This is a genomic window from Cupriavidus sp. KB_39 (assembly GCF_052114485.1).
Classification (GTDB): domain Bacteria; phylum Pseudomonadota; class Gammaproteobacteria; order Burkholderiales; family Burkholderiaceae; genus Cupriavidus.
The window spans coordinates 1-57671 of sequence record NZ_JBFREV010000029.1; the positions used below are offsets into that span (position 1 = coordinate 1).

The 57671-nt window shown below is 68.5% G+C and carries 46 protein-coding genes (1 of these 46 running past the window's edge); 24 read left to right on the forward strand and 22 right to left on the reverse strand.

Going from position 1 to position 57671, the window contains the following annotated elements:
* The 5 genes from AB4Z27_RS20225 to AB4Z27_RS20245 all read left to right on the forward strand — a co-directional run.
* Positions 1-840, forward strand: an 840-nt coding sequence (locus AB4Z27_RS20225; RefSeq protein ID WP_441645091.1) for a phospholipase D-like domain-containing protein, incomplete at its 5' end; no start/stop codon positions are given.
* Positions 841-909: 69 nt separating this feature from the next.
* On the forward strand, positions 910-2100 hold the full coding sequence (locus tag AB4Z27_RS20230) for an SEL1-like repeat protein (protein WP_441645092.1): 1191 nt from the start codon (positions 910-912) through the stop codon (positions 2098-2100).
* A 198-nt stretch (positions 2101-2298) separates the two neighbouring features.
* Entirely contained in the window at positions 2299-3471 is a 1173-nt protein-coding gene (locus AB4Z27_RS20235) for an SEL1-like repeat protein (protein ID WP_441645093.1), read from the forward strand.
* The gene (locus tag AB4Z27_RS20240; RefSeq protein ID WP_082016542.1) at positions 3438-3596 is read left to right on the forward strand and encodes a DUF3309 family protein; all 159 of its coding nucleotides are present in this window, start codon (positions 3438-3440) and stop codon (positions 3594-3596) included. The genes AB4Z27_RS20235 and AB4Z27_RS20240 overlap by 34 nt, the downstream gene beginning before the upstream one ends.
* 12 nt (positions 3597-3608) lie before the next feature.
* Entirely contained in the window at positions 3609-3797 is a 189-nt protein-coding gene (locus AB4Z27_RS20245; protein ID WP_092301347.1) for a DUF3008 family protein, read from the forward strand.
* A gap of 87 nt (positions 3798-3884) precedes the next feature.
* Here AB4Z27_RS20245 and AB4Z27_RS20250 read toward each other — a convergent pair whose 3' ends face one another.
* The 3 genes from AB4Z27_RS20250 to AB4Z27_RS20260 are packed head-to-tail and all read right to left on the reverse strand — an operon-like array spanning position 3885 to position 5933.
* Positions 3885-4505 carry a ParB-like protein gene (locus tag AB4Z27_RS20250; protein WP_092301350.1) on the reverse strand — a complete coding sequence of 207 codons (621 nt, stop codon included), beginning with the start codon at positions 4503-4505 and terminating at the stop codon, positions 3885-3887.
* A gap of 10 nt (positions 4506-4515) precedes the next feature.
* Positions 4516-5025, reverse strand: a complete 510-nt coding sequence (locus tag AB4Z27_RS20255) for a hypothetical protein (protein WP_441645094.1) — start codon at positions 5023-5025, stop codon at positions 4516-4518.
* 50 nt (positions 5026-5075) lie between these two features.
* Entirely contained in the window at positions 5076-5933 is an 858-nt protein-coding gene (locus tag AB4Z27_RS20260) for an SDR family oxidoreductase (RefSeq protein WP_092301356.1), read from the reverse strand.
* Between the two features lie 262 nt (positions 5934-6195).
* On the opposite strand from AB4Z27_RS20260, the gene AB4Z27_RS20265 reads away from it, so the two are divergent.
* Both AB4Z27_RS20265 and AB4Z27_RS20270 read left to right on the forward strand, forming a co-directional pair.
* Positions 6196-6810 (forward strand): BON domain-containing protein, encoded by a 615-nt coding sequence (locus AB4Z27_RS20265; RefSeq protein ID WP_255370986.1) that lies wholly within the window; start codon positions 6196-6198, stop codon positions 6808-6810.
* A gap of 10 nt (positions 6811-6820) precedes the next feature.
* A complete protein-coding gene (locus AB4Z27_RS20270; protein ID WP_092301362.1) occupies positions 6821-7474 on the forward strand; it encodes a ParB-like protein in 654 nt (217 codons plus the stop codon).
* On the opposite strand, the gene AB4Z27_RS20275 is transcribed toward AB4Z27_RS20270, so the two are convergent.
* The 5 genes from AB4Z27_RS20275 to AB4Z27_RS20295 form a co-directional block, all read right to left on the reverse strand.
* On the reverse strand, positions 7475-8053 hold the full coding sequence (locus AB4Z27_RS20275) for a hypothetical protein (protein WP_092301365.1): 579 nt from the start codon (positions 8051-8053) through the stop codon (positions 7475-7477).
* Between the two features lie 88 nt (positions 8054-8141).
* A complete protein-coding gene (locus AB4Z27_RS20280) occupies positions 8142-9230 on the reverse strand; it encodes a DNA topoisomerase IB (protein WP_441645095.1) in 1089 nt (362 codons plus the stop codon).
* A gap of 138 nt (positions 9231-9368) precedes the next feature.
* Positions 9369-10337, reverse strand: a complete 969-nt coding sequence (locus AB4Z27_RS20285) for an alpha/beta hydrolase family protein (RefSeq protein ID WP_441645096.1) — start codon at positions 10335-10337, stop codon at positions 9369-9371.
* Positions 10324-11511: a DUF3182 family protein gene (locus AB4Z27_RS20290; protein ID WP_441645097.1), complete on the reverse strand. Its 1188-nt coding sequence runs from the start codon at positions 11509-11511 to the stop codon at positions 10324-10326. The genes AB4Z27_RS20285 and AB4Z27_RS20290 overlap by 14 nt, the downstream gene beginning before the upstream one ends.
* Before the next feature lie 76 nt (positions 11512-11587).
* A complete protein-coding gene (locus AB4Z27_RS20295; RefSeq protein ID WP_441645098.1) occupies positions 11588-12088 on the reverse strand; it encodes a low affinity iron permease family protein in 501 nt (166 codons plus the stop codon).
* A gap of 215 nt (positions 12089-12303) precedes the next feature.
* On the opposite strand from AB4Z27_RS20295, the gene AB4Z27_RS20300 reads away from it, so the two are divergent.
* Positions 12304-12654: a BON domain-containing protein gene (locus tag AB4Z27_RS20300; RefSeq protein WP_092301376.1), complete on the forward strand. Its 351-nt coding sequence runs from the start codon at positions 12304-12306 to the stop codon at positions 12652-12654.
* Positions 12655-12718: 64 nt separating this feature from the next.
* Here AB4Z27_RS20300 and AB4Z27_RS20305 read toward each other — a convergent pair whose 3' ends face one another.
* The 5 genes from AB4Z27_RS20305 to AB4Z27_RS20325 form a co-directional block, all read right to left on the reverse strand.
* Complete coding sequence (locus AB4Z27_RS20305) at positions 12719-13198, reverse strand: PRC-barrel domain-containing protein (RefSeq protein WP_092301379.1); 480 nt, start codon at positions 13196-13198, stop codon at positions 12719-12721.
* A 58-nt stretch (positions 13199-13256) separates the two neighbouring features.
* Positions 13257-13883 (reverse strand): hypothetical protein, encoded by a 627-nt coding sequence (locus AB4Z27_RS20310; protein WP_092301382.1) that lies wholly within the window; start codon positions 13881-13883, stop codon positions 13257-13259.
* A 99-nt stretch (positions 13884-13982) separates the two neighbouring features.
* On the reverse strand, positions 13983-14387 hold the full coding sequence (locus AB4Z27_RS20315; RefSeq protein ID WP_441645099.1) for a hypothetical protein: 405 nt from the start codon (positions 14385-14387) through the stop codon (positions 13983-13985).
* Between the two features lie 177 nt (positions 14388-14564).
* Positions 14565-15374 carry a sensor histidine kinase gene (locus AB4Z27_RS20320; protein WP_255370990.1) on the reverse strand — a complete coding sequence of 270 codons (810 nt, stop codon included), beginning with the start codon at positions 15372-15374 and terminating at the stop codon, positions 14565-14567.
* Positions 15375-15507: 133 nt separating this feature from the next.
* Positions 15508-16911, reverse strand: coding sequence for a sigma-54-dependent transcriptional regulator (locus tag AB4Z27_RS20325; protein ID WP_441645100.1), 1404 nt, complete (start codon positions 16909-16911; stop codon positions 15508-15510).
* 408 nt (positions 16912-17319) lie between these two features.
* Between AB4Z27_RS20325 and AB4Z27_RS20330 the strand changes: the two genes are divergently transcribed.
* The 6 genes from AB4Z27_RS20330 to malQ all read left to right on the forward strand — a co-directional run bounded on the left by AB4Z27_RS20330 (position 17320) and on the right by malQ (position 32080).
* Positions 17320-18339 (forward strand): sigma-54 interaction domain-containing protein, encoded by a 1020-nt coding sequence (locus AB4Z27_RS20330; RefSeq protein WP_092301388.1) that lies wholly within the window; start codon positions 17320-17322, stop codon positions 18337-18339.
* Between the two features lie 335 nt (positions 18340-18674).
* Complete coding sequence (locus AB4Z27_RS20335) at positions 18675-22028, forward strand: alpha-1,4-glucan--maltose-1-phosphate maltosyltransferase (RefSeq protein ID WP_441645101.1); 3354 nt, start codon at positions 18675-18677, stop codon at positions 22026-22028.
* Complete coding sequence (gene treS / locus AB4Z27_RS20340; RefSeq protein WP_441592560.1) at positions 22025-25420, forward strand: maltose alpha-D-glucosyltransferase; 3396 nt, start codon at positions 22025-22027, stop codon at positions 25418-25420. Before AB4Z27_RS20335 ends, treS begins: the two co-directional genes overlap by 4 nt.
* Positions 25407-27665: a 1,4-alpha-glucan branching protein GlgB gene (gene glgB, locus AB4Z27_RS20345; protein ID WP_441645102.1), complete on the forward strand. Its 2259-nt coding sequence runs from the start codon at positions 25407-25409 to the stop codon at positions 27663-27665. Before treS ends, glgB begins: the two co-directional genes overlap by 14 nt.
* 72 nt (positions 27666-27737) lie before the next feature.
* Positions 27738-29909: a glycogen debranching protein GlgX gene (glgX, locus tag AB4Z27_RS20350; protein WP_092301400.1), complete on the forward strand. Its 2172-nt coding sequence runs from the start codon at positions 27738-27740 to the stop codon at positions 29907-29909.
* Positions 29906-32080: a 4-alpha-glucanotransferase gene (malQ, locus tag AB4Z27_RS20355; protein ID WP_441645103.1), complete on the forward strand. Its 2175-nt coding sequence runs from the start codon at positions 29906-29908 to the stop codon at positions 32078-32080. The genes glgX and malQ overlap by 4 nt, the downstream gene beginning before the upstream one ends.
* A gap of 313 nt (positions 32081-32393) precedes the next feature.
* On the opposite strand, the gene AB4Z27_RS20360 is transcribed toward malQ, so the two are convergent.
* A complete protein-coding gene (locus AB4Z27_RS20360) occupies positions 32394-34340 on the reverse strand; it encodes a PAS domain-containing hybrid sensor histidine kinase/response regulator (protein WP_441645104.1) in 1947 nt (648 codons plus the stop codon).
* Positions 34341-34596: 256 nt separating this feature from the next.
* Positions 34597-34779, reverse strand: coding sequence for a hypothetical protein (locus AB4Z27_RS20365; RefSeq protein WP_092301406.1), 183 nt, complete (start codon positions 34777-34779; stop codon positions 34597-34599).
* A 244-nt stretch (positions 34780-35023) separates the two neighbouring features.
* On the opposite strand from AB4Z27_RS20365, the gene AB4Z27_RS20370 reads away from it, so the two are divergent.
* The 4 genes from AB4Z27_RS20370 (at position 35024) to treY (ending at position 44055) form a co-directional block, all read left to right on the forward strand.
* On the forward strand, positions 35024-37549 hold the full coding sequence (locus AB4Z27_RS20370) for a glycogen/starch/alpha-glucan phosphorylase (RefSeq protein WP_441645105.1): 2526 nt from the start codon (positions 35024-35026) through the stop codon (positions 37547-37549).
* A 363-nt stretch (positions 37550-37912) separates the two neighbouring features.
* Positions 37913-39517 carry a glycogen synthase GlgA gene (glgA, locus tag AB4Z27_RS20375; RefSeq protein ID WP_255370993.1) on the forward strand — a complete coding sequence of 535 codons (1605 nt, stop codon included), beginning with the start codon at positions 37913-37915 and terminating at the stop codon, positions 39515-39517.
* Between the two features lie 15 nt (positions 39518-39532).
* On the forward strand, positions 39533-41476 hold the full coding sequence (gene treZ, locus AB4Z27_RS20380; protein ID WP_092301551.1) for a malto-oligosyltrehalose trehalohydrolase: 1944 nt from the start codon (positions 39533-39535) through the stop codon (positions 41474-41476).
* On the forward strand, positions 41473-44055 hold the full coding sequence (treY, locus tag AB4Z27_RS20385; RefSeq protein WP_441645106.1) for a malto-oligosyltrehalose synthase: 2583 nt from the start codon (positions 41473-41475) through the stop codon (positions 44053-44055). The genes treZ and treY overlap by 4 nt, the downstream gene beginning before the upstream one ends.
* Before the next feature lie 28 nt (positions 44056-44083).
* Here the strand turns inward: treY and AB4Z27_RS20390 are convergent, their stop codons facing one another.
* The gene (locus AB4Z27_RS20390) at positions 44084-45085 is read right to left on the reverse strand and encodes an SDR family oxidoreductase (RefSeq protein WP_092301554.1); all 1002 of its coding nucleotides are present in this window, start codon (positions 45083-45085) and stop codon (positions 44084-44086) included.
* Between the two features lie 291 nt (positions 45086-45376).
* Between AB4Z27_RS20390 and ligD the strand changes: the two genes are divergently transcribed.
* The 5 genes from ligD (at position 45377) to ku (ending at position 52102) form a co-directional block, all read left to right on the forward strand.
* Complete coding sequence (ligD, locus tag AB4Z27_RS20395) at positions 45377-48049, forward strand: DNA ligase D (protein ID WP_441645107.1); 2673 nt, start codon at positions 45377-45379, stop codon at positions 48047-48049.
* A gap of 151 nt (positions 48050-48200) precedes the next feature.
* Positions 48201-48575: a hypothetical protein gene (locus AB4Z27_RS20400; RefSeq protein WP_177220017.1), complete on the forward strand. Its 375-nt coding sequence runs from the start codon at positions 48201-48203 to the stop codon at positions 48573-48575.
* A 228-nt stretch (positions 48576-48803) separates the two neighbouring features.
* Positions 48804-50879, forward strand: a complete 2076-nt coding sequence (locus tag AB4Z27_RS20405) for a response regulator (RefSeq protein ID WP_441645108.1) — start codon at positions 48804-48806, stop codon at positions 50877-50879.
* A gap of 14 nt (positions 50880-50893) precedes the next feature.
* Positions 50894-51070: a hypothetical protein gene (locus AB4Z27_RS20410; protein ID WP_441645109.1), complete on the forward strand. Its 177-nt coding sequence runs from the start codon at positions 50894-50896 to the stop codon at positions 51068-51070.
* 12 nt (positions 51071-51082) lie between these two features.
* Positions 51083-52102 carry a non-homologous end joining protein Ku gene (gene ku / locus AB4Z27_RS20415; protein ID WP_441645110.1) on the forward strand — a complete coding sequence of 340 codons (1020 nt, stop codon included), beginning with the start codon at positions 51083-51085 and terminating at the stop codon, positions 52100-52102.
* Between the two features lie 116 nt (positions 52103-52218).
* On the opposite strand, the gene AB4Z27_RS20420 is transcribed toward ku, so the two are convergent.
* The 4 genes from AB4Z27_RS20420 to AB4Z27_RS20435 form a co-directional block, all read right to left on the reverse strand.
* Complete coding sequence (locus AB4Z27_RS20420) at positions 52219-52713, reverse strand: BON domain-containing protein (protein ID WP_092301422.1); 495 nt, start codon at positions 52711-52713, stop codon at positions 52219-52221.
* Between the two features lie 314 nt (positions 52714-53027).
* Positions 53028-53351, reverse strand: coding sequence for a hypothetical protein (locus AB4Z27_RS20425; protein ID WP_441592552.1), 324 nt, complete (start codon positions 53349-53351; stop codon positions 53028-53030).
* A gap of 130 nt (positions 53352-53481) precedes the next feature.
* Positions 53482-54483, reverse strand: a complete 1002-nt coding sequence (locus tag AB4Z27_RS20430) for a tripartite tricarboxylate transporter substrate binding protein (RefSeq protein ID WP_441645111.1) — start codon at positions 54481-54483, stop codon at positions 53482-53484.
* 91 nt (positions 54484-54574) lie between these two features.
* A complete protein-coding gene (locus tag AB4Z27_RS20435) occupies positions 54575-55696 on the reverse strand; it encodes a hypothetical protein (protein WP_441645112.1) in 1122 nt (373 codons plus the stop codon).
* A 120-nt stretch (positions 55697-55816) separates the two neighbouring features.
* Between AB4Z27_RS20435 and AB4Z27_RS20440 the strand changes: the two genes are divergently transcribed.
* On the forward strand, positions 55817-56779 hold the full coding sequence (locus AB4Z27_RS20440) for a LysR family transcriptional regulator (protein WP_441645113.1): 963 nt from the start codon (positions 55817-55819) through the stop codon (positions 56777-56779).
* A 46-nt stretch (positions 56780-56825) separates the two neighbouring features.
* Here the strand turns inward: AB4Z27_RS20440 and AB4Z27_RS20445 are convergent, their stop codons facing one another.
* Positions 56826-57479, reverse strand: a complete 654-nt coding sequence (locus AB4Z27_RS20445; protein ID WP_441645114.1) for a dihydrofolate reductase family protein — start codon at positions 57477-57479, stop codon at positions 56826-56828.
* Between the two features lie 122 nt (positions 57480-57601).
* Positions 57602-57671 carry the 3' end of a LysR family transcriptional regulator gene (locus tag AB4Z27_RS20450; RefSeq protein WP_441592547.1) on the reverse strand. The gene runs 815 nt beyond the window's last position, so 70 of the gene's 885 nt are visible here — the last part of the coding sequence; the start codon falls outside the window, past its right edge — the gene reads right to left on this strand; its stop codon occupies positions 57602-57604.

The following is a 57671-nucleotide window of genomic DNA, read 5'->3' on the forward strand; positions in this document are numbered from 1 at the left end:
CAGTATTTCCGCTTTCCGCCATTGGCCGAGCAAATCAAGGCGGCCGCCGCAAAGCAGATAGCCTGGGGCCGCGACCCGGGCGAGCATGGCCCCATCCACCTGTTTGTCGTCACCAATGCGAGCGACGAGGGCATCGGCCCCGGCACGGTGAACACCTACCGGATGCTCGAGGCCCTGGGCCGCGCCGACACCATCCCCGGTGTGGCGAAACTCGAACGGCAGGACAAGCGGCGCGAGGCCTTGCAAAAGGAATATGACGAGGCGGTCGCGGCGGAKAAGCAGGCCCGTGGAGCSATGCAGGGCGCCGAGGRAATGCGCCGATACGTGGACAGCGAAGTCACCGCGAAGAAGCTGGCCGAGGCCATCGAGAACCTGAGGCGGGCACGAGAGCGACAGGCAGAACTGGTCGATCAGATGAAAGCCCCGCAGGAGGCCATCGTCCCGTCAGAAATCCCCGGCCTGAAAGTCCACATCTGCACGCTGGTCGCGCCGGATTCCCCACCCGGAAAATGGGAGCACGTGTATGTGCACTCGAAGCTGATGATTATTGACGATGTGTTCATGACGCTGGGCTCGGCGAATATCAATACCCGCAGCATGGCGGCGGATAGTGAATTGAATATCTGCCATGAGCATACGGGGGTGACGGGGCCGCTACGGAAGCGGTTGTGGGGGATACATACCGGTGGAAAAGGGGCGCAGGAAGATGTTAGGGAGGCGTTTATGAAATGGGACGGCATCGTCAGAATGAACGCCGAAAGGAGAAGAAACGGCGAGACCCCCAGTACCTCTCTGGTGGGTTTCCATCGCGATGATCCCACGCGAACCTATTTGGATTAGCGAATGCGAATACTCCTCAACTTAGTGTTGGCCACATTTGCCTTGACCGCATGTTCAAAGGAAAACCCGATGAGAACCGTTCCAGACCTTTCGCAGATCCGTGCCAACCTGGAGTTCTCTTGCGTGCATGAGGCCGCGCAGCTTCCGGCGTTGAATCCCGAGGCCGATACGCTGTTTCGATACGCAAGGTATCTGGAAAAGAAAAAAGGGCCGAAGGAATATGACGAGGTGGCGCGCTACTATCGGATCGCAGCTGCCCACGGTCACTACAAAGCCAATAACAACTTGCAGCAGTTGGTGTCACACGGATTGGCGTCTTCACCTCTCGCACAAAAGGAGAGTGTCGACCTGGCCGCGCAGTTGGTCGAAGCGGGCGTGCCGTCAGGGTACTACGACATCGGCTATTACTTGAACCTGGGCTACGGTCTCAAGCGGGACAAAGAAATGGCGCTGCGGTACTTTCGCAAAGCGGCCGACCTTGGTAATGCGAATGCTCAGACGTATGTGGCAGAGCTTCTCGCGCCGTTAGATAAAGCTCCAGATATCGCGCGGAAAATGCAGCGGTGCGCAGCCGAGCAGGGTCACGGTGAGGCGGCGGGAAGTCTGGGAATTCATCTGCAGAATAAGGGAGTCTACGCCGACGCAATTCAAACGTACCAGATGGGCGTTCGCGCGGGCAATGCGCTTTCAGCATCCTTTCTTGAGGAAGGATTTCGGGGGCCGCCAGAATCGGATATGTACTATTTAGGCGCCGCACCGGATATCGAGCGGTCTGAGCGCTATAAATTGATCGGCAAATTCCTAGATCGTTACGACGGCCAAAACCCCAAGCTCCCCGACATCGACACAATCGTCCCCCTGCCCCCGGCCAAGCTTCCGCCCTGGGACGGCACCTTCCAGTGGCAGAAGGAACAGGAAGCCGCCGAACCACCGCCAAAGCCGTCGGATGAACTCATCCTCCGCCTGTGCAAGGCCAAGAACCTCGACCCCGCCACGGGCCTGGCCATTCCGCCCCCGCCCAAGGCGGCATTGGGCACGCAGGCGAACACCGGCACACCGTGCCCCGAATCCGGAACATGGCGCGCCACCCGGTTCAGCTTTCTACAGGACGCCACCGGGCATTTCCGTAAAGGCGAGACGATGCCCGCGCTCTACGTCCCCAACCGGCGCATCTTCGACTGGCTCGACGATTTTCTGGGCTTGCGCTATCAGGACGTGGCCGTCACCTGGAAACTGGTGGTCCACGACAAGGAAACCTGACCGACCGGCGCCCCTTGATGACCCAAAGCCGTATTGGCACAAACAAAGACCATCGAAACAAATGGAAGTCACCGGTGGCCTCATTGATCGAATCTTATCGAGACGATCCAAAGCGCTCCGATCCGGACTGAAATGCGAACCTTTCCCTTGTTTTTTGCCATGGCGTTTACGACGATCGCATGTTCAATGGAGACCCCTATGCGAACCGTCCCGGATTTGGCCAGTGTCCGCGCGAATCTTGCTTTCGAATGTACGTATGAAGCAGCAAGTCTTCCTCCGCTCAATCCGGAGGCCGATGTATTGTTTCGGTATGCTCGGCATCTGGAAAGGCTTAGCGGCCCAAAGGATTTCGATGAGGTGGCTCTCTACTATCGAGTAGCAGCTGCCCATGGACACTACAAGGCAAACAATAACCTGCAGCAACTGATTTCACACGGTTTGGCTTCCTCGCCGCTCGCGCAAAAGGAAAGCGTCGACCTGGCTGCGCAGTTAATCGAGGAGGGGGTGCCGTCCGGGTATTACGACATTGGGTATTACTTGAACCTCGGCTATGGCCTCAAGCAAGATAAGGAAATGGCGCTACGGTACATCCGCAAGGCAGCCGACCTTGGCAACGCCAACGCACAAGTCTACGTTGCGGAGTTGCTTGCAGGCTGGGACAAGGCTCCTGCAATAGCGAGAAGCATGCGCCAGTGCGCCACCGATCAGGGACATGGCGAGGCGGCAAACGCGCTGGGAACCAACTTGCAGGGCGACCAACTGTATGCGGAAGCGGTAAAAGCATTTCAGAAGGGCGTAGCCGCCGGAAATTCGATAGCCGCCCTAGTGCTGGAGTACGGCTTCAAGCCGGTTCTCCCAGAGGATATGGACTATCTTGCCTTACCTCCCGACCCCGAACGCTCCCGCCGTTATGAGCAAATCGGCAAATTCCTAGACCGCTACGACGGCCAAAACCCCAAGCTCCCCGACATCGACACAATCGTCCCGCTGCCCCCCGCCAAACTCCCACCCTGGGACGGCACCTTCCAGTGGCAGAAGGAACAGGAAGCCGCCGAACCACCGCCAAAGCCGTCGGATGAACTCATCCTCCGCCTGTGCAAGGCCAAGAACCTCGACCCCGCCACGGGCCTGGCCATTCCGCGCCCGCCCAAGGCCGCATTGGGCACGCAGGCGAAACCACCCTATATAACCCAAAGTCGTCCAATTCCTACACCGATATCAGCCCTAGCCCGCCTTGGTTGTGCCGCCTGCTGTTCTACCCTGAATCTACAAGGCAACGCTGAGGCAAGGCTTGGGCTGCGCCTCCGGAACAACAATAGGGAAACAAGGAGCACGCCATGGGTATCGGCACCATTCTTCTCATTATTCTGATTCTGCTGCTCGTCGGCGCGCTTCCGGCGTGGCCGTATAGCACGGGCTGGGGTTATTGGCCCAGCGGCGGGCTGGGTCTTATCGTTCTCATCGTGGTCCTGCTGGTGGTATTGGGCCGAATATAAGGAGTGATTGTCATGCCAGCGAAATCGAAGGCACAGCAAATGGCCGCCGGTGCGGCGCTCTCCGCCAAGCGTGGAGACACCAAGGCTGGCGCGCTGAAAGGCGCGTCCAAGTCGATGTACAAGTCCATGAGCGAAAAGGAACTGGACAAGATGGCCAGCACCAAGCAAAAGGGCAAGCCGACGCACAAGGCCAAGAGCTGATCGCTGCCGCATCTCGCAGCYGCRTCTCGCGGAACCTCGTGCCCCTGCCGGATCCTATCCGCAGGGGCACGAGGCATTTCAGGGGGGTTACTTCTTGCGCGGCACGCAGGGGCCAATCCATCCCGGGAGCCTGCGTGCCTTGCTGCTGCGCGCCAGCGGAATGGCGAGCGTCATCGCGCGGGCGAAGCCGGCGATGCTATGCATGTCTTCCTCCACATGGCGCCGGAAGAAGCCCGCCCAGCTGAAATCGCCGTAGGCATTGCCCGGTTTCTGGTAGGCGCCGGCGTTGCGCGTGAAGGCGGCCAGGCTGCGGTACGGGTCGTCGCGCATCCCCATCACCGTGGCGGGCAGCGCATCGACGTCCAGATGCTTGCCGTGCTCATCCACCGGATGAACATGCCCGAGCGCGCGCATCTTCTTCCAGAACGCGCTGGGCGACAGGTCGCTGAGATCGGCGTCGATGCAGACCGGTGCCGTGCGCCAGCCCAGTTCCAGCCACGCGCGCGCCCAATGGTGATGATCGGCGATATACAGCGCCCCACCCGGCCCGGCGATGGTCCGGATGCAGTGTTCGCGGAGGAACTTGCGCATCGCGGCCGGCTCGCGCGGCTGGGCGCTGACGTCCATCTTCTCGTGGACCTGATAGAAGCCCAGCGTCAGCTGCGTGGGGCGCAGGGTGTCCAGGTCCGCCGTGTCGGTCTTGGCCATGGCGGGCGCCTCAGCTATGGCTCGATACCTGCCGATCGACGTAATGCTCCAGTTCGCTGCCCGGATCTTCGTTGCCCGTGCTATCCACGGCGACGGCCTCCTCGGCCACCGGCCCGGCGTGCGCGGGCCGGGCCTCGCCATTGGACTGTCCGGACTGGCCGGACTGGCCGGACTGGCCGGACTGCCGGGAGGCGGCCGGCGCGGGCCAGCACTCGCCTTCCTGCGTGTCCACCAGCTTGGGCTGTCGCTTCGGATCGAAGTCGGCCCACTGGCCGCCTTCCCAGGTGCCGCTCGCCCGCTCGATGTCGCAGGCGCCGCCTTCGCGCAGCACATCGGCCACTTCCTCGCGGCGGTCGCCCTTGGCGCGGGCGGCCAGCAGCACGCCCGGCGGGCGGGCGCCGCCCGGGTTGACGGACATGATCGACACATCCCAGACCGAGAACCCGCGCGCGTACAGCTTCTGGGCGATCTCCTCGGCGTCCGGGATGGACGCGAACCGGCCGGCTACGATGGATGACATGATGGGCTCCCTTGCGATACGTCGCGATTTATCGATCGATGCGGGCGCGGTCAACCGTTGACCACTTCCCCGCCATTGATATGCAGAATCTGGCCGGTGATGTAGCTCGCGGCGTCAGACGCCAGGAACACATAGCCGGCCGCCACCTCGAAAGGCTGGCCGGGCCGCCCCATTGGCGTCTTCTTGCCGAACTTGGCCACCTCTTCCTCAGTGAACGTGGACGGAATCAGCGGCGTCCAGATGGGCCCCGGCGCCACGCCGTTGACGCGGATGCCACGCTTGACGATCTGTAGCGCCAGCGAGCGCGTGAACGACACGATGGCCCCCTTCGTCGCCGAATAATCGAGCAGATGGCCGCTACCGCGATAGGCCGTCACCGAGGTCGTATTCAGGATCGACGCGCCCTTCTGCAGGTGCGGCAGCGCGGCGCGCGTGACGTGGAACATGGCGAAGACATTGGTGCGAAAGGTGGCTTCGAGCTGGCTGGTGTCGATGTCTTCGAGCGAATCCTGCGGATGCTGCTCGGCGGCGTTGTTGACCAGGATGTCGAGCCGGCCGAACTGCTTGATGGTCTGGGCCACCACGGCGTCGGCATGGCTGACCTCGGCCAGATCCCCGGCGATGACCAGCGCCCGGCGGCCAGCCTGCTCGATCAGGCTGGCGGTTTCCTTCGCGTCGCCGTGCTCGTCCAGATAGGCGATGGCCACGTCGGCGCCCTCGCGCGCGTAGGCCACGGCGATGGCGCGGCCGATGCCACTGTCGCCGCCGGTCACCAGCGCCACTTTGCCTTCCAGGCGCCCGCTGCCCACGTAGTCGTCGGCGCCGCTATCCGGGCGCGGTTCCATCTCGCTTTCCAGGCCTGGCTGATGTTCCTGGTGCTGGGGCGGTACCTGCTTGGGTGTAGCCATGGCAATACCTGTGAGAAGGGGATCGGAATTGGATATAGGCAAGGTCTGCGCAAATTCCATGCCGCGCGCCGTGGCCCGCCCGCAAGGGAAGATTAGGCGGCTGGCGCCCTCGCCGCGCGTAACGGTTACAACGTGTGGCAAGGATTGCACCCGGCGCCGCGCGCGGCTCGCATCGCGCACATCGCGCGGGTACGGCCCCGACCAGCCTCCGCGCGGCATGGAACTTGCGGCTTGGCGAACACCGAACCGCAAGGAGCGCGACATGTTCAATTTCCGAGGAGACCGCGGTGCCAGCCGCACGGGCCGCGCCAAGCCCGAGCCGGCCAGCCCGACGCATGAGGACTGGGGACAGGAATGGGGCGAAGACTGGCGCGGCGATACGACCTACGGCGGCGCTGGCTACTACGGCGACAGCCGCAGCGGCGGACAGTCGTTCAACAGTGCACAACGCGTGTATCCGGGCGATCCCGGCTATCGCGAACATCCCACGCGGCCGCAAACGCTCTCCGGCACCGGTGTCGGCAGCCGCCGCCCGGTGGGGCCAAAGAACTACGAACGGCCCGACGAGCGGGTGCTGGGCGATGTGTGCGACCGCCTCGCCCACCATCCCGACGTGGACGTCTCCGATGTGACCGTCGATGTCGACAAGGGGCTGGTCAAGCTCGGCGGCACGGTCGGAGACCGGCGCCAGAAATACATCGTCGAGGAGATCGCCGATGCCGTGTACGGCGTGAAGGACGTGGAAAACCAGATCCGCGTGCGCCGGCCGGGCGAGGGAGCCGACTCCGCCCARCGCGACAGCATCGGTAGCTGGGCATCCGGCTCGGAAACCGGCGAAGCCACCACCTCCCCCGAACGCACGCTGAACAAGAGCTGAGGCCACCCCCATGGCAAAACCGCTGCGCGCAGGCGCAAAGCTGATGGTGCCGATGGATCATCTGCGGCCCACGCAGATCACCATCGGCGGCTACCACGTCGCGCAGAAGATTCATGTCACGCGGCGCCTGTCGCACGCCGATCTGCCCGGCTTTCTCGACAAACACCGCGTTCACGTGGTGCTCGGCCCGGAGCACACGCTCTACGTGGTGGATCACCACCACTGGGTGCGTGCCTGGCATGAGATGGGCATGGAGATGGTGCCGGCGCACGTGCGGGAAGACCTGAGCCACCTGTCCCAGCGCAAGTTCTGGGCGTACATGGTCGAGAACCACATGGTCCACCCGTACGACGAGCAGGGCCGGCGCCAGCCCATCAAGGCGCTGCCGCCGGACATCCATGCCATGCGGGACGATCCGTATCGGAGCCTGGAGGCGTTCGTGCAGCTGGCCGGCGGCTATCGCAAGGTCAAGGCCGCCTATCCGGATTTCCGCTGGGCCGACTTCTTCCGCCAGCACATCGAAGGGCCGTTCGACACCCATCACGGCTTTGCCACCGCGCTGGCGCGCGCGGTGCAACTGGCGCTGAGCACCAAGGCGCGCGGGCTGCCCGGCTATATCGGGCCATGCCGCAAGCGCGCTGCGTCGAAGAAGAAAAAGACCTAGTCAGGCGCCGCGATCGAGCGGCGCATCAGGACGCGGCGTCTTGGCGGGCTGCGGGGCATCGCGGCGATCGGGGCCATCGCCCCGGCGTGCCATGTCGCGCGCCTGCGTCAGCACGCAGCACAGCAGGTAGTAGGCCCGCTTGAACTCGTTGGCCGCTTCGCGCGGGCAGCCGTTACCGGCCTGCCGGAAGCCCGCGTCGAGCCGGGCCTCGATGCCGCTTTCCCATTCCGCTTCCGGGAACAGATGGCGTGCACGGTTGCGCCAGAGCGCCATCGTCGACATCTGCCGACTAGCCAGCGTGGAGGGCTCCCAGCGCCCCTCGCCATTGCCGAGGTCCAGGCGCATCTCGCACAACGCCTGCATCAGCACGCGCGCCTGCCGGAGATCCCGCCCGCGTAGCGGCCGGACCGTGCCACCGCGCCCCTTGCAGGGAACCGTGGCCAGCCGTGGCATCGGCACTTCTTGATGGTTGTGGTTGTTGAGGGCTGCAACGATGGACTCCGTTTGCGGGAAGTCCTGATGCACCGTTTCCTGCTGGCTGCCGTCGATACTCAGGCAACTGAAGACTGCGTTTTCCACCTTGGCCTCTTGCTAGACTCGCTACGCTGTTGTTATTCATTGGTAGGCGTAGCGATGCAATTGCCGTGCCGGACAACGCGGGCTCACCTCATGCTGCTTTGCGAGGCGTCGCCACCGGCGCACAAGTGCTCTCCAGCAGCGCCAGCAGGCGCGCTTCGTCGGCACGCAGGCGCACGCCGGCACGCGGGGCCGGCAAGGCTTGCAAGGTGTCATCCATGAAGGCCGCGAGCACATCCGGGTGTACGTAGCATTTTCGACAGACGGCCATGGTGTTGCGCAGCCGCTGCGCCACTTCGCGGATGACCTCGGTCACGGCCTTCTTGCGCGCGGTCTCGCTGTCGGCCGTGGTCTTGCGCAGCAGCGCCAGCGCGTGGACGCTGCCGGCCCAGGTGCGGAAGTCCTTGGCCGTGAAATCGCCGCCGGTCACCTCCTGCAGGTAAGCGTTGACATCGACCGAGCCGATCTCGCGGATCTCGCCCTCCGGGTCCTTGTACTTGAACAGCCGCTGCCCMGGCAGCTCCGTGCAGTTGCGGACGATGCGGGCCAGGCGGGCATCGTTGACGGACACGTCGTGGGTCACGCCGCTCTTGCCGGTGAACTGGAAGCGCAGGCGGCTTCCGCGCACGGCCACATGGCGCCGGTGCAGCGTAGTCAGCCCATAGGTGCGATTCTGGCGCGCGTAACGCGGSGTGCCGACGCGCACGAGGGTGGCATCCAGCAACGTCACCACGGCGGCAAGGATCTTCTCGCGCGGCATGCCGTTGCGCGCCAGATCTCGGGCCAGCCGCCCGCGCAGACGCGGCAGCGCATGCCCGAAGGCCATCAGGCGGGTGTACTTGTCGGTGTCGCGCAGCGCGGCCCAGTCCGGGTGATAGAGGTATTGCTTCCGGCCCCGCGCATCGCGGCCCGTGGCCTGGAGATGGCCGGTGGGGTCGGCGCAGATCCAGACCGACTCGTAGGCTGGCGGAATCGCCAGCGCCTGGATGCGCGCGAGCGTGGCCTTGTCCTCGATGCGCTTGCCCTTGGCATCGGCATAGTAGAAGCCCGTGCCCGCGCGGCGCCGGGCGATGCCGGCTTCGCCGTCGTCGGCGTGCCGCAGCCCCACGGCACGCAACGCGGCGTCGGCGGCTTGCTCGGCGGTCGCTGCGGGCGAAGGGGTGACGGACGCGGGGCTCATGTGGCTCCGCCAACGCACAAACAATGCCAGCCAGTGGCGACCGCACTTTATGCGGGTTTTGCAAGAATTTCCGGTGCGACTGGCAGAAACAACACGGCCTGCAATCGCTACAAAGCGACTCGCACGCGCTGCCCCGCGCTACTTGCGTGCCTTCGGCGCCGACGCCGCGATCACCTGCGGGTCGTTCTCGTCGTCGGCATCGCCAGCCGCCACGGCGGTCTCGTTGTCGTCCTCATCGGGCGCCAGGCCGGCATCGGCACGCGGCGGGGGCGGCTTTTGGCGCGACACCGTGTATTCGGGGGATTCGGTTGCCGTTGCCTTCTTCACGGTGGACGGTGTGCTTGGCCGGGGCGGCGCCACCGCCGGGCCGGTACGCGCCTCGGTCACCATCTCGCGCAGCCATCCCACCAGCAACTTGCCATAGGCGCGCTGGCAGTCCTCTGTCGACAGACCGTGGTCGGCGCCCTTCAGTACCCGGTACGTGATCGACCAGGCCTCGCAGCAGGCGTCCACGTAGCTGAGCACCGCCGCGTGGGGCACGATGCTGTCATGCTGCGATTCCACGACCAGCACATCGCCCTTGAAATTGGTACAGGCGCGCAGGGCCCGGTTGGTATCGGGGGCTACCACCTTGCGCCGGTACGCCACGAGATCCTGGTCGTGGTGGAGCTGCCGTTTGGGCGACTCCCATCCGCTATCCATGTAGAGCGCCGGCGCGCGCAGGGCCAGCCAGCGCACCGGGCGCAGCTCGCACAGCACGGCGGCCAGGTAGCCGCCGTAACTGCTGCCCACCACGGCGATGGCGTTGCGGTCCACCTCGGGGTGCCGCACCAGCACGTCATAGGCAGCCAGGACATCGGCCAGGTTGCGCATGCGGCTGACGGTTTCGTATTGCGCGGCGGTACCGGCATGACCGGTCAGGTCGAAGGTCATGCAGACGCAGCCCAGGCCGGCCACCTCGCGCGCACGCGCCAGGTACTGCTGCTGGCTGCCGCCCCAGCCGTGCACGAACAGCACGCCGGGGAGCTTGGTGGCCGGCGTGATCAGCGTGCCGGCGATGGTACCGCCATCGGTATGGACCTGTAACGATTCCTCATGTGTGGCCATCAGAACTGGACTCCAGAATTGCGTACTTCGTCAACGGGCCGACGTTGCGGTCTTCTCCCTGGTAATAGACGTCCGCGCCGGGCGGCACGGGTACGTCGCTGCCATAGATCTCGCGCGTGCTGGCGGTGGCCCGCACGCATTGGGGATCGGCCTGGAAGGCCGCCAGCGCGGCCAGTTCGGCCCCGGTGGCGCCGCCCACGCGCCATGACTGTTCGAGCACGCCGAGCCGCTGCCGGCCGTTGTCGGTGCCCATCGCCACATCGTAGTTGCAGCGGGACACCATCGTGCCCGGAAAACACTCCACCGCCGCGGCGTGATAGGCCAGCGCGGCCTGCACGGCCTCGCGCAGGTGCGCCTCGATCGGATGCGCGCACAGGTCTTCCAGCGAGCCCCGCACCACGCGCAGCGTGGACCCGCCGTAGACCAGCTTGCCGGCGTGATTGCGGGTGAGGCCCTGGGTGCCGCAGTAGCTCGCGCGCAGGTTGCCCACCTCCAGCTGACCGACGCTGAACGTCGTCACGTCCTCGAGGTTGCGTTCGAGCACCAAGCCTTCGCACTCGATCCGCCGGGCGTCCAGCGCTTCCAGCGCGGCGTCCAGTTCGGCCGCGTTCGCCACCACCTGCTGGCCGAGTCCGCCGATGCCGCACGGCTCCTTCACACGGACCTTGCCCTCGCCCAGCATGGCCTGCCCGGCGCGCCGGGCATCCTCCACCGAGAACGCGGTGTAGCCGGGCAGGACGYAGGGCTCGATGCGCGCGCCGAAGTCATGGCTCCAGCCCTCCGGCGCCCTTGCATCGGGAGAAATCAGCCCGTGGGAGATCGCCTTGGTGCCGACGAAATCGTGCGGCACCACGCCGCCGAGCAGGTCATGCAGGCTGTCGATGCCGAGCTGGCGGGCGCTGTCGATGCCAGTCAGTGTGTCGGCCGGCACGAAGTAGAGACGGTCCGCCGCAGCGCCGTGGGTCACGGCGTCGTAGCTGCCCGCGTAGCGGAAACCCGCGAGGGCCGCCACGCGCTCGGCGATGTTYCGCAGCGTGACGCCCGGATGACTCGCCGGGTCGTCGCAATCGGCGCGCCCGTAGACAACCACGCGCACCTCGCGTGGCTGGGCCAGCGGCGCCGGCTCGTTGGATGCCGTCGTAACTGCGGGATTCGGAGTTGCCGGGGTGGCCAAAATGGTCTCCTCAGGGAACAGACGTGCCCGGAACGCACCGGGCATGCGCCGCCAAGCCGAGCCAGATCCATGCCAGCTAGGTGGCGGGCTCGGCATCGGCCGGGGCGGCATCCGCTTGACGCCGCGCGTGGCGCGCGCGCCGTTTCGCGGCATGGTTCTCGTTGGCATCGTCCAGGGAGTGGCTGCACTTCACCCCGCCCTCCTTGTCCGCCAGTTCCGCCAGATGGCGATAGAACAGCACAAGCTGGCGCAACTCGTCCTCGTCGAGTTCCTCGATCGAGATCAGATGGTTGCTCGCCGGCTTGCTCGATGCCAGCAGCTCATTCAGCTTCAGGTGCACSGCCATCGAGTCCTTGTTCTGACTCTGCTGGATCAGGAACACCATCAGGAAGGTGACGATGGTGGTGCCGGTGTTGATGATCAGCTGCCACGTCTCCGAGTAACCGAAGATCGGGCCGGTCAGGGCCCAGACCACCACCACCAGCACGGCCAGCACGAAGGCTGCCGGGGAACCCGCGTGGCGCGTGGCAGCGCCGGCGAAGTGATCGAACAGATGCATCATCCGGCGCTGTTTCATGAAAGGCTCCTGCGGAACGCACGACTGTCTACATTGTAGAGAGCGGACCGCCGCCTGATCAGCCGGCGGTGTCCTACAAGGCTGTCGGCGCGTTGTGACGCGTCGTTTTTACAAGACGGCGCCGGCTTGGGCGGCGGCTGCGCTGTGGCGCCGCAGGCATGCCGATTGCGTCGCACGGTCATGCAGGACTCTTGTTACCAGCGAAAGGAAGCGCCATGCAGACGGAAACCCAGGACACCGCCCGGACCAGTCCAGACGAAGACGACGAATTGCTGCGCGAACGCGTGGGCACATGCATCGCCGAAGCGTGCGGCGGTGACATGCCCGATGGCGTGGCCGTGCACGTGGTGGACCGGCGCGTCACGCTGACGGGCCGCGTGGAGGACATCGACCTGTCGCAACGGCTGGAAAAGGCCGCCGCCACGCCGCCGGGGATTCTCGGTGTGTCGAACCAGCTCACCACGCGGGTGCCGCCGCCCCCGGAGCCGGCCGGCCAGCCGCAGGCCAGTGGCATGCGCGCGGACCCGTCGAGCAAACCCTCGGGGCAGGTGAACCACAAGGTCTGAACCCTTCCCTCCCTCAAACGAAAAAACCGGCGCCCCAGGGCGCCGGTTTTCATCGGTACGGGCCTCAAGCCCACGGATCGTAGCGATCCTTCTCCCAGTACGGTGAAATGCCGTAGTACTCGTGGATCGTGGTAGCCCACTGCGAGTTCGCCATGGTCGGCCAGTGCTCCTTGTCGAAGCCCGGCGCGGCCTTGATGCGCTCGCGCTCCACACCCAGCACGAAACACTTGCGCCGCGTGTCCAGCGTCAGCGCAGACCACGGCAGCGCGTGCAGCTTCTCGCCGATGCCGAGGAAGCCGCCCATCGCCAGCACCGCATAGGCGATGCGGCCGCCGAGCACGTCGAGCATGATGTGGTCGATGGTGCCGATCTCCTCGCCCGAAGGGTCCACTACCTTGTTGCCTTCGAGGGTGTCGGACGCCATCACGAACGGTCCCGGCCCGGCGCTGTGCTGTTCCGCCCCGCCGATGATGGCCGCGCCCTTCGTTCCGGGGCCGCCGGGCGGGATGCCGGGCGGCTCTGGCGTGTTGTCGATGCGTTGCATGGCTGCTCCTTTTTGTGAAAGGGTGAAAGGCATGGTGATGGAAAAAACCGCGCGGCGCTTACTGCCGCTGCCGCGCGCGCGCTGAATCTTCCCCGGTCAACTGTCCTGCCGGCACGGGCGGTGCCAGCGGATCGAAATCTTCCCAGCGGCCATCGCGCCACTGGCCTTCGGCGCGCTCGACGTCTTCCGCGCCGCCCTGCCGCAACTCGTTGGCCACCAGCGCGGTGTTGTCGGGCGACACATGCGCGGCCAGCAGCACGCCGGCATGCCGCATGCGGACCTCGCCGGTGCGCGGATCGCGCTGGCCGGTGCGGGTCATCGACAACGCGCCCATCAACGACCCGCCATAGGCGCCCACGCCCGTGGCAATCGCCAGGATCAACACGAACACCCACGGCTGCGGCGGCGTGGCGAACCACGCGCGCACGGCGGCGGCCAGGCAGATCCCCACGGCCGCACCCAGCGCCGCGCCAATCATCAGGCCCCGCCCGGCGCCCTTGCCGGTCTGCCGGGCGGCCGGATCCACCGCCTGGTCGCCCCCGATCGGGAACGTGGCGTGCTGGCCGGCCGGGTTCACATAGAACAGGCTGAGATCCTGCTCGCTCAGCCCCTTGGCCCGCAAACGGGCCGCGGCGGTCTCTGCGTGGTCAAACGTATCGAATCGTCCTGCGATGATCGTAGACATAGGGATGCTCCGTTCAAAGCGTTGATGCGGTACAGGCGTGCCGGGGCGCACGAAGAATCACAAGCGGCCATCCAAAGGGAGGGCCGCCTGGCGTCCGAATCACTTCTTGCCCGACTTGGCCGTGCTCTTGTCCTTGTGGGCGGATTTGCCAGACTTGCSCGCCTTATCGGCCGCCTTGTCGCTGGCTCCCTTCCTTTCGGCAGCGGCCTTGCCGCTGGCGGCCTGATGCTCGCTGCCCTTCTTCAGGGTCCAATCCACATCGTCGCGCTTGGTGGTGGTCTTCTTCTCGGCATGCATTGCCGCGCTCGGMGAAATCGGGTCGCTGGCCGGGAAGGTCATGTCGAGCGAGTCGTCCACGGCGGCCTGATAGGTCTTCTTTTTCGGCTTGTCCTTCTCGTGCTTGCCATCCGCCTTCTCGGCGCCAGTGATTGCAGGCGCGGCGGGATGATTGGCAGAGGTCGGGAAGGGGCTTTGCGATCCCTTGGAAGCGTGGGCTTTGTGCATGGCATCTCTCCTGTTGGGTATCGAGTTCGGGTCCCCTCATGGCGGGGCTCCACGGATAACCATGCAAACGGTGGGCCAGCGGCCCATGGGCCATCCACGCCGCTTTGACGGGCGGCGGACGGTGCAGATTGTGCTGGATGCGGTAAAAAATGCCGGAAGGCGGGGCGGGCGCGGAGATCAGGCGGCCGGTTGGCGGGGGATGCGCACGGCGATGCAGACGCTGACATTGTCGGCGTCGCAGTTGTCATTCTCGGCGGTCAGCTGGGCGCCCTGCAGTTCCACCATGCGCCGCGTGAGCAGCAGCGCGGTGCTCTGCCGGGGCGAGTGGGCGCCGGCCTCGGCCACGCTGCGCCCGAAGAAGTCGGTCAGCACGGCCAGCCGGGAGGCCCCGCGCGAGCGGTCCAGCGGCGGGCTTTCGGAGATGCGGAATTTCACGTACTCGGCCTCGGCCACCAGGTGCACGCGCACCGATCCGCCGGTCGGCGCGCGCCAGATGCAATGGATCAGCAGATGGCGCAGCAGCGGCGCCAGCCGCAGCGCATCGCCCTGCACGCAGAAGTCCTGTCCGCCGGGGCTCTGGCATTCGATCGAGCCCAGCGTCACGCCGCGCGCTTCGGCCGCCGCCCGCTTGTCGCCCATGGCTTCCTCGGCGGCGTCGCGCAGGTCGGTGGTTTCCCACTCCGGCTTGCGCTCGTCGGCCAGCAGGCGCACGGCCTCCTCCATTTCCTCGATCAGTGCCAGCTGTTGCTGCATGCCGGAGCGGATGCCGTCGAGCGCGCGCTGCGCCGGGGGGGCGGGGGTATCGATCGAACGGTCCAGCACGTAGCCCCAGCTCTGGATCGCGTTGAGTGACGAGCGCAGGTCATGGGACGCCTGCTCGATCAGCGCGGCCACCTCGCCAATGCTGCGCACGGCCGGGAACGCGAGGTCCCCGGCGGCGGCGCCGTCGTGCGCGGGTTTTGGGGTGGGGCTGGGTGCGTCGGCCATGGCCATTTTCAGGTCTGCTCAGTCAGCGTGTGAATCGAAAGGGAGCCGCCAATCACGGTCCTCATGCAAGAACCATGCGCCGACAAGTCCGGCGCCGTGGATTCCCTGTCACGCAGCCTGCACTCGCCCGCCCTCACGAGGCGGCGGGCGGGCTGGAGTCGCCATTGCGCGACGCSCGCAGCCATTCGGGCAGCTCGCCCTTGGCCGCATAGTCTTCCAGCCGGTTGTATAAAGTCTTCAAACTGATGCCCAGAATCTCCGCCGCGTGCTTCTTCACGCCCGAGCACTGCTCCAGCGTGGCGAAGATCAGTTGGCGGTCCGCCTCGGCCAGGGACATGCCCACCGGCACCGAGACAACGGCCGTACCCGTCGAGGGCGCCGCCGCCACTTGGAGCGGAATCTGTACCTCGGTAATCACATCCTGGTCGGCCATGATGTAGGCGCGCTGCACGAAGTTGCGCAGCTCGCGCACGTTGCCAGGCCAGGCGTGCATGCGCAGGCTCTCCAGCACGCTGGCGGCAAAGCGCCGTTGCRTGCCCTGCTCGCCGTTCAGCTGTTCCAACATGGTGTTGGCGATCTGCACCACGTCGTCGCCGCGCGCGCGCAGCGGCGGCAGTTCGATCGGGAACACGTTCAGCCGGTGGTACAGGTCGGCGCGCAGCTTGCCCTCCGCCACGGCTTCCTCGGGGTTGCGGTTGGTGGCGGCCAGCACGCGCACATCGGCATGCTGTTCGCGGTTGGTGCCCACGCGCATGAAGGTGCCGGTCTCGAGCACGCGCAGCAGCTTGACCTGCAGCTCCAGCGGCATCTCGGTGATTTCGTCGAGGAACAGCGTGCCGCCGTCGGCGCGTTCGAAATAGCCCTTGTGCTGGCGGTCGGCGCCGGTGAAGCTGCCGCGCTCGTGGCCGAACATCTCGGTTTCGATCAGCGTGGGCGAGATCGCCCCGCAGTTCACGGCCAGGAAGGGCTGGCGCCGGCGCGGGGATAGTTCGTGCACGGTCTGCGCGGCCAGCTCCTTGCCGGTGCCGCTTTCGCCAATCAGCAGCACGGTGGCCTCGGTCGGGCCGACCTTGCTGAGCTGGTCATAGACCGCCTGCATGGCTTCGGAACTGCCCAGCAGCCGGCCGAAGCGGCCATAGCGGCGCAACTCGCCGCGCAGCGAATGGATCTCCGCTTTCAGCTCGCCGGTGGTGGCAATACGCTTGAGGACGGTCTGGAGCCGCGTGACGTTGATCGGCTTGACGAGGTAGTCGGTGGCGCCCAGGCGCAGCGCCTCCACGGCGCTCTCCACGCTGGCGTAGCCGGTGGTCAGGATGACTTCCACGCCGGACGAGCCGACTTCCTCGAACAGCTCCATGCCGCTGCCATCGGGCAGGCGCAGGTCGGCCAGCACCGCGTCGGGCATGCGCCAGCCTATCTGGAGGCGCGCCTCGCGCAGGTTGCCGGCGGTGGCGGAGGAAAACCCCTCGATCGCGACAATTTCTGCCAGCGCCGCGCAGGCGTTTTCGTCGTCGTCTACGATCAGGATGTGTGGCATAGGCTGCGCTGGCGTCCGTTGGCGCGGGATTCCTGTCGGAAATCGGTCCGGAGTCTGATTCTCATGAGCCCGTTGGCCTTTCGGTTCGGTGGATGCAGGGTGCTGCGGCGCTTCAGATACTACTGAGATTACGCGGCGGCAAACCGCCTGGCAAAAGTCTCGCCGTGCAACGGGCGGCACAGGGGCAACACAGGCGGCAAGATACGCTGAAGTCTAGCTACAGGCGCTTGGCCGATATGCCAGTGTCCGTCTGACACAGGTGTCGGACCTTTCCGCGACGGCGGCWTGGGATGTAGCCACCCGCAGCGCGACCGGATAGCATTAAAACATCATTGACCAATCCGACGCCGTCRGCACCCTTCCCCCACTTTCCTGGGATGGCGGGCGCAGGCGGCCACACTGCCACCCGTGTCCACCACCGCGACGCTTCCATCCGCACGTTCCTCGGCGCCCCCGCCGCGCGCGCCGGGCCGCCGTGCCGCGCCCGGGCAGGTCTCCCTGCTCTGGGAGAGTACCGCGCCAGCCATGCAGCGGCTGATCGCCCAGCTCAACCGGGTGGCGGGGACGGACGTGACGATGCTGGCGGTGGGCGAGAGCGGCAGCGGCAAGGAAGTGGTGGCGCGCGCCGTGCACGAGCGCAGCAGCCGCGCCGGCGGCCCGTTCGTGGCGGTCAACTGCGGCGCCATCGCCCCCACGCTGATTGAATCCGAGCTGTTCGGCCACGAGAAAGGCGGCTTCACGGGCGCGCTGGAGCAGAAGGCCGGCTACTTCGAGCAGGCCCAGGGCGGCACGCTGTTCCTGGACGAAGTCACCGAAATGCCGGTGGAGATGCAGATCAAGCTGCTGCGCGTGCTGGAAAGCCGTAACTTCCACCGCGTGGGCGGCGACACCCTGCTGGTGAGCGACGTCCGCATCCTGGCCGCCACCAACCGCGACCCCATGGAGGCCGTCCGGGACGGCCAGTTGCGCGAAGACCTGCTGTACCGGCTGGCCGTCTTCCCGCTCCATATTCCGCCGCTGCGCGAACGCACCGAGGACATCGTCCCGCTGGCGCGCCATTTCCTGGCCGAATTCAACGCCATGGARCAGACCGAGAAAGCATTTTCGGCCAGCACGCTCGAACGGCTRGTGCGCTATGACTGGCCCGGCAATGTGCGCGAACTGAAGAATTCCGTATATCGCGCCTATATTCTGGCCGATAAACTCGTGGAAATYGGCAATCCCAATCTCGCCAGCCAGCCGATGCGGCCGACGACCGTCGATGGCGTGGTCAGCGTACGGGTGGGGACGACACTGGCCGATACGCAGCGGGAGATTATCCTGGCCACGCTGTCGCGCTTCGACGGCGACAAGCGGCAGGCCGCCAAGGCGCTTGGCATCAGCCTGAAGACGCTCTACAACCGGCTGGATGTCTATCGCGCCGGATAATGGCGCGCCGCCTCCGCTGAAAATCGTCCCCGCCCCTTGGCGGGGATTTTTTTGCCGATTTATTCCGCACCGGCGTGCCGATTATCGYCCCCATTTATCGATAGCCTTCCGCCTCGTCGGATTTCACGAAAGCCGTATTCCTTACTTTACATCCGCCGGGCACCGTGTATTTCTTACATATGCGACCCGGACGCGCGGCCGGACCGCATCGGCACCTGCCCTTGCTGCACCGCAGTTCCCGGCCCGCGCGCTCCCGGACCCCGCCGCGTTGGCACAGCCTTCGCGTGCCCGGTCAGAATCGGCGCGCAGCGGCGCCACGGCCAAGGACCTGTGACGTGCGAATCTGCCAACTGAACCTGACCGATTCCCGAGCGGTGGACCCGGAAGCGCTCGCGCGCACCGCCACACTCGGTTTCGACCATGTATTGCTGGCCGGCTGGGCCATTCCCCATATCCGCCCCGACATCCTGGCAGCGACCTTTGCGGCGTGCCGGTCACATGGGCTGCTTCCCCTGCTCGATCTCGCCCTCGACCGCTTTCCGGCCGAGGCGGCAGGCATGCACGATGGCTGGGTCGACCATGCCCGCCCCGGCGGCAGCCCGGATGCCACGGACAGCCACCTGCCCGGCGTGCGGCTGCGCTGGTACGACGAGGGGCTCGCCCCCGCGCTGGTGGCCTGGTGGAGCGCCCAGATCCGCGAAGCAATCGATGCCGGCGCCGCCGGCTTCTGTTGCCGCGCCCCGTCGCGCGTGCCGGGCCGGCACTGGGCGGAGATCATCGAGACCGCCGGGCGGAGCAGTACTGACAGTACTGAGAACGGCGGCGAAGATCCCGTGTTCCTGGCCTTCACCCCCGGTACCAACCCGCAACAACTGGCCGACCTTGCCACCGCGCCGTTCGACGGCGCGTTCTGCTCGCTCCCGTGGTGGGACTACCGCAGCGCGTGGCTGACCGAGGAGATGGCGCGCCTGCGCGACTTCGGCCGCGTGCTGGCCGCGCCCTCGCTGGCGCCCGACGGCACCGACGTGCTGGCCGCCCGCCGCGCGCTGTGGACCGCCGCCGCCATCGGCGACGGGCTGATGGTGCCGGCCGGCTTCGAGACCGGCGCCCATGGCAGCGCGCCCCTTGATACCGCCCCCGAGGCGCAGTCCGATGGCCATCCCGATGACATCGTCGATGCCCCCTACGACCTCACCCACGAGCTGATCCAGTGCAACGCCTGGCTGGCCGCGCGTGACCCGGCGCCGGCCGTCGCGGTCCGGCAGGTGAGCGGCCCGGACGCGCCGCTCACCGTGCTGGCCCGCCTGCCGCGCCACCTCGCCAATGGTTCGAACGGCGCCACCGGCCCCGCTGCGCTGATCGTGGTGCTGAACCCCTGCCCGATCGAGCCCGCCTCGTTCGGCGCGGACCGCGTGCTGAGCGCGCTGCCGCAGGCCGCCGCCACGTTGCAATCGGCCGATGGCGGCCCCGGCGGCACGCTGGACGCCGCCCACCAGCTCGACCCCAGCGCGACGATCACGCTGGCACCGGCCGATATCCGCCTSTATGAAGCGCTGCCGGTCAGCGCGCAGCCCCGCGCGCGCCGCAATGGCAGCGGCAATGGCAATGGCAATCACCGCAAAGCCATCGACCGCGACCTGGCCACCGCCATGCAGGCGCCGCGCGTGGCCATCGAGAACCTGGCGCCCTCCGCCGACCACGGCCGCTTCGCCGTGCGCCGCACGGTGGGCGAGCGCGTGGAGGTCACCGCCGATATCTGGATGGACGGCCACGACAAGCTCGCCGCCGCCGTGCTGTGGCGCGCGCCGGGCGAGCAGGTCTGGCGTGCCTCGCCGATGACCCCCGTCATCAACGACCGCTGGCGCGGCAGCTTCCCGATCGTGGCGCTGGGCCGCCACGAGTTCACGGTGGAAGCATGGCGCGATACCTTCGCGAGCTGGCTCGACGAGATCGGCAAGAAACGCAAGGCCGGCGTGGACGTGACGCTGGAGATCGAGGAAGGCGCCCGGCTGGTGGCCGCCACGCTGGACACCCCCGAGGGCAGCGCCATCCCCGATGCCGGCGCCCTGCTGGCCGAACTGAAGGCCGCCGCCGGCGACGACGCCCTGCGGCTCGAAATCCTGCTCTCCCCGCGCAYCGAAACCGCCATGCACGCCGCCATGGACACCCCCGCCGGGCGCCCGTTCGTCAGCCGCTACCCCACGGCGATGCCGGTAGAGGCAGACCGCCTCGCCGCCCGCTTCGCGAGCTGGTACGAGCTGTTCCCGCGCTCGGAAAGCGGCGATGAAAATCGCCACGGCAACTTCGACGATGTGATCCGCCGGCTGCCGGCCATCCGTGCGATGGGCTTCGACGTGCTCTACTTTCCGCCGATCCACCCCATCGGCCAGGCGCACCGCAAGGGCCGCAACAACAGCCTTAAGGCCGAGCCGGGCGATGTGGGCAGCCCGTACGCCATCGGCAGTACCGAAGGCGGCCACGATGCGCTCCACCCGCAGCTCGGCACGTTCGAGGACTTCCAGCGCCTGCGCCGCGCCGCCGCCGACCACGGCCTGGAACTGGCGCTCGACTTCGCCATCCAGTGCTCGCCGGACCACCCGTGGCTGCGCGAGCACCCCGAGTGGTTCTCGCACCGTCCGGACGGCTCGCTGCGCTACGCCGAGAATCCGCCCAAGAAGTACGAGGACATCGTCAAYGTCGATTTCTACGCGGCCCCGCCCGGCGGCGAGCATCTCTGGCAGGCGCTGCGCGACGTGGTGATGTTCTGGGCCGACCAGGGCGTGCGCATCTTCCGGGTGGATAACCCGCACACCAAGCCGCTGCCGTTCTGGGAGTGGATGATTGCCGACGTGCGCGCCAAGCACCCGGACACGCTGTTCCTGGCCGAAGCCTTCACGCGGCCCAAGATGATGGCGCGGCTGGCCAAGCTCGGGTTCTCGCAGTCRTACACCTACTTCACCTGGCGCAACACCAAGGCCGAGCTGACCGAGTACATGACCGAGCTGACGCAGAGCCCGCTGCGCGAGTTCTACCGTCCGCACTTCTTCGTCAATACGCCGGACATCAACCCGTTCTACCTGCACGACGGCGGACGCCCGGCGTTCCTGATCCGCGCGGCGCTGGCGGCGCTGCTCTCCGGGCTCTGGGGCATGTACAACGGCTTCGAGGTCTGCGAGGGCGCGCCGCTGGTGCTGAACGGCGTGGAACGCGAGGAATACCTCGACTCCGAGAAATACCAGATCCGCGTGCGCGACTGGAACCAGCCCGGCAACATCGTGGCCGAGATCTCGCGGCTGAACCAGATCCGCGCCAGCCATCCGGCCCTGCAGGATCATCTGGGCGTGCGCTTCTACCACGCCAGCGACGACGCGGTGCTGTACTTCGCCCGCTACGTCCCGGCCGAGCCCGGGGGCCCTGCAGGAGGAACCAGCAGCGGCCCCACCTTCGGCAGCGACGTGCTGCTGGCCGCCATCAGCCTGGACCCGCGCGCGCCGCGCGAATCCACGATCGAACTGCCGCTGTGGGAGTGGGGCCTGCCTGACCACGGCGCCCTGCAGGCCGAAGAGCTGATGTCCGGCCGCCGCTTCACCTGGACCGGCAAGGCCCAGCGCATCCGCCTCAATCCGCATGAACTGCCGTTCGCCCTCTGGCACGTCCGGCCCCAACAACAAACCGGAGATACGGCATGAAGCGCGCATCCGACCGCGTCAGCGCCGCCCTGCTCAACGCCGACCCGCTCTGGTACAAGGACGCGGTCATCTATCAACTGCACATCAAGTCGTTCTATGACGCCAATGGCGATGGCGTCGGCGACTTCGCGGGCCTGCTGGCCAAGCTCGACTATCTGGTCAACCTCGGCGTGGACACCATCTGGCTGCTGCCGTTCTACCCCTCGCCGCGCCGTGACGATGGCTACGACATTGCCGACTACCGCAGCGTGCACCCCGACTACGGCACGCTGACCGAGGCCCGCCGTTTCGTGGCGGCAGCCCACGCGCGCGGGCTGCGCGTGATCACCGAACTGGTGATCAACCACACGTCCGACCAGCACCCGTGGTTCCAGCGCGCGCGCAAGGCCAAGCCCGGCTCGGCCGCCCGCAACTACTACGTGTGGTCCGATAACGACCAGTCCTACGCCGGCACGCGCATCATCTTCTGCGACACCGAGAAGTCGAACTGGAGCTGGGACGCCGAGGCCGGCGCCTACTTCTGGCACCGCTTCTACTCGCACCAGCCGGACCTGAACTTCGACAACCCGCAGGTGCTCAACGAGGTGCTGAGCGTGATGCGGTTCTGGCTCGACATCGGCATCGACGGCCTGCGGCTGGACGCCGTGCCCTATCTGGTGGAGCGCGAAGGCACGACCAACGAGAACCTGCCCGAGACGCACGAGGTCATCCGCAAGATCCGCAGCCACCTGGACGAGCGCTACGCCGGCCGCCTGCTGCTGGCCGAGGCCAATATGTGGCCGGAAGACGCCCAGCAGTACTTTGGCGGCGCCAGCGGCGGCGGCACGGCCGACACCACCGGCGCGGCCAGCCCGGACGGCGGCGTGGTCGGCGACGAATGCCACATGGCCTTCCACTTCCCGCTGATGCCGCGCATGTACATGGCCATCGCCCGGGAAGACCGCTTCCCGATCACCGACATCATGCGGCAGACCCCYGAGGTGCCGCCGAACTGCCAGTGGGCGATCTTCCTGCGCAACCACGACGAACTGACGCTGGAGATGGTCACCAGCAGCGAGCGGGACTACCTGTGGGAGGTCTACGCCTCCGACCGCCGCGCGCGCATCAACCTCGGCATCCGCCGCCGGCTGGCGCCGCTGATGGAGCGCGACCGCCGCCGCATCGAGCTGATGAACAGCCTGCTGTTCTCGATGCCCGGCACGCCGGTGATCTACTACGGCGACGAGATCGGCATGGGCGACAACATCCACCTCGGCGACCGCGATGGCGTGCGCACGCCGATGCAGTGGTCGCCGGACCGCAATGGCGGCTTCTCCCACGCCGACCCCGAGCGGCTGGTGCTGCCGCCGCTGCAGGGGCCGCTGTACGGCTACGAGGCCGTCAACGTCGAAGCCCAGAACCGCGACCCGCACTCGCTGCTGAACTGGATGCGCCGCATGCTGGCCCTGCGCCGGCAGCATCACGCCTTCGGGCGCGGCACGCTGCGCTTCCTGTTCCCCGGCAACCGCAAGGTGCTGGCCTATCTGCGCGAGTTCGATGGCGAGCACATCCTGTGCGTGGCCAACCTGTCCCGCGCGCCGCAGGCCGTGGAGCTGGACCTCTCGCAGTTCCAGGGCCGCGTGCCGGTGGAGATGCTTGGCGCCACGCCCTTCCCGGCCATCGGCCAGCTGACCTACCTGCTCACGCTGCCGCCGTATGGTTTCTACTGGTTTGTGTTGAGCGAGGACGCCCAGCCGCCTTCCTGGCACGTGGACGCCCCCGAGCAAATGGCCGATCAAATCACCCTGGTACTCCAGAACAACGCCGGACGCTCGGAACTGACCGAGTCCGCCCGCCGCGCGCTGACCACCGAAGTCCTGCCGATCTACCTCGCCCGCCGGCGCTGGTTCGCCTCCAAGGCGGACCGCATCGAGCGCGTGACCGTGACCTACGCATGGCCGATCGCCCGCGTCGGCAATAACGAGGAGGTCTTCCATTGCGAGGTCGAGGTGGCCCTGCCGGGCCGCACCGAGTGCTACCARCTACCGGTGGCRCTGCTGTGGGACCGCGAGAACACCGAAGGCATGCCGCAACTGATGCACGGCCTGTCCATGGCGCGCGTGCGCCGGGGCAGCCGCGTGGGCGTGGCCACCGATGGCTTCGTGGTGGAGGCCTACGCCCGCGCCGTGGTCAAGGCCATGCGCGACGGCACCGAGGCACCGACCACGCACGGCGTGATCCGCTTCCTGCCCGAGCCAGGGCTGGCCGGGGTGACGCTGGAAGACCAGCCCGTGCAGTGGATGTCCGCCGAACAGTCCAACAGCTCGCTCGCTTACGGCAACAACGGCGTGCTCAAGCTGGTGCGCCGGGTGGCGGGCGGCATCCATCCGGAAGCCGAGATGACGCGCTACCTGACCAGCCAAGGCTACGCACACTCCGCGCCGCTGCTGGGCGAGGTGGTGCGCACCGGCGCCGATGGCACGCCGCACACGCTGATGCTGCTGCAGGGCTACATCCTCAATCAGGGCGATGGCTGGGACTGGACGCTCGACTACCTGAGCCGCCTGATCGACGACGCCATGCCGTCCGAAGACGCCGACGGCGAGTTCGTCGAAGCCATGGCCGGCTATTCGACCATGGTCGGCACGCTGGGCCGCCGTCTGGCCGAGTTGCACGCGGTGCTGGCCCGGCCCAGCGACGAGGCCGCCTTCTCGCCCGAACCCGCCACCGAGGCGCAGGCCGGCGAATGGGCCGAGGAAGCGCTGAAGTCCCTCAACGAGGCGCTCGATCTGCTTGAAGCCCGCCGCCAGAACGCCACCGGCGCCTTCGCCACCGATATCGAGACGCTGGTCGCCGCGCGCGGCAAGCTGCCCAAGCTGGTGGCACGCCTGGCGCAGGCCGCCCCGGGCAGCCTCCAGACCCGCATCCACGGCGATTTCCACTTCGGGCAGGTGCTGATYGCCCAGAGCGACACCTATATCGTCGATTTCGAAGGCGAACCGCGCCAGCCGCTGGCCTTCCGCCGGCGCAAGACCTCGCCGCTGCGCGATGTGGCGGGGCTGCTGCGCTCGCTCGACTATGCGGCGGCCACGGTCGGCACGGACCGGCAGGAGCGCACCCACGCCACGCTGCCGCCCGCGCTGGCGGAGCGCCGCGCCGCGCTGCTGGAGCGCTTCCGCAGCGCCGCCAGCCAGGCCTTCCTGAACTGCTACCAGCAGTCGATGCAGGCCGCGCCGCAGCAATGGGCCGAGCCGGGACAGATGGCGCAATTGCTCGACCTGTTCCTGCTTGAGCGCGCCGCCTATGAAGTGGGCTATGAGGCCGCCAACCGCGTGGCATGGATCGACCTGCCCACGAGCGGGCTGGCCCGGCTCGTCCGCAAGCTGCTGGGAGCCAACGATGGCACGAACTAATAGCGCCACGATGGAACGCACCCCAACGCTGCCCGATGCCGTGATCGACGCGCTGCTGCAGGGCCGGCTGGCCGACCCGTTCGGCGTGCTCGGCCCCCACCGGGACGACCACGGCGTGGTGGTGCGCGCCATCGCGCCGGGCGCCGAATCGGTCTCGCTGGCCGACCGGGCGGGCAAACCTATCGCGCCGATGACCGCGCTGCACCCCGGCGGCGTGTTCGCCGGCCGCCTGCCCGGCACGGAGGCGCCACAACCGGGCGACTACCGCCTGCTGATCCGCTGGCCGGACGGCAACGAGCAATGCAGCGCCGACCCCTACGCCTTCGGCCTGCTGCTGGGCGATCTGGACCTGCACCTGCTCAACGAAGGCCGCCACCTCGAACTCGGCCAGTGCCTCGGCGCGCAATGCCTGACCGTCGATGGCGAAGCCGGCGTGCGCTTCGCGTTGTGGGCGCCCAACGCCCAGCGCGTATCGGTCATCGCCGACTTCAACGGCTGGAACCCGGTGCGCCACCCCATGCGCCTGCGCCACGGCGCCGGCATCTGGGAAGTGTTCATCCCGGAGGCGCTCGGCGCCCACGGCGGCAGCCGCTACAAGTACGACATCATCGGCGCGCAGGGCCACGCCCTGCCGGACAAGGCCGACCCGGTGGCGCTGGCCACCGAGCCGCCGCCCGCCACGGCGTCCGTGGTGGCCTGCCGCGGCCACGGCGCCCCGCCATTCCAGTGGAACGACCAGGCGTGGATGGAGAAGCGCGCCAGCGCCGACCCCTATGCCACGCCGATGTCCGTCTACGAACTCCACGCGATGTCCTGGCAGCGCGCCGCCAACGACACCGCACACGGCTGGGAAATCCTGGCCGACCGGCTGGTGCCCTATATCCGCGACCTTGGCTTCACGCATATCGAGCTGCTGCCGATCACCGAGCACCCGTTCGGCGGCTCCTGGGGCTACCAGCCGCTGTCGCTGTTCGCGCCCACCTCGCGACTCGGCCCGCCGGACCAGTTCGCCGCCTTCGTCGATCGCTGCCATCAGGCCGACATCGGCGTGATCCTCGACTGGGTGCCCGCGCACTTCCCCACCGACCCGCACGGGCTGGCCGAGTTCGACGGCACGGCGCTCTATGAGCACCAGGACCCGCGCGAGGGCTTCCATCAGGACTGGAACACGCTGATCTACAACCTCGGCCGCAACGAGGTGCGCGGCTTCCTGCTGGCGGGGGCGGTGCACTGGCTCGAACAGTTCCATGCCGATGCGCTGCGCGTGGACGCCGTGGCGTCCATGCTCTACCGCGACTACAGCCGCGAGCCGGGCCAGTGGGTGCCCAACCGCTTCGGCGGGCGCGAGAACCTGGAGGCCGTGGCCTTCCTGCGCGACCTGAACACCATCGTCCACGAGCGCTGCCCCGGCGCACTGACCATCGCCGAGGAATCCACGGCGTGGCCCGGCGTGACGGCCAGCGTGGCGTCCGGCGGGCTCGGCTTCGACTTCAAGTGGAATATGGGCTGGATGCACGACTCGCTGCGCTACCTGAGCCAGAACCCGATCCACCGCCCCTGGCATCACAACGAGTTGACCTTCGGGCTGGTCTACGCATGGTCGGAAGCCTTCGTGCTGCCGCTTTCGCACGATGAAGTGGTACACGGCAAGGGGTCGATGATCGGCAAGGCGCCCGGGGACGACTGGCAGCGCTTTGCCAACCTGCGCGCCTACTACGGCTTCATGTGGACGCATCCCGGCAAGAAGCTGCTGTTCATGGGCGGCGAATTCGCCCAATGGCGCGAGTGGAACCACGACGAGGAACTCGACTGGCCGCTGCTGGACCAGCCGCTGCACCGTGGCGTGCACTCGCTGGTGCGCGACCTGAACCGGCTGTACCGCGAGCTGCCGGCCCTCCACGCCATGGATCACCGGCCCGAAGGCTTCCAGTGGATTGTCGGCGACGATCACCAGAACAGCGTCTTCGCCTACCTGCGCCGCGCCGCGCCAGACAGCCAGGAGGTGGCGCTGGTGGTCGTCAACATGACCCCGGTGCCGCGCGAGGGCTACCGCCTCGGCGTGCCGTTCGCGGGCGACTGGGAGGAATGCCTGAATACCGATGCCGGCTACTACGGCGGCAGCAACCTCGGTAATGGCGGCCGGGTGGAGGCGTCCCACGCGGCGTCCCACGGCCAGCCGGCCTCGGTCACGCTGACCCTGCCGCCGCTGGCTACGCTGGTCCTGCGCTACCGCCCGCCCCGTTGACACCCCGCTGACACCCTCTGAAAGCTGTCATCACGAGCCACCCAGAATAACCAGAAGAAAGGAGCCATGCACATGGCGATTGCCACGATCGACCGTCTGCTGCCCGGCAAGCCCTACCCCCTTGGCGCGCATTGGGACGGCCTGGGCGTCAACTTCGCAGTCTTCTCCGCCAATGCCACGCGCATCGAGCTGTGCCTGTTCTCCGCCAACGGCCGCAGGGAGATCCACCGCCTGCCGCTGCCCGAATGCACCGACGAGGTCTGGCACGGCTACCTGCCGCTGGCCCAGCCCGGCGCGCTGTACGGCTACCGCGCCTACGGCCCCTACGAGCCGACCCGGGGCCACCGCTTCAACCCCCACAAGCTGCTGCTGGACCCCTACGCGCGGCTGCTGAACGGCCCGGCGCGCTGGTCGGACGCGCTGTTCGGCTACCGGCTCAACAGCCCGCGCGCGGACCTSACGCCCGACCGCCGCGACAGCGCGCCGATGATGCCGAAGGCCGTGGTCGTCGACGAAAGCTTCCACTGGGGCGAAGACCGCCGGCTGGACCGCCCGTGGCCGGAAACCTCGATCTACGAGGTGCACGTGCGCGGCGCCTCCATGCAGCGCGAAGACCTGCTGCCGCACCATCGCGGCACCTTCGCCGCGCTGGCCGATCCGCGTTTCGTCGATCACCTGCACCGGCTCGGCGTGACGGCGGTGGAGCTGCTGCCGATCCACGCCTTCCTGCAGGACCGCTTCCTCGTGGAGCGCGGCCTGCGCAACTACTGGGGCTACAACACGCTGGCGTTCTTCGCGCCGGAGCCGCTCTACCTGTCCGCCAACGAGCTGCACGAGGCCAAGGTGGCCATCCGCCGGCTCCACGCGGCCGGCATCGAGGTCATTCTCGACGTGGTCTACAACCACACCTGCGAAGGCAACGAGCTGGGGCCGACCATGTCCTGGCGCGGGCTGGACAACGCCAGCTACTACCGGCTGATTCCGGGCGACGAGCGCCACTACATCAACGACACCGGCTGCGGCAATACGCTGAACCTGTCGCACCCGCGCGTGCTGCAGATGGTGATGGACTCGCTGCGCTACTGGGTGGAGGCCTTCCACGTGGATGGCTTCCGCTTCGACCTCGGCAGCACGCTGGGCCGCGAGGCCACCGGCTTCGACCCCGGCGCGGGCTTCTTCGACGCCCTCCTCCAGGACCCGGTGCTGTCGCGCGTGAAGCTGATCTCGGAGCCGTGGGACCTCGGCCCCGGCGGCTATCAGGTAGGCAACCATCCGCCCGGCTTTGCCGAATGGAACGACAAGTTCCGCGACAACGTGCGCCGCTTCTGGCGTGGCGATGCCGGCCAGCGCGGCGAACTGGCCGCGCGGCTCACCGGCTCGGCGGACCTGTTCGACCGCCGCCACCGCAAGCCGTGGGCCAGCGTCAACTTCATCACCGCGCACGATGGCTTCACGCTGGCCGACCTCGTCAGCTACAGCAGCAAGCACAACGAGGCCAACGGCGAGGACAACCGCGACGGCAACGACGACAACGCCAGCGCCAACTGGAGCCCGGACGGCAGCGTGGAAGGCCCCACCGACGACGAGCAGATCCTCGAAACCCGTGGCCGCGTGGCCCGGGCGATGATGGCCACGCTGCTGCTCTCCCAGGGCACGCCGATGCTCACCGCCGGCGACGAATGGGGCCGCAGCCAGCAGGGCAACAACAACGCCTACTGCCAGGACAGCCCGCTCTCGTGGCTGAACTGGGAGGACGCCGCCAACCCCGCCAACGCGCCGATGATGGCCTGCGTGAGCCAGTTGCTGGCGCTGCGCCGACAGGTACCGATGCTGACCGAGAACCGCTTCGTGCACGGCCGCTCGCGCCCGGCGCCCGGCGTGCCGGACATCGCATGGTTCGGGGCCGATGGCAACGAGCTGTCGCCCGAGCAGTGGGCCAATGGCGAAGATCGCACACTGGCGCTGCGCCGCGCCACGCCCGGCAACGGCGAGGACGAGGTGGCGGTGATGCTGCTGTGCCTGAACGCCGGCAACGACGACGTCACCTTCCGCGCGCCGGCCCCAGGCGAGGACTGGCGCGTGCTGTTCGACAGCGCCGCGCCGGATGCCGGCGAAAGCCCGCTTGCGAACGGCGACGACGGCCAGCCCGGCTACACCGTGGTGGCCCACAGCGTGGCGCTACTGCTGGCCAGCGTGCCAAGGGTTCGCAATGAAGACGTCCGCAAAGAGGAACCCCCGCGATGAGCCACGACACCGACGCCCTGCAGCGACTGGCCGAACGCGCCGGCCTGCAGACCCAGTGGCGCGATGCCTGGGGCCGGCCCCAGGCCCTTACCGAGGACGCCCTGCACGCGGTGCTGGCCGCGCTCGACCTGCCCTGCGACACGCCCGGCGCCTGTGAATCCTCGCTCGCGCGGCTCGCCGCCGACGACGCATCCCACCCGCTGCCGCCGCTGCTCACGGCTGATCAGRGCCAGCCCGTGACCGTGCGGTGGGCGCACACGCTGGCGCAGCGCCCCTATCGGCTCGAACTGGAGGATGGCCGCGTGATCGAGGGCATCGCCCAGCGCAATGCGGACGGGTTGATGGARATCCCGCCGGTAACGGACTGGGGCTACCACCGCCTGCTGCTGGGCGATCTGGCCACCACGCTGGCCGTGGCGCCACCGCGCTGCYACGGCGTGGCCGATGCACTGTCTGCCAACCCATCCGCCAACCCGCGCGCGGTACATGCGAGCAAGCCGTGGGGGCTCTCCGTGCAGCTCTACGGCCTGCGCCGGGGKGCGCCCACCGGGCTGGGCGATCTCACCACGCTGGCCCTGACCTGCGAGGCGGCCGCGCGCGAAGGCGCCGACGCCGTCGCCATCAACCCGCTCCACGCCGGCTTTGCCGCGCTGCCGGCGCGCTACAGCCCCTACGCGCCGTCGAGCCGGATCTTCCACAACGCGCTCTACGCCGACCCCGCCGCCGTGTTCGGGCAGGACGCGGTCGATCAGGGCATCGCGGCGTTGAACATCGGCCACCGGCTGGCCGCCGCCGAGGCGCGCGACGAAATCGACTGGCCCACGCTGTCCGTGGCACGCCATGCGCTGCTGCGCTGGCTGTGGGACCGCCATGACACCCTGCTCAGCACGGACGCCCAACAGGCCTTCGCCRCCTTCCGCGCGCGCGGCGGCAGCGGGCTGCTGGCCCACGCCTGCTTCGAGGCCATCCAGGCCAGCCKGCTGGCGCAGGCSAGCAATGACGGGGAYGACGCGCGGCGACAAGCGGCATCCGACTGGCGCCAATGGCCGGTCACCCTGCGCTCGCCRGACAGTTCGGCGGTGGCCGCCTTCGAGACCCAGTTTCCGCAGGAGATCGGCTATCACGCCTTCCTGCAATGGCTGGCCGCGCACGGGCTGGACACCGCGCAGCACCGCGCGCGCGCCGCCGGCATGGCCGTRGGACTGATCGCCGACCTCGCCGTGGGCACCGATCCCGGCGGCAGCCACGCGTGGATGCGCCAGACCGAGATCCTCAACGGYTTCCACGCCGGCGCGCCGCCAGACGTCTACAACCCGCTCGGGCAGGACTGGGGCGTGGCGGTGTTCTCGCCGCGCGGGCTGCGCCGCAACGGCTACGCCGCCTTTATCGAGATGCTGCGCGCCAACCTCGCCCATGCCGGCGGGCTGCGCATCGACCACGTGCTGGGGCTGGCGCGGATGTGGCTGGTGCCGGCCGGCGCGCCGGCCACGGCGGGCGCCTACCTGACCTATCCGCTGGACGACCTGTTGCGGCTGGTGGCGATCGAGTCGTGGCGGCAGCGSGCCATCATCATCGGCGAGAACCTCGGCACGGTGCCGGAGACGCTCAACACGGCACTGGCCGCGCGCGGCGTGATGGGCATCGACGTGCTGTGGTTCGAACGCCAGCCGGCGGACGAGGATGCTGCCGAAGACACCGACACCCCCGCCCCGTTCCTGCCGCCCGAGCAATGGCCCGCGCAGGCGGTAGCCACCACCACCACGCACGACCTGCCGACCATCGCCGGCTGGTGGGCCGGCCACGACATCGCCTGGCGCGCGCGGCTGCATCAACTGGGCGAGGGGGAGACCGAAGCCGGCCTGATGGCGATGCGCGCCGCCGAGCGCACGGCGCTGTGGCAGGCCATGTGCGCGGGCGGGGTGGTCGATGGTGCCGAGCCCGACGCGGCGTCCGCCCCCGTGGAAGCGGTGCTGCGCTGGCTGTCCCGCGCGCGGACCCCGCTACGGCTGGTGCCCGTGGAAGACCTGCTGGGCGCCGCCGAGCAGCCCAACCTGCCCGGCACGGTGACCGGGCACCCCAACTGGCAGCGCCGGCTCGACGCCGATGTGCGCGAGCTCTTCGATCATGCGGACGTGCGCGTGCGCGTGGCGGCGGTGCGGGGGGATGGTTGAGATGGGCGTGGTCGGTAGGGGGGCGCCGTCCCTCTCCCCCGCCCCTCTCCCGGAGGGAGAGGGGAGAAAACCCTCGATGGTCTCCCCTATCGCCCTCGGAGAGAGGAGAAAACCCTCGGTGGTCTCCCCTATCGCCCTCGGAGAGGGGAGAAAACCCTCGGTGGTCTCCCCTCTCCCCCTCGGAGAGGGGAGAAAACCCTCGGTGGTCTCCCCTATCGCCCTCGGAGAGGGGAGAAAACCCTCGGTGGTCTCCCCTCTCCCCCTGGGAGAGGGGCCGGGGGAGAGGGGCGGCGCATCAAGCCACCCACCACGCTCACCCCGCCCCATCCCCCGCCAGCGCCCGGCACAGTGTCTCGATCGACAGCGGCTTGACGAGGTGCTCATCGAAGCCGGCCGCCAGCGTGCGCTTGCGGTCGTCCGACGTGCCGTGCCCGGTCAGGGCGAAGATGCGCGGGCSGGTGCCATCGGCATTGGCGGTGTTGGCCGGATCGGGCCGCAGCACCGCCAGCACCTCGAAGCCGTTCATGTCCGGCATCTCCAGGTCGAGCAGCACCACGTCCGGGGCGAAGCCGCGCACCAGTTCCAGCGCCTGCATGCCGCTGTAGGCCGGCCGGGCGTCGTGGCCGAGCACGGTCAGCAGTTCGGCCATGCTGTCGGCGGAGTCSGCGCTGTCATCCACGATCAGGATGCGCAGCCCGGTGCAATCGGTGGCGGTTGCGCGCGGCACGGTGGCGCCGTCCATTTCCACCTCCGGCAGGATCACGGTGAAGGTGCTGCCGCGCCCCGGCCCGCCGCTGCTGGCCTGGATGGCGCCGCCATGCGCTTCCACCACGGCGCGCGCCAGCGCCAGSCCGATGCCGAGCCCGCCGCCGCGCTCGCCATCATCGCCCTCCTGCGCGAACAGGTTGAAGATGCGGTCSAGCGCCTCCGGCGCGATGCCCTTGCCCGAGTCGCCAATCGCCGTGATCACGTTGCCACCTTCGGTGGTCATGTGGATCGAGACGGCGCCGCCACGCGGCGTGTACTTGGTGGCGTTGCTCAGCAGGTTCGAGAGCACCTGCCCCAGCCGCCCGGCGTCGGCATTGACGAAGACCGGGCCGGCGGGCAGCGTGAGCGAGAGGCTCTGCCCCGCCGCGTCCAGCGCGGGCCGGATGGCCTCCACSGCMGACGTGACGATGTCGTTGACCATCGTCGGCACCGGCTGCACCTTGAGCTTGCCCGTGGTGACGCGGCCCACRTCCATCAAATCGGCGACCAGCCGCGTCAGCAGTTGCAGCTGGCGGCCGATGATTTCGGCGCAGTGGCGGATGCGCGTGTCCGTCGAGGGCGTCAGGCGGATCACGTCCACGGCGTTGCGGATGGGCGCCAGCGGATTGCGCAGCTCGTGGGCCAGGATGGCGAGGAAGGCCTGCACGCGCCGGCCGGCGCCCTCCAGTTCCTCGAGCCGGGCCATGTCAGACATATCGCGCGCGGTCCACAGGATGCCGACCGGGCAGCCGCCGGCGTCGCGCAGCAGCGCCTGCCGRATATGGCAGCGCACCAGCATGCCGTCCTGCCGCTGCAGGCGCGCCTCGCCGGTCCACTGGCCGTTGGTGCGCACCTCGCCCAGCGTGGCGAGGTCATGGCCGCTGGCCACGTCCTGGCGGGAATACAGCAGCGAGACCGGCCGGCCCACCGCCGCCTCCGGGCTGTAGCCGAACAGCGCCGTCGCGCCRGCATTCCAGACGCGGATCTCGCCATCGAACCCGAGTTCGCAGACTGCCTGCTCGTGCAGCGTGTCGAGCAGTTGCTGGTGGCGCGCCTCCACCTCCCGGGCGCGTTCCTCGGCGGCGTAGCGGATGGTGATGTCGCGATAGACCACCGCGAAGCCGTCCGGGGCGCCATCGGCGTCATTGATGGCCTGGATCACCACGGCGGCGTAGAACGCGGTGCCGTCGCGGCGCACGCGCCAGCCGCGTTCCTCGGCCCGGCCCAGCGTACGGGCGGTGTCCAGCAGGCGCGCGGGCTCGCCGGACTGGATCGATTCGGGGGTGTGGAAGCGGGCGAGCTGGCAGCCGGTCACCTCGTCGGCGGTGTAGAGCAAGGCACGTTCGGCGGCCTCGGACCACGTGCGCACGCAGCCCTCGGGCGTGAGGTCGAAGATGGCGACGTCATCCAGCGCGGCGAGCCAGGCACTCGCGCGCGGAGCAAGGGGCGCCGTGTCATGCATGGCGCCTGCGGCGGCACGGGCCCCCTCACCCATGGATGCGAGGCCCGGCATCTGCCGATCCGGCATAGGAACTCCCTCTCTTATGGCGCAGTCGCGGCTATTCTTGGAAGCCAACCTGGAGGGACCGGGGGATGGCGGTTATCCCGGCCCGTAGGTGGGAGCACGATTTGGGAGCACGACTCCCGCCGGCGTGAGCACCGGCGCTTTCATCATAGACGGTGCTCACGCCCGCGCCATGGACGAGGTGAGGGCGCCGCCGGGGGTGAACCAGACGGCGCCGCCGGGGGTCTGTCGATAATGAACCGTTTCAGTAATTCTCGACGGGCGGCTCGTCCGATTCGCTGTTGTGCCGCTTCACGGAAGGCGGCACCGGATGCTTGTCGGGCAGGTTGCGCGCGGGCTGGTCTCCCTTCTCCTTGTTGTGGTCGGGACACTGGTCGGGCCGGCGGTCGGGCCGGCGCGCGGGATCATGCGGAATATGGTTCGACATGCTGGGGGCCTCGTCGTCGCAGGGAATGGGTGGAACACCCATGGGTAGGACACCCACAGGTAGACACCCCCGACAAGGCAGCAGTTTCCATACCAGCCAGCTTTTTCAGCCTTTCAGGAGCCAAGTGATGAACGAAGCATCCCGGCTGCGGCCAGCCCCTTCCGGCCCTTCTGGTCCCGCTGGTCCCGCTGGTCCCTCTGGTCCCTCTCCCGCGGCCGAACACTCGGACGACACCCGGACGTCGATGTCCAGCGCCACCATCCGGCGGGCCTTTCTCGATCACGTGTTCTACACCCAGGGCATGGTGCCCAGCCACGCCAGCGGCAACGACCTCTACCAGGCGCTCGCCCACACCGTGCGCGACCGCCTGGTGCAGCGCTGGATCAGCACCGCCGAGGCCTACCAGAGCCAGCCGTCGCGCACGGTGGCCTACCTGTCCGCCGAATTCCTGATGGGGCCGCACCTCGGCAACAACCTCGTCAACCTCGGCATCGCGGACGAAGTGCGCGCCGCCATGGCCGCGCTCAACCTGGACCTCGACCATATCCTCGCGCAGGAGGAGGAGCCCGGCCTCGGCAACGGCGGCCTGGGGCGACTGGCRGCCTGCTTCATGGATTCGCTCGCCACGCTGGAGATTCCGGCGCTGGGCTACGGCATCCGCTACGAGTACGGCATCTTCCACCAGAGCATCATCGACGGCATGCAGGTGGAGAGCACCGACACGTGGCTGCGCAACGGCAATCCGTGGGAGATCCAGCGCTCCGAATGGGCGGTGGAGGTGCGGCTGGGCGGCCATACCGAGCACTACACCGACGACCGGGGCCGCTACCGCGTGCGCTGGGTGCCGGCCAAGATGGTGGTGGGGGTGCCGTTCGACTCGCCGATCCTCGGCTACCGCGTCAACACGGTCAACACGCTGCGGCTGTGGCGCGCGGAAGCCACCGAGGCGTTCGACTTCCACACCTTCAACCGGGGCGATTATCTCGGCGCGGTGAACAAGAAAGTGACGTCGGAGAACCTCACCAAGGTGCTCTACCCCAACGACGAGACCCAGCAGGGCAAGGAGTTGCGGCTGGAGCAGCAGTACTTCTTCGTGTCCTGCTCGCTGCAGGACATGCTGCGCCTGCTGGCCACGCAGGGCCTGCCGGTCACGCGCTTCCCCGAGAAGTTCACGGTGCAGCTCAACGACACCCACCCGGCGGTGGGCATTGCCGAGCTGATGCGGCTGCTGATCGACGACCATGACCTGGCCTGGGACGAAGCCTGGCACATCACCCGCCGCGCCTTCGCCTACACCAACCACACCCTGCTGCCGGAGGCGCTGGAGCAATGGCCGCTGCCGCTGTTCCAGCGCATCCTGCCGCGCCACCTGGAAATCATCTACGAGATCAACGCGCGCTTCCTGGACGAGGTACGCATCCGCTTCTATGGCGATGAATCGCGGCTGGCGCGGCTCTCGCTGATCAGCGAGCACGGCGAGCGGCACGTGCGCATGGCCCATCTGGCGTGCGTTGGCAGTCACACCATCAACGGGGTGGCGGAGCTGCACTCCCGGCTGATGCGCGAGGACGTGCTCAAGGATCTCTACGAGATGTGGCCGGAGAAGTTCACCAGCATCACCAACGGCSTCACGCCGCGCCGCTGGCTGGCGCTGGCCAATCCCCGGCTGACGCGGCTGGTCAGCGAAGCCATCGGCGACGGCTGGATCAAGGACCTCGACCAGATCCAGGCGCTGGAGCCGTACGCCGACGACCCCGCCTTCCGGGAACGCTGGCAGGCCGTGCGGCGCGAGAACAAGCAGGACCTGGCTCGCCTCGTGCGCGACACCACCGGCGTGGTGGTGGACCCGGACTCGATGTTCGACGTGATGGTCAAGCGCATCCACGAGTACAAGCGCCAGCACCTGGCCGTGCTCCATATCATCGCGCTCTACCACCGCATCAAGTCCGATCCGCACGCGGACGTGCAGCCGCGCACCTTCCTGTTCGCCGGCAAGGCCGCGCCCGGCTACCACTACGCCAAGCTGATGATCCGCTTCGTCACCTCGGTGGCGGGCGTGGTCAACCGCGACCCGCAGGTGCGAGACCGCCTCAAGGTGGTATTCCTGCCCAACTTCAACGTCACCCACGGCCAGAAGATCTACCCCGCCGCCGACCTCTCCGAGCAGATCTCGCTGGCCGGCAAGGAGGCCTCCGGCACCGGCAACATGAAGTTCGCGATGAACGGCGCCATCACCATCGGCACCATGGATGGCGCCAATATCGAGCTGCGCGACGCCATCGGCGCCGACAACTTCTTCCCGTTCGGCCTCAACGCGTCCGAGGTCTACGCGCTCAAGGCCGCCGGCTACCACCCCTCCACCTACTACGACAGCAGCCCCGAGCTGCGCGCGGTGGTGGACCTGATCCAGCACGGCTTCTTCTCGAAGGGCGACGCCGCCGTGTTCCGCCCGCTGTTCGACGGCCTGCTCCAGCACGACCCCTACCTGCTGATGGCCGACTTCGCCTCCTACCTGCACTGCCAGCAGCAGGTCTCGGCCGCCTACGTCGACAACGAGCGCTGGCAACGCATGTCCGTGCTCTCCAGCGCGCGCTCGGGGCGGTTCTCGTCCGACCGGGCGATCGAGCAGTACTGCCAGCGCGTCTGGCGCGCACGGGCGGTGCCGGTGTGCCTGCTGCACCGGTCCAGCGGGCAGGTGCAAGGCGCCCGTCTTGCGGAGGCCGAAGGCATCGACACCTTCAGCGAGCGCTGCGGGGGCAGTGGATCGTAAATGTTGTCGATGGCTCTTCGACGGCAGCAGGCGCGGTAGTTTCTACAACCGGGCGGGCACCTTATACACAACCCCGCCCTGCCGGGCCGCCGCCGTCCCCACCAGCCACGACGCGGCGCGCCCGTCACGCAGTGCAGCATGCTGGCACGGAGTTCGCATTGCTGAAGCCGCGCGATTTTCTGCGCCCCTTCGCACCCCGGGTTGTTCGCTCGCCATCCGCCGCCTTCCGGCCCCAGCGGATCGGCGCCCCCGTGCGCGGTGGCGCAATGCGCAGGCAAGCCAAGAAGAACGAACCCGGCGCGATGGCGGCAGGCAAGCCGCCCGCGCGTTCGTTTCCAACCGACCTGGAAGCGGAGTCTCATCTTGAACGCGAACATCCTGTTTGTGGCGGCAGAGGCGCACCCCCTGGCAAAGACCGGCGGGCTGGCGGATGTGGTGGGCGGACTGGCGCAGGCGCTGCATCAGCGCGGCGCCGATGTCACGATCCTGATGCCCGGTTATCCCCGGGCCATGGCGGCGGCGAAGCAGTTGCGCAGCCTCGGCGCGATCCGGCTGCCGATGGCGCTGCCGCCCGGCCACAGCCCGGCGCGGCTGCTGGAAGGCCAGACGCCCGATAGCGGCGTGCGCGTGGTGCTGCTGGACTGCCCCTCGCTCTATGACCGGCCCGGCTCGCTCTATGTAGACGCCACCGGGCGCGACTTCTGCGACAACGCCCAGCGCTTCGCCGCACTGGCCCACGCCGCCACGCTCATCGCCGCCGGCGAGACCCCGCTGCCGGCGCCGCAACTGGTCCACGCGCACGACTGGCATGCGGCGCTCACGCCACTGCTGATGCGCGCGCGCGGCCTGCCGGTGCCCACCGTGGCCACCATCCACAACCTCGCCTTCCAGGGCGTGTTTCCGATGGAGCGCGCCGCCGCGCTGGGCCTGCCGCCGGCCTGCCTGACGCCGGATGGCATCGAGTTCTGGGGCAAGGTCAATTTCCTGAAGGCCGGTATCCGCTACGCGGACCGCGTGACCACGGTGAGCCACACCTATGCGCGCGAGATCCTCACCGAACCCTTCGGCCATGGGCTGGACGGCCTGCTGCGCCACCGCGCCGAGGTGCTCGGCGCCATTCCCAATGGCGTGGACACGGACGCGTGGTCGCCCCGCGCCGACCGCCTGCTGCCGCAGCGCTACGACGCCCGCGACCTCGCCGGCAAGCGCGCCTGCAAGGCCGCGCTGCAGGCGCGCCACGGCCTGGCGCAGGCGCCGGACCGGCCCCTGATCGCCATGGGCAGCCGGCTCACCCACCAGAAAATGGCCGATGTGGCCGTGCTGGCGATGGAGGCGGCGCTGCGCCGCCATGACCATGTGCAGTTCGCGGTGCTCGGCTGCGGCGATCCGGCGCTGGAGGCGGCCTACCGCGCGCTCGGCGCCCGCCACCCGGACCGCGTGGGCATCTCCATCGGCTATCGCGAGGAAGACGCCCACCTGCTCCACGCCGGCGCGGACGCCCTGCTGCACGGCAGCCGCTTCGAGCCATTCGGCCTGACCCCGGTCTACGCCATGCGCTACGGCACAGTGCCCATCGTCTCCCGCGTGGGCGGCATGGCTGACACCGTGCGCGATGTGGGCGAGGATGCCTTGCCTGCTCCCCGCGCCACCGGCATCGTCTTCGATGGCGATTCGGTCGAAACGATGGGCGCCGCCATCACGCGCGCACTAGACTGGTTCCACCGCCCCCGCCACTGGCGCGCGATGCAGCGTGCCGGCATGCAGACGGAGTTCGGCTGGGAAGGTCCGGCGCAACAGTATCTGGCGATGTACCGCGCGCTGGCGCCGGCCCTCGCCCATGTTCCCGCCGCAGTACCCGCCCCGCTGCCGGATGCCGTGGCGGCCCCCGCCGCGCGTCCGTCGCGCGCCCCTCGTCCCGCCCTGCCCACGCCCGCCGTGGAACCGGTCACACCGGGCCTGCCGGCCTGAAGGTAGCGCACCATGATGTATGCCATGCCCGCGCCCGGTACCGGCGCCAGGCCCGTGCCCCCGGTTCCGCAATGGCAGACGCTCGGCGCGGACACGCGCCTGCTGCCATGTGACGATGAAAGCGCCGAATCCTACCGCTTCGGCCCGGTGCGGCTGGCCGATGGCCGCGTGCGCTTCCGCCTCTGGGCGCCGGACGCCGCCGCGGAGGACCAGCCCGTGCGGCTCGAAGTGGCCGGCATGGCGCCGGTGATGATGGCGCCCACCGAGCACGGCTGGTTCGAAGCCGTGACCGCCTGCTGCGACGGCGCGCGCTACTGGTTCCGGCTCGACGACGGCACCATCGTGCCGGACCCCGCCTCCCGGCTTCAGGCCGAGGACGTGCACGGCGCCAGCGTGCTGTGCCAGCCGGCCGAGCCGTTCGCGTGGCATCACACCGAATGGCGCGGGCGCCCCTGGCACGAGGCCGTGATCTATGAAATGCACGTGGGGCTGGCCGGCGGCTACGCCGGCGCCACCGCGCAACTGCACCGGCTGGCCGCGCTGGGCTTCACCGCCATCGAACTGATGCCGCTGGCCGAGTTTCCCGGCGCGCGCAACTGGGGCTATGACGGCGTGCTGCCGTTCGCGCCCGAGCGCAGCTATGGCACGCCGGACGACCTGCGCACGCTGGTCGACACCGCGCACGGGCTGGGCATGATGGTGCTGCTCGATGTGGTCTACAACCACTTCGGCCCCGAGGGCAACTATCTGCACCGCTACGCCAGCGGCTTTTTCCGCGACGACCGCCAGACCCCGTGGGGGCCGGCCATCGATTTCCGGCGCCCCGAGGTGCGGCGGTTCTTTGGCGAGAGCGCGCGCTACTGGCTGGAATCGTTCCGCTTCGACGGACTGCGGCTGGACGCCGTGCACGCCATCGAGGACGAAGGCTGGCTGCCGCAACTGGCGCACGACCTGCGCCATTGCCTGCCGGGCCGCCATCTGCATCTGGTGCTGGAGAACGACCACAACGACGCCGCACTGCTGGCCGCCGGCTACGACGCCCAGTGGAACGACGACGCCCACCACGCGCTGCACGTGCTGCTGACCGGCGAGCATGACGGCTACTACAGGGAGTACCACGCCGGCCTGCCCGAGACCGTGGCTGCCGACGCAAGTACGGCGCCCATCCACCACCTCGCCCGGGTGCTGGCCGAAGGCTTCGCGTGGCAGGGCGAGGTATCGCCCCATCGCTCCGGCGACGAGAACGGCCCGCTGCAGGGCCGCGAGGTGCGGCGCGGCCAGCCCAGCGCGCAACTGCCGCCGACGGCCTTCGTCACCTTCCTYCAGAACCACGACCAGACCGGCAACCGCGCCTTCGGCGAGCGGCTGGCCAGCCTGGCGGAGCCGGACGCGCTGCGCGCCGCCGTGGCGCTGCAACTGCTCTGCCCACAGATCCCGCTCGTCTTCATGGGCGAGGAGCACGGCGCGCGCACGCCGTTCCTGTACTTCACCGATCACCCGCCCGAACTGGCGCAGGCCGTGCGCGATGGCCGCCGGCGCGAGTTCGCGGCGTCCGAAGCCTTCCGCGACGACACCCGCTCGGCGCAGATCGCCGATCCCAACGCGCCGGAGACCTTCGAGGCGTCCCGCCCGATCTGTGACGACACCGACGGCTATTGCCGCGCGTGGCACCACTACTACGGCGAGTTGCTGTCGATCCGCCGCAACGAGCTGATGCCGCGCCTGCGCAACGCCCGCGCCGAGGGCGTGACCGTGCTGGGCGACAAGGCCCTCGTGGCGCGCTGGCGGCTGGGCGACGGCAGCTGGCTGTCGATCTGGCTCAATCTGGGCGAGGAACCCGTGGTGGTCGACTGTGACGGCGGCGCGATGATCCACGCCAGCCAGCCCGGCGCCATCGCCACGCTGGCCGCCGGCACGCTCCCCGAACACTGCTGYGTGACCTGCCTGCAACATCCATGAGCGAYCTCGACCACGCCGGGGTGCCGCGCGCCACCGCGCGCCTCCAGCTGCACGCCGGGTTCACCTTTGCCGATGCCGAGGCGCTGGTGCCCTATTACGCCGGGCTGGGCGTCAGCCACCTGTACCTGTCGCCGGTCACCACCGCGCGCCCCGGCTCCACGCACGGCTACGACGTCACCGACTTCACGCAGGTCAACCCGGAACTGGGCGGCGAAGATGGCCTGCTGGCGCTGGCCACGCGCGCCCGCGCGGCGGGGCTGGGCCTGGTGGTGGACATCGTGCCCAACCACATGGCGGCCGATGCCACGCACAACGGCTGGTGGCGCGACGTGCTCGCACACGGCCAGCGCAGCGCCCATGCGCAGGTCTTCGACATCGACTGGCAGCCCGCCGACCCCGCGCTGCAGGGCAAGGTGCTGCTGCCGATCCTCGGCGATCCGTACTGGGACACGCTGACCTCCGGCGCGCTCAAGCTGGAGCGCCCGCCCGGCGGCCCGGCCACGCTGCGCTATGGCGACCACAGCCTGCCGCTGGCCGAGCCCATGCTCGACATGGCCGCGCCGGGCACCCCGGAAGCCCTGCACGCGCTGCTGGAGCGCCAGCACTACCGGCTGGCGTGGTGGCGCACTGGCGCCGCCGAACTGACCTGGCGGCGCTTTTTCGAGATCACCGAGCTGGTTGGCGTGAGGGAGGAAAACGCGGACGTGTTCGAGGCCGTCCACGCGCTGGCCTTCCGCCTCTATGCCGAAGGCTGGGTGGACGGGCTGCGCGTCGATCATGTCGATGGGCTGGCCGACCCCGCTGGCTACTGCCGGCAGCTTCGCGCCCGGCTGGACATGCTGCGCCCCGGCCGCCCCGCCGAGGGGGCCCGCGCGCACCCGTGGATCGTGGTGGAGAAGATCCTGGGCGAGGACGAACCGCTGCCGGCCGACTGGGGCGTGGACGGCACCACCGGCTACGACTTCATGGACGAGGTGTCCGCCGTACTCCACGACGCCAGCGGCGAAGGCGCGCTGAACATGCTCTGGATGCGCATCAGCGGCGACAGCCGGCCCTACCCCGACTATGTGAAGTCGGCCCGCCACCGCGTGATCGCCCGGCATCTCGTGGCCGAGATCGACGCGGTCTGCACCCGCCTGCACGCGCTGGCGCGGTCGGTGCCGGCCACGCGCGACCTCACCGCCCACGCGCTGCGCCACGCGCTGACCGCTTTCCTCGCGGCGGTGCCGGTTTATCGGAGCTACTACACCGGCGTGGCCGGCGAGCCAGCCTTCGACGACGCGATGGTCGCCAGCGCCGCCGGGCAGGCGCGCACCCACCTCGCCCCGGACAAGGCGGCGGCGCTCGACTTCCTCCTGGGCTGCCTGCAAAGCGATGCCGCAGCCGACACTCCGGCCGGCGCCATCCGCACCCGGCTGCAACAGGTCATGCCAGCGCTGGCGGCCAAATCCACGGAGGACACCGCCTTCTATCGCTACGGCCGGCTGCTGTCCCGTAACGAAGTCGGCAGTTTTCCCGGCACGCTGGCGCTGGCGCCGGAACGGTTCCACGCGCGCATGGCGCACCGGCAGGCGCACTGGCCGCACGCCATGCTGGCCGTGGCCACGCACGACCACAAGCGCGGCGAGGATGCCCGCATGCGGCTGGCGGTACTGAGCGAGGTCGCCCAGCCATGGGCCGAGGCCGTGGCCGGCTGGGAAGCGCAGATCGGGCCGCTGCTGGTGGCCTCCCCCAAGGGGCCGGATGGCACCGATCGGGCAATGCTTTACCAGACGCTGCTGGGCGCCTGGCCGGCGGAGGCCGGCGCGCTGGCGAGCGAGGACGCCCAGCGCGATTTCATCGAGCGGATTCTGGCGTGGCAGCGCAAGGCCATCCGCGAAGCCAAGCGCCACGGGAGCTGGACCCATCCCGACGAGGCCTACGAGGCAGCCTGCGAAGCGTTCCTCGCCGCGTTGGGGTCCGGTGGCGAAGACAGCGTGCTGGAGCAGATCGGCCGCTTCGCGGACCGGATCGGCCCGGCCGCCGCGCTCAACAGCCTCGCCCAGACCCTGCTCGCGCTGACGGCGCCCGGCGTGCCGGACCGCTATCAGGGCAACGAGGGCTGGGACTTCAGCCTCGTCGATCCGGACAACCGGCGCCCGCCGGACTACGCGCAGCTTCAGGCGCGGTTGGACTGCCGGGCTGGCTGGGCCCAGTGGCTGGCGCGCTGGCGCGACGGCCGCATCAAGCAGCAGGTGATCCGATCGGTGCTGGCGTACCGGGCCGAACAGCCGGCGCTGTTCAGCCGGGGCGAATACACGGCGCGGGCGGCGATSGGCAAGCTGGCGCCGCAGSTGCTGGCGTTCTCGCGCCGCTGCGGGCCGGTGGAAGCGATGGTCATCGTGACGCGGCTGGCCGCCGCCCATGTGGACCCGGCGCTACCCCGCATTCCGCCCCATTGCTGGGGCGACACCGCGCTGCATGCCGAGGGGGATTGGGTCGATGTGCTGACCGGCCACGCGGTGCCGTCCCACGCGGGCTATGTGCGCGTGAAGGACGCGCTGGCCAGCCTGCCGGTGGCGCTGCTGGTGCGGGCTTGAATCGACAACCGGCCCGCACCCTCTCACCCTAGCGCCGCCTCAGTTGCACCAGCCCCGCCATCGTCGCCGCCGCGCCCACCATCAGCGCCGTCGTCAGCAGCGGATGCCGGGCCGACGTCGTGTACGGGCAGGACTGGATCGCCTTGCGGTTGCCAGTGCGCTCCCGCAGGCAGTTGCCAGCCTCGTAGAGCGTGTTGTCCTCGCGCGGGCCGGCCGGGTCGCGCGTCTGCTGGGCGCGGCCCATGAAGCGACTCATAAAGCGGTCGAACGCGTGCGGCGCGTGGTAGGCGGCGGCCGAGAACGCCTTGGCGGAGGCGCCCACGAACATGTCCCGGCGCGGGTGCGCGGCGGCGAACAGGATCGCGTCGGCGGCCATCGCGGGGTCATAGAGCGGCGCCGCCAGTTTCGGCTCCACATGCAGGAAGTTCTTGGCGTGGCTGACCATGGGCGTCTCCAGCCCGGCCGGTTTGATCAGCGTTACCGAGATCGGTGCCTTCTCCTGCTCCAGTTCCAGCCGCAGGGTGTCCGTGAAGCCCTTGATGGCGTGCTGGGACGCCGCGTAGGCGCCCTGCAGCGGCATGGCGCAGTCGGAGGCCTCGCTACCCATGTTGATGATCGCCCCGCCATGCTGGCGCAGGTGCGTGGCGGCGGCCAGCGAGCCGTGCACCACGCCCCAGTAGTTGGTGTCGAACAGGCGGCGCTGGTCTTCCAGCGGCACGTCGTCATGGCGGCCGAAGATCGTCACGCCGGCATTGTTGACCCAGGTGTCGAAGCCGCCGAAGCGCTCGATGGCCGCCTCGGCSAGCCTGGCCACGTCGTCCTGGTTGCCCACGTCGGTCCTGACGGTGATGACCTCGGTCCCGGTTTCGCGCAACTCCTCGGCCAGCTTGTGCAGCACGTCCTCGCTGCGCGCCGCCAGCACGAGCCGGGCGCCGGCGGCGGCCGCCTTGCGCGCCGTGATCAGGCCTACGCCGCTGGTGGCACCCGTCAGCACGATGACCTGCGAGCCAATTGGTTTCAGGGGTCTCATTTCCGTGTCGTCCTCTGCCAGGCCCGGTTCGGATGGGATGCGGCGCGCGGGCATCCGGGCTGCTGCGGGCGCACTGTTGACGCTGACGACACTGTGGCGTGTCTCCCCTGTCGAGTCCGCAAGTCCCGTTCCCGGCTGGCGGCGGCGACACGCCGATGTGCGGCGCAGCATSGGCTGTCAGGAATTACAACAACGGGTAAGGGGCGGCGTGTAGGACGGCTCCCGCTTTCGCAAGCGGCGTGTGCTGCATAAGCTGAAAGCCGCAGCCCCGCCGCCTCCGAAGGACAGATCATGGCTCAACCTAACCGTGCCACCCGTGCCGCCGACCCCGCTCCGGACGCCGCCGAACCGCTCGGCAAGTACCGGGGCAAGCGCGACTTCGCGGCCACGCCGGAGCCCAGCGGGGGCAAGGCAGCCAAGGGAACCAAGACCGCCCGCAAGCGCGCGGCGCCGGCGCTGTCCTTCGTGATCCAGAAACACGCCGCGCGGCGGCTCCATTACGACTTCCGGCTCGAACTGGACGGCACGCTGAAGAGCTGGGCCGTGCCCAAGGGGCCGAGCTACGACCCGGCCGACAAGCGCATGGCCGTGCACGTGGAGGACCACCCCCTCGACTACGCCAACTTCGAAGGCGTGATTCCGGCCGGGCACTACGGCGCCGGCACGGTCATCGTGTGGGACCGGGGCACCTGGGTGCCCGATGGCGACCCGGCGGCCGGCTATCGGGACGGCAAGCTCAAGTTCGAACTGCGCGGGGAGAAGCTGCAGGGCCACTGGACCCTCGTGCGCATGGGCGGCAAGCGCCAGCGCGACGACCAACGCGACAACGGCTGGCTGCTGATCAAGGAGCGCGACGAGTACGCGCAGGCCGCGTCGGCCTTCAATGTGGTGGACGCCATGCCGGACAGCGTGCTGGCCGGCACGGCCAAGGCGGCGAAGAAGGCTGCAAAGAAGGCACCGGCCAAATCGGCCAAGTCAGCAGCCACCAAGAAGGCCAAGGCCCGCGACCTCCCCGCCCTGCCCGAGGGCGCCAAGAAAGCCAAGCTGCCACTGGCGCTGGCACCCCAGCTCGCCACGCTGGTGGAGAAGGCACCGGCCGACAGCAGCCAGTGGCAGTACGAGATCAAGTTCGATGGCTACCGCGTGCTGGCCCGGGTCGATGGCGACGACGTGCGCCTGTTCACCCGCCAGGGCAACGACTGGACTTCCAAGCTGCGCGCCCTCGCGGCGGAGATCCGCACGCTGGGCCTGCCCGACGGCTGGCTGGACGGCGAGATCGTGGTGGTGGACGCGCAGGGCATCACCGACTTCCAGGCGCTGCAGAACGCGTTCGAGACCTTGCGCGCGGACGCCATCCAGTTCTACGCTTTCGACCTCCCCTACTACGCCGGCCACGACCTGCGCGCCGTGCCGCTGGACCAGCGCCGGCTGCTGCTGCGCCGGCTGTTCGAGGCCAACACCGCGCCCCGGCTCCATTTCAGCGAGAGCTTCGAGGCCAGCCCGGACGAGATGCTCGCCGCCGCCTGCCGCATGAAGCTGGAAGGCGTGATCGGCAAGCGCAACGACGCGCCCTACGTCAGCACGCGCGCCAACACGTGGATCAAGCTCAAATGCACGCTGCGGCAGGAGTTCGTGATCGGCGGCTTTACCGACCCGAAGGGCAGCCGCAGCGGGCTGGGCTCCCTGCTGCTGGGCGTGCACGACGCGCAGGGCAAGCTGCGCTACGCCGGCAACGTCGGCACGGGGTTCGACACGGCGATGCTCGGCACGCTGCGCAAGCAGCTCGACCCCCTGGTCACGGACGCCCCGCCGTTCGACGACCTGCCGCGCGGCATTCGCGGCCACTGGGTCAAGCCGAAGCTGGTGGCGGAGGTGTCCTTCGGCGCGTGGACCAAGGAGGGCCGCGTGCGGCATTCGGTGTTCCACGGCCTGCGCACGGACAAGCCGGCCGGCGCGGTGTCGGTGGAGAAGCCGGCGGCGGCGGCGAAGTCGGGCAAGTCGGGCACGTCGGCCAAGGCGGCCAAGTCGGCAGCAAAGAAAGCCCCGGCCAGGAAAGCCCCGGCCAARGAGACCATCGGCAAGATCGTCGTCAGCCATGCGGACCGGGTGATCGACACCTCCACCGGGCTGACCAAGGGCGACCTCGTGCGCTATTACGCCAGCGCCGCCGGGCTGATGCTGCCCTACCTCAAGGGTCGGCCGATTGCGCTGGTGCGCGCCCCGTCCGGCGTGGATGGCGAACAGTTCTTCCAGCGCCACGGCGACACCCTCAAGATCGACGGCGTGAAGCCGCTCGACCCCAAGCTTTGGCCCGGCCATCCGCCGCTGCTGGAGATCGCCACGGAGGCGGCCATCGTGGCGGTGGCGCAGCTCAACGTGGTGGAGTTCCACACCTGGAACGCGGTGGCGCGCAGCCTCGACAGGCCGAACCGGGTCATTTTCGACATCGACCCCGGCGAGGGGGTGAAGTGGCCGGCCATCCGGGAGGCCGCCACGCTGACCAAGGGGCTGCTGGACGAACTGGGGCTGCAAAGCTTCCTGAAGACCAGCGGCGGSAAGGGCCTGCACGTGGTGGTGCCGCTGGCGCCGCGTGCGAACTGGGGCTGGGACCCCGTGCGGGACTTCGCCCAGGCGGTGGTGCAGCACATGGCGAYCATGATTCCCGACCGCTTCGTGGCCAAGAGCGGGCCGCGCAACCGGGTTGGCAAGATTTTCATCGATTACCTGCGCAACGGTGTCGGGGCTACCACGGCCGCCGCGTTCTCGGCACGCGCGCGGCCCGGGCTGGGCGTGTCCGTGCCGGTGGCCTGGGAGGAACTGGCCGACCTGACCTCGGCGGCGCACTGGACCATCGCCAACGTGGGCCCGCGCCTGGAGGAAATGGCCCGGCACGACCCGTGGGCCGGGCACGACGCCGTACGCCAGACGCTGACCCAGGCCAGCAAGCGGCTGGCCGGCTCCTGAGCCCGGCAGGACCACCCCGAAGGCCGTCCGGCACTGGCCCGGGCGGCCTGTCCGGCTCCGTCTGTCAGCGCCTCGGCATGCGCGGCACGCTTCTTGCCACTCCCATCGGAAAACCCCCGCCCACGCCGGCACATAAGACGAGGCAAATCCGATGAAACATCTCCCTGACCCATGGTTCTCGAACGACTTCTGGCAACGCGCGGTCCTGGGCGGGCTGACGCTCGCACTGGCCGTCCTGCTGGCCTCCACCGCCGAGGCCAAGCTGCCTCCGCCCACACCTGAACAGCAGCAGGCAGCCGAGGCCAAGAAGGTCAAGGAAGCCGAGGAAGCCAAGGTGCAGGCGGCTCAACTGGCGGCGGTGCAGGACAAACTGGCAGCCCGCTTCGGTAAGGGCCCTAGCCCCAGCGGTCAGACCTCGGAGAGCAAGGTGCCGCAAAAGTCCGTAGAGGCGCCGGGCTCGGCAGGCCCGCAAGGCGGGACGTCGCCCAGCGCGGAAGCCCACAGCGGCGAGGCGCAGCGCAAATAACAGCCCATCACAGCAAAGAGCACGTGAATTTATCGCCACTTTTCAAGCCTGAACTTCGCATGTCGAAACTACAACGGAACCGGGCGGTATGCAGGTAATTATTACAATACGATCCTTATTCCCGACACCTGACGCCGCCCTGCCGGCACGTCCGGCCGGCCTTGCCACGCGTGGCGCACTCCGGGCATCCGTCTTCACTATCGCGGCCGATCCTGCCGCCTGCCAGCCATGAACGCCTCGACCGCCCATCCCAGCCGGCGCCCGCTGATTCTCAACGTGGAAGACCGCGAGGGGCCGCGCTACGTCAAGAGCCGGATCCTCCACCGGGCCGACTTCTCGGTGCTGGAGGCGTCGAACGGCCAGGCTGCGCTGTCGCTGGTCCGCCAGCACACCCCGGATCTCGTGCTGCTCGGCACCCAGTTGCCCGACGTGGACGGACTGGAAGTCTGCCGCCTGATCAAGAATGATCCGCAGAGCGCGCGCACCCTGGTGCTGCTGACGTCACCCGGCATGTCCGATTCCCACCGGCGCGTACAGGCGCTCAACGGCGGCGCCGACAGCTTCCTGATCGAGCCAGTGGAGTCGGAGGAACTGGTCTCCAGCATCAACGCCCTGCTGCGCATGCGCGGGGCTGAGGATGCCTTCCGCCGCACCTCGCAGGCGCTGCACGAAAACGAAGACCTGTTCCGCCAACTGGCGGAGGCGCTGGCCGATGTGGTCTGGATTCTCGACCCGACCACCCGACGCTTCCTGTTCGTCAGCCCCTCGTTCGAATCGCTCTGGGGCCGCCCGACCCAGGCGGTGCTGCAAGACCCGCACCGCTGGCTCGAATGGGTGCTGCCCGAGGAACGCTCGCGCATGGAAGCCGAATGGCAGAGCATGCTGCGCGATGGCCTGCTCGACACCGAATTCCAGCTCGAACGCCCCAACGGCGAGATCCGCGAAGTCCATATGCGCGCCTTCCCCGTGCGCGGGGCGGATGGCCGCTGCCTGCGCGTGGCGGGCATCTGCCAGGACGTGACGCGCCACAAGCGCGCCGAGCGCACGCTGCATAACGAGGAACGCCGCAAGGACGAATTCCTCGCCATGCTGGCCCACGAACTGCGCAACCCGCTGGCGCCGATGCGCAGCGCGGTGGACCTGCTCCAGCAGTTCTCCCCAAGCCGCGAGGACATGTTCCGCGCGCGGGACATCATCGGCCGGCAGTTGCATCACATGACCCGGCTGGTCGACGAACTGCTCGACGTGTCCCGCTTCAACCAGGGCAAGATCACCCTGCGGCGAGACCTCGTGGAGTTGCGCGGTGCGCTGAACACGGCCGTGGAAACGGTGCGCCCGCTACTGGAGGAACGCCGGCACACGTTGCGCCTGTCGTTGCCCGAGCAGCCGCTGCCGATTCGCGGCGACATGGTCCGTCTGACGCAGATCTTCGCCAACCTGCTGCACAACGCCGCCAAGTACACGCCCGAGGGCGGCACGCTGGCCGTGGAGGCCGCCGCAGCCGATGGCCGCGTGATCGTGCGGGTGAGCGACAACGGCGCCGGGCTTTCCCAGGCGCTGCAACGGCAGTTGTTCGATCCGCTGGCGCCGGAGTCCGGCAATCCGCTGGAAGAAACGCCGACGCCCGATGCCGCGTCGATCGCGGCGGCCAGCGTCGCCGCCAACCGGGCCCCGAAACTGGCCGCGCTGCATGCCGAGCACGATGACCGGGACGGCGACGCGCCCCAGCCGGCCGCCACGGATCCCGATACCTTTGCCGCGCGCGAAGGCGCCGGCATTGGCCTGACGCTGGTGCAGAAGCTGGTCACGCTGCATGGCGGCCGGGTCAGCGCCGCAAGCCCGGGCCGCAACATGGGCAGCACCTTCGTCGTGGAACTGCCCGTGGAACCGTGGCAGAACTGGCATCCGCCGACCGGGAAATCGCGCCCCCAGCCGGGCACYGCGCACACCATCATGCTSGTCGATGACAACGTCGATGCGCTGGAGGCCATGACCMTGACGCTGGAGACGCTCGGCCACACCGTGGTSACGGCGCCCGATGGCCAGAGCGCCGTGGCGTGCGCGGCCAGCGTGCGGCCGGACGTGGTGCTGCTGGACCTCGGCATGCCGACCATGGAYGGCTTCGAGACCGCGCGCCGGCTGCGCGAGATTCCCGAGCTGCGYCACGCGCGCATCGTGGCGCTGACCGGTTTCGGCCAGCCCGACGACCGCCGGCGCACGCGCGCGGCGGGGTTCGACCTGCATCTGGTCAAACCCGCCGACCTCGGTGCCCTGACCCGCATGCTCGATGAACTAGACGCCTGACCCCGAGGAGCCTCATGCTGCATCAGCCCCTGCCCCTGCCCCTGCCCCTGCACCTGCACATCACGCCCGAACCCGACATCGTGCCCCCGCCGCCCGAGGCCCCGCCGCCGGAGCCGCCGCCGGGTCCGCCCGAGCCGGTCAGCGATCCGCCCCCGGGCGATCTCCCGCCCCCGCCGCCGCAGCGCGCGTAGGGGCCACGGGCCATGTCCCGCGTCATCTGGAAAGGGGCCATCAGCTTTGGCCTCGTCAATATCCCCGTCGCGCTGAAGACCGCCTCGCGCAGCCATACGCTGGACCTCGACCTGCTGGACCAGCGCGACATGGCGCCGGTGGGCTACCAGCGCATCAACAAACACACCGGCAAGGTCATCGACAGCGAGCACATCGTCAAGGGCTACCAGTACGAGAAGGACGAGTACGTGGTGCTCARCGACGAGGACTTCCGGCAGGCCAACGTCGAGGCCACGCAGACCGTCGACATCGTCAGCTTCGTGCAAGCGGACAGCATTCCGCCCTACTACTTCGACACCCCCTACTACCTGGAGCCGGACAAGCGCGGCGAGCGCGGCTACGCGCTGCTGCACGAGACCCTGCGCAAGACCGGCCGCGCCGCGCTGGCGCTGGTGGTACTGCGCAACCGCCAGCACCTGGCGGCGCTGCTGGTGGTGGGCAAGGCGCTGGTGCTGAATACGATGCGCTTTGCGGACGAGGTGGTGCCGATCGAGGATCTCAGCCTGCCTTCTGGTGGCAAGGGCAAGGCGGCGACCCCGCGCGAGGTGGCCATGGCCACCAGGCTGGTGAAGGACATGAGCGAGGACTGGAAGCCGGAGCAGTACCGCGACACCTATCGCGAAGACCTGATGGCGCGCATCCACGCCAAGATCAAGGCCGGCAAGACGCACCTGCTGACGCCGGCGTCCGAGGAAGCGGCGCCCAGCGGCAAGGGCGCGAAGGTCATCGACATGATGGCGCTGCTCAAGCAGAGCATCGGCCATCGGGGCAAGGCACCGGCCAGGCCGGCCAGCCGCAATGCCGATCTTCTGGATGACGAGGAAGAGGAAAAGCCGGCGACGAAGAAGGCTGCGGGGAAGGCGACGGCGAAGAAGGCATCGACAAAGGCATCGACAAAGACATCGACAAAGGAAGCGGCGACCAGGAAAGCCGCGCCGAAGAAGACCGCAGCCAGGAAGGCCGCCCCCGCCAAAAAGCGCAAAGCGGCTTGACCGAAGTCAAAGCCGCAAGACGAGCCGCAAAAAGAGCCGCGGTACGTGGGATGACCGCGGCTCCGCGCAGAGGGCGACGACGAGGTCGCCGCGCATAAAAAACTAGCGCGTGTGCATTAACGCGACGATACCTTCAGGTTGTCGCGCACCGAATTCACACCTTCCACCGAGCGCACCGTTTCCAGCGCCATCTCGTGCTGGTCCTTGGTCGGCACCGTGCCGGTCAGGGCCACCACGCGGTCCTTGGTCTTCACGTGGATGCCGGTGGACTTGAGGTCCTTGGTCGCCAGCAGCTTCGTCTTGACCTTGGTGGTCAACGCGCTGTCGGTGACAACCTGCTTGGAGTTATCCACGCCCTTGTCCACGCTGGCGTCCATCTTGGCGTCAGTGGTCGCGGCGGGACGCTTTTCCTTGTCACCTTCGGTATGGCCAGGCATGCCCGACGCATTGTTTGCCGGCGGGGCCGCGCTGTTATCGCTGCGGACACTGGTGTCGGCCACCTTGATGAAGCCGCCACCCCCCATGTCCAGGGCATGCGCGCCACCCGCAGCGGCGAGCGCGGCGGTCATCAGTGCAATACGTGTAATGCGCAGGGTCTGTGCTGTCTTCATGCTCGATCTCCTTGTTGAGGAAGTGACAGCCACTGTTCTGCACATCGCGTGCCAGATCGCCCAAATGACGCGTGGACAGGGCCTCGCGGCGGTTTTCCGCGCCGGGGCCACGTGGGCGACGCGCCCGACCGGTAAAAACACGGCACGCGTTGTAAATCGGCGCACATGGGGAGCCACGCATGCGTTACCTGTATGTCTGACAGATGCCCTAAAGATGCCATAACCCCCACTTTTCCCCCACATTCTCAACCTCCGAGGGCTTGGCACGGCCATTGCGACTCTGGGCCTGCGGCAGCCTCGCCGCGACATGGAGACTAGCAATGGGACAGCAGCAACAGGGGAACCAATCCCAACCGGGCCAGAAGCAGCAAGAGCAGCAGCAACCCGGCCAGCGCGGTAACCAGCAAGGTGGCAGCCAGGACCAACAACGCCAGGGCGGGGGCCAGATGGGCAACCAGGACCAACGCGGTGGCCAGCAGCAACAGGAGTCCGGCCGTCAAGGCCAGCAAGGTGGCGGTCAGCAAGGCGGCCAGCAAGGGCAACAAGGCCAGCAAGGTGGCCAGAAGGACCAGGACAAGAGCCGCCAGCCGTAAGTCGGCTTCCTCTTCGTCTTTTCGGACCCCGCGCGGCATTTCCACGGTTGCCGCAGTGCGCTGAAGTTCARGGCGCGCAGATAACTCGGGGTCCACCGCCGGGGCACTCGCAAGGGTGCCCCGGCGTCTTTCGTGGGATTCCCTCTATATATAGGCAGCGCGCCCGGGCGAACCGTCAGGCGAGCCGGCTGGCCACGCGGCCGATGGCCTGCCGCCAGACCTCGCGCTCGCGCGCCAGGTAGTCGGAAGCCTGCGTGCCGGTGAGCGCCAGCGGCTCGGCGCCGTCCTGACCCAGACGTTGCCGCAGAGCCGGCGTGCGCAGCAGCCGCGTGAAGCGGTCCGCCAGCGCCGCGCAGGCGCGCGCGGACATGCTGGGCGCCGCCAGCACGCCGTACCAGGCGYCCTGCCGCATGCCGGGCACGCCGGCCTCCTCGAACGTCGGCACGTTCGGCGCGAGCGGGCTGCGCGCGGCACCGGTCACCGCCAGCGCGCGCACCTTGCCCTGACGCATCAGCGGCAACGCGGCCTGCAGCGTGCTCACCAGCAGCGCCACGTGTCCGCCCTGCAGATCGACCAATGCGCGCGCACTGCCGGGATACGGCACGTGGTTCATCGACACACCCGCCTGCTGGCAGATCAATTCGCCCACCAGATGGGCGCTGGAATGAATGCCGAGGGAGGCGTAGGCCAGTTCGCCGGGGCGCCGACGCGCTTCGGCCAGCCGGGCCTGGAGCGTCTGCGTGGCAGCGGGCGCTTCCGCGGAGGCCAGCAGCACGTGCGGCGTGGTGGCGACGATGGCCACCGGCTGCAACGGCGTGGCCGGCGGCTCGGGCGCGGCGGCCAATAGCGGGCCGATGCTGACCGAGCCTACCGTGCCGAGCAGCAAGGTGCGCGGGCCGGACGTGGCGCGCGCCACCTCGTGCAGGGCGATCTGGCCGGCGGCGCCGGGGCGGTTCTCGACGATGGTGGGCACGCCGTCCGTGGTCAGGCTGTCGGCGACGAGACGGGCGATATGGTCGGCACCCCCGCCGGCGGCATAGCCGACCAGCAGGTGCGTGGTGTCTGCGCCACATGCGGCGCGGGGGAACAGCGGGAGTACCGCCAGTCCGGCCAGTCCCGCCAGACCATGGGTCAGGCGGCGGCGGGCCCGGTCAGGCGGAACCGGAGGGAACGGCATGGATGCAGGGGCGCGAGTCGAATAGCTCGCGGCATGCTAGCACCAGCCCGCCCTGCCCGCCTTGGGGGCAAACCCCGTCTTGCCCAGGCCCTCACAGCTGCGGTGCCCGGCACACGGCGCCCGCCGCGTTGGCGGCTGGTTCCATGCCGAACACCGCYTGCGCGCCGCACTGCGAGCCGAACATGCGCGCCTGATCGTGCCCCACGCCCACCACTTCAAAGGCGCGATGGCGGCTGGTCTGGCCCGGCTTGGCGAGGAATTGCTCGTAGCGCTGGTAGGCGCGCCCGCGCTGGAGGCGCGTGGGGCCTTCGGCCTCGGCGCCGCATGCCTTATCGAGCACACGGTGATTCGGATCGTTATCCTCGCTACCCACCATATAGGTGACCTGCCGCTGCATGTAGCGCTGGTAGAGCGTCATGCCATTGGCGCCCTTGGCGTAGGCCACCATGTCCTGCATGCCGTAGCGGTACTTGTCGTAGTCCGCGCAGGTCGTGGTGCTGTACGGCGCGAAGCGCTTGAGATCAGGCGCCACCGGCCGGTCCGGCGTGAAGTAGAGATAGGACGAGGGATTGGCCACCACGTAGCGCAGATCGATGCCGCCCGCGCGCACGCGCTCGTCCACGTTGTTCAGCACGGCGTAGCGGTGGACGATCTGGGCGCCGCCCGAATGGCCCGCCACGGTGACCTTGTTCACGGCGGGGAAGCGCGACTTGTCCGTGACGAAGGCCAGCAGGTCGTCCAGCACCTGGAGCGAGCTGACGCCGGCGCCGGGGCCGGACACCGCGTCTTCGCCGCCGATCCAGCCTTGCACGGTCCAGACTGGCATGTTGTCGAAGTGCTTGGCGGCATCGGGCGTGCCGGGGAAGTTCGGGGCGATCAGCAGCACCTCTTCCGGCTTGCGGCCGCTGGCCTGGAGCAGTGCGGCGCCGGCTGCGTAGTAATCGTCGCCATTGCGCTGCAGGCCGTGCTGCACGAATACCACCTCGCGAATGCCGCGCAGGTCCGCCGTCAGCGGATGGTTGGCGTAGACCGGGAAGTCATAGCCGGCGCCGCTGCCCAGGTGCACGCGCTGCCATTGGGGCTTGGCGGCGGATGTGGCAGGTGCTTCGCCAGAGGCGGAAGGCGCCGGGGGCTGGCTGGCGCAGCCGGCAGCAAGCGCCGCCGTGGCGGCCATCAGCAAGGTGAATCGGGCGAAGCGTGGCGCGCCGGGCATGGTGTCTCCTTGGTCTTATGTCTGCCGTATCCGGCAAAACGCCAATACTAGGCTGGCCGGGCCCGCTCGTAAAATATATGCTTTCGGCATCTGCCATATTCACGACATATCGGACCACCGATGGAACTGAGACACCTGCGTTATTTCCTGGCCGTGGCCGAAACCGGCTCCGTGACCCGCGCCGCCGAGCAGCTGGGCATCCAGCAGCCCCCGCTCTCCCAGCAGTTGAAGGCGCTGGAGACCGAGCTGGGCGTGTCCCTGTTCGACCGCCAGCCGCGCGGCGTGGCCCTKACCGCCGCCGGGACCGCGCTCCATGGCGACGCCGTGGAGTTGTTCGCCCGTATCGAGCAAATGCGCGCGCGCATGCAGCGCATGGCGCGCGGCGACGAAGGCGCGCTGGCCATCGGCTTCACCAGTTCGGCGGCGGCGCACAAGCTCACCCCCGAGGTGCTACGCGCGTGCCGGCGGCAGTTTCCGCGCGTGACGCTCTCCCTGACCGAGCGCAACGCGGCCGAAGCCATCGAGCAACTGGCCGATGGCACGCTCAGCGCGGCGCTGCTGCGCGCCCCGGTGCAACACCCGGAAGGCGTGCGCTTCGACCTCCTGCTCGAGGARGAAATGGTGATCGCCCTGCCGCTGGACCACGCGCTGCTGCGCCGCCGGGCGGCCGAAGGCGTGGCCGCCGGCACGCCGGTGTCACTGCGCGAACTGAAGGGCGATCCGTTCATCCTGGTCCGCCGGCCCGGCGCGCCGGGCATGTACGGCGACCTGCTGCGCGAATGCGAGGCGCTGGGCTTCACGCCGCGCATCGGCGCCGAGGTGGAACGGATGCTGACCAACCTCAATCTGGTGGCGGCTGGCGCCGGCGTGAGCGTGGTGCCGGCGTCGATGGCCGGGCTCAACCGCCACGGCGTGGCCTACTGCCGCATGGTCGAGACCGACCGCCTGCGCGCCCCGCTCACCCTTGGCTACCGGGCCAACGACGCCGACCCGGCCGTTGCGGCGCTGGTGGCGCTGACCCATCGGATTGCGGCCAAGCACAGGAAGGATCGGGACGCGGTGGGCGAGGCGTTGCCGGACTGAAATCGGCCCTTCAGTAATGTCGGCCTTCAACGCGTGACTAGGCGTCCTAGCGCGCCTGGCGCCGCAGGATCACATGCGTAGCCTTCTCCGACGCTACGGATTTCACGCATTGGTATCCCAGCGCCACCAGGTCAACCCCGTCGAACAGCGACTCTCCCCGCCCAAGCAGGACCGGGGAGATTGCAATGTGCAGCTCGTCAATCAGGCCCTCGCRAAGATACTGCCGGATCGTATGCGCCCCACCGCCGATCCGCACGTCCATGCCGGCAGCGGCGTCGCGTGCACGGTCGAGCGCCTCGCGAATGCCGCCTGTTATGAAGTGGAACGTGGTGCCRCCTTCCATCTCGATGGAAGGCCGAGCATGATGGGTCAGGACGAAGACCGGAACGTGGTAMGGCGGACTATCTCCCCACCAGCCTTTCCAGCTTTCGTCCGGCCAATCCCCACGAATGGGTCCGAACATGTTCCGCCCAAGAATCCAGGCGCCGACATTCTGAAAGCTTCGGGCGGCGAAATCGTCGTCAATCCCGGTCGTACCGCCTTCCTTGCCGAACAAGGCTTGCTGGAAGGTGCGTGTCGGGACTAGCCACTGGTGGAGTTCCGTCCCGCCAACGCCGAGCGGATGGCTGAGGTCTTGGTTCGGACCCGCTCCGTATCCGTCGAGCGAAATGGTGAAGCCTTCAACGCGAACGCGTGCCATCGTTTTCCTCCGTGTAGACGCCTGACAGGTGATACATAAGTCATCCTGTTGTTCAGATGCGGGACTGGATCCACAAATAGTGCCATTGGACGGTGCGACGATGCAGCGGAAAAGGACAACGCCTACGCCAAGCGCAGATCCCGCAACATATCAAGCACGTGTTGCGTCGAACGCTCAACGTACCCCGCACGA

What these genes read in the sequence shown, in the direction of transcription:
- AB4Z27_RS20230 (WP_441645092.1), top strand. Translation starts at nt 910, where the DNA reads ATGAGAACCGTTCCAGACCTTTCGCAGATCCGTGCCAACCTGGAGTTC.
- AB4Z27_RS20235 (WP_441645093.1), top strand. Translation starts at nt 2,299, where the DNA reads ATGCGAACCGTCCCGGATTTGGCCAGTGTCCGCGCGAATCTTGCTTTC.
- AB4Z27_RS20240 (WP_082016542.1), top strand. Translation starts at nt 3,438, where the DNA reads ATGGGTATCGGCACCATTCTTCTCATTATTCTGATTCTGCTGCTCGTC.
- AB4Z27_RS20245 (WP_092301347.1), top strand. Translation starts at nt 3,609, where the DNA reads ATGCCAGCGAAATCGAAGGCACAGCAAATGGCCGCCGGTGCGGCGCTC.
- AB4Z27_RS20250 (WP_092301350.1), bottom strand. Translation starts at nt 4,505, where the DNA reads ATGGCCAAGACCGACACGGCGGACCTGGACACCCTGCGCCCCACGCAG.
- AB4Z27_RS20255 (WP_441645094.1), bottom strand. Translation starts at nt 5,025, where the DNA reads ATGTCATCCATCGTAGCCGGCCGGTTCGCGTCCATCCCGGACGCCGAG.
- AB4Z27_RS20260 (WP_092301356.1), bottom strand. Translation starts at nt 5,933, where the DNA reads ATGGCTACACCCAAGCAGGTACCGCCCCAGCACCAGGAACATCAGCCA.
- AB4Z27_RS20270 (WP_092301362.1), top strand. Translation starts at nt 6,821, where the DNA reads ATGGCAAAACCGCTGCGCGCAGGCGCAAAGCTGATGGTGCCGATGGAT.
- AB4Z27_RS20285 (WP_441645096.1), bottom strand. Translation starts at nt 10,337, where the DNA reads ATGGCCACACATGAGGAATCGTTACAGGTCCATACCGATGGCGGTACC.
- AB4Z27_RS20300 (WP_092301376.1), top strand. Translation starts at nt 12,304, where the DNA reads ATGCAGACGGAAACCCAGGACACCGCCCGGACCAGTCCAGACGAAGAC.
- AB4Z27_RS20305 (WP_092301379.1), bottom strand. Translation starts at nt 13,198, where the DNA reads ATGCAACGCATCGACAACACGCCAGAGCCGCCCGGCATCCCGCCCGGC.
- AB4Z27_RS20310 (WP_092301382.1), bottom strand. Translation starts at nt 13,883, where the DNA reads ATGTCTACGATCATCGCAGGACGATTCGATACGTTTGACCACGCAGAG.
- AB4Z27_RS20320 (WP_255370990.1), bottom strand. Translation starts at nt 15,374, where the DNA reads ATGGCCGACGCACCCAGCCCCACCCCAAAACCCGCGCACGACGGCGCC.
- glgB (WP_441645102.1), top strand. Translation starts at nt 25,407, where the DNA reads ATGGCACGAACTAATAGCGCCACGATGGAACGCACCCCAACGCTGCCC.
- AB4Z27_RS20365 (WP_092301406.1), bottom strand. Translation starts at nt 34,779, where the DNA reads ATGTCGAACCATATTCCGCATGATCCCGCGCGCCGGCCCGACCGCCGG.
- AB4Z27_RS20400 (WP_177220017.1), top strand. Translation starts at nt 48,201, where the DNA reads ATGAAACATCTCCCTGACCCATGGTTCTCGAACGACTTCTGGCAACGC.
- AB4Z27_RS20410 (WP_441645109.1), top strand. Translation starts at nt 50,894, where the DNA reads ATGCTGCATCAGCCCCTGCCCCTGCCCCTGCCCCTGCACCTGCACATC.
- AB4Z27_RS20420 (WP_092301422.1), bottom strand. Translation starts at nt 52,713, where the DNA reads ATGAAGACAGCACAGACCCTGCGCATTACACGTATTGCACTGATGACC.